At 59.9% G+C, this 40,892-nt stretch carries 38 protein-coding genes and 1 tRNA gene; 19 read left to right on the top strand and 20 right to left on the bottom strand.

The window, feature by feature from the left end; all coding sequences use genetic code 11:
- The 3 genes from FJ320_07920 to FJ320_07910 all read left to right on the top strand — a co-directional run.
- Window positions 1-419 (top strand): methyltransferase domain-containing protein (locus FJ320_07920; GenBank protein ID MBM3925897.1); only part of this gene is annotated, 419 nt, incomplete at its 5' end.
- On the top strand, window positions 409-1,143 hold the full coding sequence (locus tag FJ320_07915; protein MBM3925896.1) for a hypothetical protein: 735 nt from the start codon (window positions 409-411) through the stop codon (window positions 1,141-1,143). The genes FJ320_07920 and FJ320_07915, both read left to right, overlap by 11 nt.
- A gap of 76 nt (window positions 1,144-1,219) precedes the next feature.
- Window positions 1,220-1,627 (top strand): hypothetical protein, encoded by a 408-nt coding sequence (locus FJ320_07910; protein MBM3925895.1) that lies wholly within the window; start codon window positions 1,220-1,222, stop codon window positions 1,625-1,627.
- A gap of 42 nt (window positions 1,628-1,669) precedes the next feature.
- On the opposite strand, the gene FJ320_07905 is transcribed toward FJ320_07910, so the two are convergent.
- Window positions 1,670-3,502, bottom strand: coding sequence for a nitrite/sulfite reductase (locus FJ320_07905; GenBank protein MBM3925894.1), 1,833 nt, complete (start codon window positions 3,500-3,502; stop codon window positions 1,670-1,672).
- A 237-nt stretch (window positions 3,503-3,739) separates the two neighbouring features.
- Between FJ320_07905 and FJ320_07900 the strand changes: the two genes are divergently transcribed.
- Together FJ320_07900 and FJ320_07895 are read left to right on the top strand one after the other, a co-directional pair.
- Entirely contained in the window at window positions 3,740-4,108 is a 369-nt protein-coding gene (locus tag FJ320_07900) for a hypothetical protein (GenBank protein MBM3925893.1), read from the top strand.
- Between the two features lie 183 nt (window positions 4,109-4,291).
- Window positions 4,292-4,984, top strand: coding sequence for a chlorite dismutase family protein (locus FJ320_07895; protein MBM3925892.1), 693 nt, complete (start codon window positions 4,292-4,294; stop codon window positions 4,982-4,984).
- Window positions 4,985-5,302: 318 nt separating this feature from the next.
- On the opposite strand, the gene FJ320_07890 is transcribed toward FJ320_07895, so the two are convergent.
- The 3 genes from FJ320_07890 to FJ320_07880 all read right to left on the bottom strand — a co-directional run bounded on the left by FJ320_07890 (window position 5,303) and on the right by FJ320_07880 (window position 7,343).
- Window positions 5,303-6,043, bottom strand: a complete 741-nt coding sequence (locus FJ320_07890; protein ID MBM3925891.1) for a metal-dependent transcriptional regulator — start codon at window positions 6,041-6,043, stop codon at window positions 5,303-5,305.
- 436 nt (window positions 6,044-6,479) lie between these two features.
- Entirely contained in the window at window positions 6,480-6,749 is a 270-nt protein-coding gene (locus tag FJ320_07885; protein ID MBM3925890.1) for a ferredoxin family protein, read from the bottom strand.
- Window positions 6,750-6,902: 153 nt separating this feature from the next.
- A complete protein-coding gene (locus FJ320_07880) occupies window positions 6,903-7,343 on the bottom strand; it encodes an Lrp/AsnC family transcriptional regulator (protein MBM3925889.1) in 441 nt (146 codons plus the stop codon).
- Window positions 7,344-7,543: 200 nt separating this feature from the next.
- Between FJ320_07880 and FJ320_07875 the strand changes: the two genes are divergently transcribed.
- The 5 genes from FJ320_07875 (at window position 7,544) to nadC (ending at window position 11,525) form a co-directional block, all read left to right on the top strand.
- Window positions 7,544-7,638 (top strand) — tRNA-Ser (locus FJ320_07875).
- Between the two features lie 10 nt (window positions 7,639-7,648).
- Entirely contained in the window at window positions 7,649-8,926 is a 1,278-nt protein-coding gene (gene miaB, locus FJ320_07870) for a tRNA (N6-isopentenyl adenosine(37)-C2)-methylthiotransferase MiaB (protein MBM3925888.1), read from the top strand.
- Between the two features lie 25 nt (window positions 8,927-8,951).
- On the top strand, window positions 8,952-10,172 hold the full coding sequence (gene nadA, locus FJ320_07865) for a quinolinate synthase NadA (GenBank protein MBM3925887.1): 1,221 nt from the start codon (window positions 8,952-8,954) through the stop codon (window positions 10,170-10,172).
- A gap of 13 nt (window positions 10,173-10,185) precedes the next feature.
- Window positions 10,186-10,662: a VOC family protein gene (locus FJ320_07860; protein ID MBM3925886.1), complete on the top strand. Its 477-nt coding sequence runs from the start codon at window positions 10,186-10,188 to the stop codon at window positions 10,660-10,662.
- A gap of 14 nt (window positions 10,663-10,676) precedes the next feature.
- A complete protein-coding gene (nadC, locus tag FJ320_07855; protein ID MBM3925885.1) occupies window positions 10,677-11,525 on the top strand; it encodes a carboxylating nicotinate-nucleotide diphosphorylase in 849 nt (282 codons plus the stop codon).
- Window positions 11,526-11,864: 339 nt separating this feature from the next.
- Here the strand turns inward: nadC and FJ320_07850 are convergent, their stop codons facing one another.
- Window positions 11,865-12,770: a polysaccharide deacetylase gene (locus tag FJ320_07850; GenBank protein ID MBM3925884.1), complete on the bottom strand. Its 906-nt coding sequence runs from the start codon at window positions 12,768-12,770 to the stop codon at window positions 11,865-11,867.
- Window positions 12,771-12,969: 199 nt separating this feature from the next.
- Between FJ320_07850 and FJ320_07845 the strand changes: the two genes are divergently transcribed.
- A complete protein-coding gene (locus FJ320_07845; GenBank protein ID MBM3925883.1) occupies window positions 12,970-13,257 on the top strand; it encodes a helix-turn-helix transcriptional regulator in 288 nt (95 codons plus the stop codon).
- Window position 13,258: 1 nt separating this feature from the next.
- A complete protein-coding gene (locus FJ320_07840; protein MBM3925882.1) occupies window positions 13,259-14,236 on the top strand; it encodes a cation transporter in 978 nt (325 codons plus the stop codon).
- Window positions 14,237-14,565: 329 nt separating this feature from the next.
- Here FJ320_07840 and FJ320_07835 read toward each other — a convergent pair whose 3' ends face one another.
- Window positions 14,566-15,699 carry an amidohydrolase gene (locus FJ320_07835; protein ID MBM3925881.1) on the bottom strand — a complete coding sequence of 378 codons (1,134 nt, stop codon included), beginning with the start codon at window positions 15,697-15,699 and terminating at the stop codon, window positions 14,566-14,568.
- Between the two features lie 584 nt (window positions 15,700-16,283).
- On the opposite strand from FJ320_07835, the gene FJ320_07830 reads away from it, so the two are divergent.
- Together FJ320_07830 and FJ320_07825 are read left to right on the top strand one after the other, a co-directional pair.
- A complete protein-coding gene (locus tag FJ320_07830; protein ID MBM3925880.1) occupies window positions 16,284-16,784 on the top strand; it encodes a hypothetical protein in 501 nt (166 codons plus the stop codon).
- The gene (locus tag FJ320_07825) at window positions 16,774-17,073 is read left to right on the top strand and encodes a hypothetical protein (protein MBM3925879.1); all 300 of its coding nucleotides are present in this window, start codon (window positions 16,774-16,776) and stop codon (window positions 17,071-17,073) included. The genes FJ320_07830 and FJ320_07825 overlap by 11 nt, the downstream gene beginning before the upstream one ends.
- 137 nt (window positions 17,074-17,210) lie before the next feature.
- Here the strand turns inward: FJ320_07825 and FJ320_07820 are convergent, their stop codons facing one another.
- Window positions 17,211-18,374 (bottom strand): iron-containing alcohol dehydrogenase, encoded by a 1,164-nt coding sequence (locus FJ320_07820; protein ID MBM3925878.1) that lies wholly within the window; start codon window positions 18,372-18,374, stop codon window positions 17,211-17,213.
- A gap of 60 nt (window positions 18,375-18,434) precedes the next feature.
- Here FJ320_07820 and FJ320_07815 point away from each other — a divergent pair, with 60 nt between their 5' ends.
- Window positions 18,435-18,905, top strand: coding sequence for a metallophosphoesterase family protein (locus FJ320_07815; GenBank protein ID MBM3925877.1), 471 nt, complete (start codon window positions 18,435-18,437; stop codon window positions 18,903-18,905).
- 453 nt (window positions 18,906-19,358) lie between these two features.
- On the top strand, window positions 19,359-21,128 hold the full coding sequence (locus FJ320_07810; protein MBM3925876.1) for an ABC transporter substrate-binding protein: 1,770 nt from the start codon (window positions 19,359-19,361) through the stop codon (window positions 21,126-21,128).
- A gap of 79 nt (window positions 21,129-21,207) precedes the next feature.
- Here FJ320_07810 and FJ320_07805 read toward each other — a convergent pair whose 3' ends face one another.
- From FJ320_07805 to ggt, 5 genes are all read right to left on the bottom strand, one after another.
- Window positions 21,208-21,819 carry an NAD(P)H-dependent oxidoreductase gene (locus FJ320_07805; GenBank protein ID MBM3925875.1) on the bottom strand — a complete coding sequence of 204 codons (612 nt, stop codon included), beginning with the start codon at window positions 21,817-21,819 and terminating at the stop codon, window positions 21,208-21,210.
- Window positions 21,820-22,156: 337 nt separating this feature from the next.
- Window positions 22,157-23,206, bottom strand: a complete 1,050-nt coding sequence (locus tag FJ320_07800) for a dihydrodipicolinate synthase family protein (GenBank protein MBM3925874.1) — start codon at window positions 23,204-23,206, stop codon at window positions 22,157-22,159.
- Window positions 23,207-23,522: 316 nt separating this feature from the next.
- On the bottom strand, window positions 23,523-23,843 hold the full coding sequence (locus tag FJ320_07795; GenBank protein MBM3925873.1) for a hypothetical protein: 321 nt from the start codon (window positions 23,841-23,843) through the stop codon (window positions 23,523-23,525).
- 133 nt (window positions 23,844-23,976) lie between these two features.
- Window positions 23,977-24,657 (bottom strand): SDR family NAD(P)-dependent oxidoreductase, encoded by a 681-nt coding sequence (locus tag FJ320_07790; GenBank protein MBM3925872.1) that lies wholly within the window; start codon window positions 24,655-24,657, stop codon window positions 23,977-23,979.
- Window positions 24,658-24,927: 270 nt separating this feature from the next.
- Window positions 24,928-26,523 carry a gamma-glutamyltransferase gene (gene ggt / locus FJ320_07785; protein ID MBM3925871.1) on the bottom strand — a complete coding sequence of 532 codons (1,596 nt, stop codon included), beginning with the start codon at window positions 26,521-26,523 and terminating at the stop codon, window positions 24,928-24,930.
- A 454-nt stretch (window positions 26,524-26,977) separates the two neighbouring features.
- On the opposite strand from ggt, the gene metF reads away from it, so the two are divergent.
- The gene (gene metF, locus FJ320_07780) at window positions 26,978-27,862 is read left to right on the top strand and encodes a methylenetetrahydrofolate reductase [NAD(P)H] (GenBank protein ID MBM3925870.1); all 885 of its coding nucleotides are present in this window, start codon (window positions 26,978-26,980) and stop codon (window positions 27,860-27,862) included.
- A 375-nt stretch (window positions 27,863-28,237) separates the two neighbouring features.
- Window positions 28,238-29,164: an inositol monophosphatase gene (locus FJ320_07775; GenBank protein ID MBM3925869.1), complete on the top strand. Its 927-nt coding sequence runs from the start codon at window positions 28,238-28,240 to the stop codon at window positions 29,162-29,164.
- A gap of 366 nt (window positions 29,165-29,530) precedes the next feature.
- Here the strand turns inward: FJ320_07775 and FJ320_07770 are convergent, their stop codons facing one another.
- The 5 genes from FJ320_07770 to FJ320_07750 all read right to left on the bottom strand — a co-directional run bounded on the left by FJ320_07770 (window position 29,531) and on the right by FJ320_07750 (window position 35,505).
- Window positions 29,531-30,085 carry a hypothetical protein gene (locus tag FJ320_07770; GenBank protein ID MBM3925868.1) on the bottom strand — a complete coding sequence of 185 codons (555 nt, stop codon included), beginning with the start codon at window positions 30,083-30,085 and terminating at the stop codon, window positions 29,531-29,533.
- A gap of 334 nt (window positions 30,086-30,419) precedes the next feature.
- Entirely contained in the window at window positions 30,420-31,418 is a 999-nt protein-coding gene (ilvC, locus tag FJ320_07765) for a ketol-acid reductoisomerase (protein ID MBM3925867.1), read from the bottom strand.
- Window positions 31,419-31,708: 290 nt separating this feature from the next.
- Window positions 31,709-32,239 (bottom strand): acetolactate synthase small subunit, encoded by a 531-nt coding sequence (gene ilvN, locus FJ320_07760; protein ID MBM3925866.1) that lies wholly within the window; start codon window positions 32,237-32,239, stop codon window positions 31,709-31,711.
- Window positions 32,229-33,926 (bottom strand): biosynthetic-type acetolactate synthase large subunit, encoded by a 1,698-nt coding sequence (ilvB, locus tag FJ320_07755; GenBank protein ID MBM3925865.1) that lies wholly within the window; start codon window positions 33,924-33,926, stop codon window positions 32,229-32,231. Before ilvB ends, ilvN begins: the two co-directional genes overlap by 11 nt.
- A 592-nt stretch (window positions 33,927-34,518) precedes the next feature.
- Entirely contained in the window at window positions 34,519-35,505 is a 987-nt protein-coding gene (locus tag FJ320_07750) for an NAD(P)H-quinone oxidoreductase (protein MBM3925864.1), read from the bottom strand.
- A 279-nt stretch (window positions 35,506-35,784) separates the two neighbouring features.
- Here FJ320_07750 and FJ320_07745 point away from each other — a divergent pair, with 279 nt between their 5' ends.
- Window positions 35,785-36,537, top strand: a complete 753-nt coding sequence (locus tag FJ320_07745) for a sulfite exporter TauE/SafE family protein (GenBank protein MBM3925863.1) — start codon at window positions 35,785-35,787, stop codon at window positions 36,535-36,537.
- Window positions 36,538-36,828: 291 nt separating this feature from the next.
- Here the strand turns inward: FJ320_07745 and FJ320_07740 are convergent, their stop codons facing one another.
- From FJ320_07740 to FJ320_07730, 3 genes are all read right to left on the bottom strand, one after another.
- Window positions 36,829-37,674: an LLM class F420-dependent oxidoreductase gene (locus FJ320_07740; protein ID MBM3925862.1), complete on the bottom strand. Its 846-nt coding sequence runs from the start codon at window positions 37,672-37,674 to the stop codon at window positions 36,829-36,831.
- Between the two features lie 395 nt (window positions 37,675-38,069).
- Window positions 38,070-38,915 carry a TIGR03619 family F420-dependent LLM class oxidoreductase gene (locus FJ320_07735; protein ID MBM3925861.1) on the bottom strand — a complete coding sequence of 282 codons (846 nt, stop codon included), beginning with the start codon at window positions 38,913-38,915 and terminating at the stop codon, window positions 38,070-38,072.
- A 234-nt stretch (window positions 38,916-39,149) separates the two neighbouring features.
- A partial coding sequence (locus FJ320_07730) for a penicillin acylase family protein (GenBank protein MBM3925860.1) occupies window positions 39,150-40,892 on the bottom strand: 1,743 nt, incomplete at its 5' end.

The raw sequence follows: 40,892 nt of genomic DNA, 5'->3' as shown, positions 1-40,892 counted from the left end.
TGGCATTCGAGATAGCTAAAGGGCAGGTGACGCTGGCGCTGGCGGACGCCCAGAAGCCGCCGTTCGCGGAGGAGTCGTTCGAGGTGGTGGTGTTCACTTATCTGCTGCGGTATGTGGAGGATGTGCCATCGACTATCAAGGGACTGGCGCGGCTGGTGAGGCCAGGGGGTATGATGGCGTCGCTGGAGTTTGGCGTGCCGCAGGGTCTTGGGGCAAAGCAGTTGTGGATGTTATACACGAGGGTAGTGATGCCGGCAGGGGCGTTTTTGGGCGGGAGCATTAGCGGGCTGTATCGCGAGTATCCGATGGAACAGCAGAAGAGGTTGTGGGAAGAGGCAGGGATAAGGGATGTGAAGGTAACACGATTGTCGTTTGGGGGCGCCGTGATTATCAAGGGCAGGAAGGCTGATGGGGCCTGATATAAAGGACCAGGGGTCCTTTTACGCTTTAAGGCCCGGCTCGTGGCGCAGCTATTTGAACCTGCTGCATCTCCCCTACACATTGTGGAACGTAAGCTATGTCGCGATTGGATGGTCGCTGGCGCCTGAGGCGCACTGGAGCCGGCTAGGCCTCGCCTGCCTGGGGTTCTTCCTGGCGGTGGGGATATCCGCCCACGCTCTGGACGAGCTTAAGGGACGGCCGCTGAAGAGCGGGATACCGGCCCCGGTCCTGGTGTTCCTTGCCATGGCGTCACTGGCGGGGGCGGCGGCTTTGGGGGTGTATGGAGTAATGGTGACGACTCCCTGGCTATTGGCGTTCATAGCCACTGGCGGATTCTTTGTGGTGTCGTATAACCTAGAATTAGCTGGTGGGAAGTTTCATAATATTTTCTGGTTCAGCCTGGCCTGGGGGGCTTTCCCGACGCTGACGGGGTATTTTGTGAACGCCGAGTCGTTGGACTTGGCGGCGGCAACAGCGGCGGGCGCGGCGTTTGCTTTAAGCGCGGCGCAGCGAATGCTCAGCACGCCGTCGCGATACTTAAGGCGGCGGGTTGTGGCGGTGCGGGGAGCGGTGGAGGAGGGGCGAGGCGTCCAGGCGCGGCTGACGAAGGAGGGGATGTTGAGGCCGGTGGAGCGGGCGCTGATGGGATTGAGCGTTTTCGTGACGCTGCTGGCGGGGGCTTTGCTGCTGGCCAAAGCCTGAGGCCTGCATAGTCGGACTGGCCGTTGACAGGTTTTAGGGCCAATGTTACCTTCTGGATTGTAAAAGGGGATGGGCCATGGCAGACAAATTCATAAGGGAAATCGAAGAGATTCTGGAGAAGGCCGAGAAGGATAACCCTAAGGCCTCTCGAAAACAGGCGAAGAGGTACAGAGCGCCTGACGTCCAAAACAGCCGGTTGTCCGGAATCAGCCGGTTCAAACCTAACTTTCGTGTATCGGCGGGCAAGATCGTCCTGGCCTGCCTATCGCTCCTTATAGCGATAGTGCTGATTAACCAGTTCCTGCTGGTGTCCGGCACAATTAATCTTCTTTTCGGCGTCGGGGTGGTCTTTCTGTTCTTAGCCTACCTGCTCTTCTTTATGCCTTCCTCTACGTTCAAGTATGAGAAACGGTGGCGCGGCCAGCCGATGGAGGAGAGGCGTTCTATCCGAGAAAGATTGAGGCGCTGGATCCGGGGCAGATAAGCCAGCGCCTCTTAATCTCTTAGCAGACCTCCTAGGCTGACGCTAGACGGAGCACTCGCCTTCGCCACGCTCCACTTTGTAGGCGATGGTCTTTTCCCAGTCCATGTACAATTCCTGGGTGTGGCCGTTGAGGTCGGGGATTTGGGAGAACTCTTCCACCAGTTTGGTTATGGGGGCTACGCCGACCCTCTTGAGGTACTGGTTAAAGGTCTCGTCGGGCTGGCGGTCCTGATGGTATTGCCGCGTGATTTTGGTGACCAGCTCCGGCACGCGTTTGGCGGGGACCTTGAGGCGGGGGACGCGCTGGCCGTAGGTGGTGTCGTCGATGGAGCGGCCGCCGTAGAAACCGCCTAGGAAAAGCTCATAAGAGGGGACCTGCTGCCCGTTGGCGCCCTTCATGGCTGCGCCGTGGAAGCCGATATCGGCGACGTGGTGCTGGCCGCAGCCGTTGGGGCAGCCGCTTATCTTGACGTGCATCTGCTTGACCAGGGGGTCTTCCAGGAGGTCCGACTGGGCCAGCAGCTCGCTGCGGACGGCGCGGCCCAGGCCCATGGAGGAGGTGATGCCGAGCTTGCAGCTATCGGTGCCGGGGCAGGAGACGACGTCGGTGATGGTGTGGACGCCGGCCTCGTTCAGGCCGATGGCGCCGAGGGCCTTCCAGACATCGAAGAGACGGGCCTCAGGGATCCATCGAAGGGCGAGACTCTGCTCGGGGGTAGTCCGGGCTGTGCCGCCGGTGTATTTCTTGACGATGTCAGCCAGGCCGTAAAACTGCTGGGGGCTGAGGTCGCCCTGGATGATGGTCACGTAGGCGAGGAAGTAGCCCTTCTGCTTCTGGGCCACGACGTTGGATTCTTTCCACTGGAGGAATTCTTGAGGAAAGGACTGATGGGCAGGGGCAGACTTGGGAAGGGCGGGGGGCGTTTCCTTGAGGACAGGGTCGAGGGCCATAAGGGGGGTTGGGTCGATGGGGGCGAGGTTCTTCAGTTCTTCCTCCACCTGGGCCTTGAAGGCGTCGAAGCCGATGCGGTCGATAAGGACCTTGATGCGGGCCATCATGCGGTTTTTGCGAAGCATTTCGGCCTTATTGAACACAATCCAGACGGCCTGGGTGACGCGGAGATAGTCCTCGACGGGGACGAAGTCGTAGAGGACCTTGCCAAGCCTGGGCATGATAGAGGTGCCGCCGCCGACGAGGATTTTGAAGCCGCACTTTTCGACGCCGTTTTCGCGGCGGACCTGGGCGATGAGGGAGTAGTCGTGGAGGGGGGAGATAATGGAGTCGTGGGCAGAACAGCCGCTGAAGGAGGTCTTGAACTTGCGGGGGAAGTCCTGGGTAAGGGGGTTTCGGACGGCGTATCGGACGTAGGCGGCAAGGTAGGGCATGATATCGAAAAGCTCGTCGTGGCAGACGCCGGCGGTGGCCGGGGCAACAACGTTTCGGACGGTGTTGGCGCAGGCCTCGCGGGTGCTGAGGCCGGCCTTGCCGATGATCTCCATGGCTTGGGCGGCGGTCTCCAGCTTCATGTGATGAATCTGGATGTTTTCGCGGGTGGTAATGTGGCCCTTCTTGAGGGGGGCGAACTTTTCGACCACCTGGCCGACGGCGACAAGAGCGTCGGGCGTGAGGACGCCGCCGGGGGCTTTGATTCGGAACATCTGGGAGTCGGGCTGACGCTGGCCGTAGACGCCCTGATGGAGGCGGAAGCTCATAAAGGCGGCCTCGGGGCGCTGGCCTTCGCGATAGGCCTTGACCTCTTTTTTGTAGTCTTCCACTTCCTGGGGAAGATAGGGAATCATTCCATTGGAAGCGGGAGCAATTTTCATGCTTTCCAGGTGGCGTTCCCACTGGGTCTGCTTGGCGGTCTGTGTCAAGGGTCACCTCATAAAAGAAATAGGACTGCAATCCTCGATGGCGTGAGGCGCAGTCCCTGGTTTTAAGCCGTGCCTGCCGCCTCTATAGCAGGCAGGTACAGGAGCAGCGAGCGGTAAGTTTCATCTCGGATAGTCTAGTGTGACACTAGATAATCTGTCAACAGAGCGTGTTGCATATTTCTCGCACGCTTCCTGCCAGGCGGAGTACAATCGCCGCACGCTCTCAGGAGGTTCGGTATGAACCGATTGGCAAACTTGGTACACCGCTATCCTTGGAAAACAGCGATAGCTTTCGTCTTGCTACAGCTACCAGGGGTCGTTTTAAGCTGGTGGACTATTGCAGAGCGATTAGGAGCACCTAGTATGGAAGAATTCCTTGTTTGGATAACCGCCGGCACAGGACCAATTTCTATTTTGATACTCCTATTGCTCATACGTTCTATGTCCCGCAATACACAACTTTACGAGAAGATGGAAAGCCAAATTAGGGAGCTAGAAGCAAATCAAATCCCTCAAAATAGATTTGGCCGTCCACAGATACAGAAGAAGGATGGTCAGCTATTTGTAGAAGACGACGATGGCAATGTTACGACGATTGGTATGTAGATGCTTGGAGCGCAATCAGCGCCAGGTAGCAATGCACCGTAACCTTCCTCAATCTTCTAGTCGTAATCCTGTTTAGGGAACGCTGGCCCTTAAGCCTAAAGAACACGCACTCAATAGATGGACGGGTTAGCAAAAGGGGTATGTCCTGTTAACATAGGGTGGATTTGAATATTGGAGCGGAGCATGGCGCAAAATACGCCGTCGTTTGTCAGATACAGTTTTTTGAAGGCAGAGCCGGAGTGGCGGCGGCTGCCGGCATTGGAGAGGGAGCGGGGCCGGGCGGAGTTTGAGGCGGTGGTGGAGGAGTTTGCGCCTCGAATGGAGATGCACAGCTACAGCCTGATGGGGACCCGGGGCGACGTGGACTTCATGCTGTGGCAGATATCGCCATCGTTGGAGATGCTGCAGGAGTTGTGGGTGAGGGCGGCGGGAACGGGGCTAGGGGCTTATTTGACGACCCCGCACTCGTTTCTAGCGATGACCCGGCCTTCGCAGTATGTGGGGGGGCACAGCCATCAGGGGCAGACGCATCACACCGGCTCGATTAAACCCAAGGGCGACCCATATCTTTTTATATATCCGTTTTGGAAGACCCACGACTGGTATCAGCTTGCTTCGGAAAAGCGCCAGGAGATAATGAACCAGCACTTTACGGTGGGGCATCGTTACCCATCGGTGAAGATACATACGACGTACGCCTTTGGGCTTGACGATCCGGAGTTTGTGCTGGGTTTCGAGTCGGCCAGTCCGGAGGACTTCGTGAGGCTGGTGATGGAATTGAGGGAATCGACGGCGAGGCCGTATACCCTGAGGGACACGCCGGTGTTTACGTGCGTTAAGACGCCGCTGAGGGAGTGTTTGCAGGCGCTGGGGTAGGGGTGGGTCCAAAAATCTATCCTTGGTCTTAATCGGGGCGCCCTCATCACCCTTTGTCCCTCTTCTCCCGTAGTCGGGAGAAGAGGGACAATAAAAAAAGATATACCACAACCCCCTCTAGCTCCCCCTTCGCCTTTCAGGCCGAAGGGGGAGTACCAGATGGGAATCCCCCAGTCCCGTCTGAACAAAAGGCTCGTGGCTTAATGTGCATCAAGCGTCTCAAGGGGGAGAGACCAGGCGGGTATCTCCTCGGCTTCGTCTCACTTCTTCGTACTGAGAAAGCATCAATCGAAACGGGTAAGAGGAGCGCTTGGCGTCTCAGTCGCCGTTGGGTTCGGTGATGTAGATGCGGGCGGCGGTGGCGAAGCCCAGGGCGGCCTCGCCGTGGTCGGTGCGGAAGGTGATGACGTCTCGATAATCGCCGATTTCCAGGATTGTGACCTTTTGGCCGGGCAGGAGGTTGTGCCGGCAGAGGAACTCCAGAAGTCGAGGGTCTTCGTCGGGGAGGCTGCTGATTCGGTAGGCTTGACCCGGCCTGGCCTGGTTCATGGGGAAGACTTTTCCCTTAGGGGGTGTGTAGCGGCTGCCGGGGATGGGCTTGCCGAAGGGACAGGTGACGGGGTCGCCGACGGCCTTGCGGATGCGGCTTTCGAGGTAGGGGGTGATGCCGTGCTCGAGGATGTGGGCCTCCTGGTCGGCGCGGGGGAGGTCGACACCCAGGATATCGACGACCAGCCTTTCGGCCAGGCGATGCCGGCGGGCGATGGCGGCGGCGGTCTTGTGCCCTTTGTCGGTGAACTCGATTTCTTTCTGAGGGGACATCTGGATAAGACCGTCGCGGGTCATGCGGCGCAGCATGCCTAGGACGGTGGGGAGGGAGGTGCCGAGGCCTTCGGCCACGGGGAGGCGTCGGAGGTAGGCGGCCAGGGAGGTTAGGGTGGGCCGCTCCTGCTCCTCTTTGAGGATGTAGAGGGAGAGGAGGTAATTCTCCATGACGGAGGAGTGGCGGTCTCTAGGGTCTATGTTGTTTTCCTTTCTTTCAGAGAGGGTTTTGGGCATTTCCTTTAAGGCTGGCGTGGTTTTGACAATGATTTTAGCATTATGCGGGTGAGGGCGCACAGTATCGTACAGTAGTTACCAATCTTGTTCAAAATTGGGATACCATCCCCTGCCCCTTCCTGCTGGAAGGGGAAGAATAATTGAATCACCTCATCACCCTCTAACTCCCTCTTCTCCTTTGCAATAGGAGAAGAGGGAGAACCAGATGAGACACGCACAAGAGTTGCTCCGAGGCATCGACAACCGGATGGACGCAAGTTTACTGCGTGAGGAAGGGGATGGTCGAAAAGGCATGGCTAATACCTGCTAGCTTGAATTGGTAAATGCTCGCCTCGAATCGCTACAAATGAGAGTATATTGGCTTCGGGGTCGGTGGGGACACAAAGAAAGAGGCTGCCTAACGGCAGCCTCTTGGTTGGGTAGGGTTAATCGGGGGTTACTTGCGCTTGAGGGTGGAGAGGTCCCGGTTTTTGAAGTAGTCGTAGTTCAACTTAGTGTAGTTCTTCCACTGCTGGGGGACGGTGTCCTCAGGGAAGATGGCGACTACGGGACAGACAGGCTCACAGGCGGCGCAGTCGATACACTCATCGGGGTTGATGAAGTACATGTTGTCGGCGTCGGTGGTGTAGATGCAGTCCACCGGGCAGACATCCACGCACGCGCTGTCTTTCACATCAACGCAAGGCTCGGCGATGATATAGGTCATGAAACTGAAACTCCTTCTCTAATTGTGCGCCCTCACGCTAAGGCCAAGGGACTTTTTTCCAAGTGGCAGATTATAGCATAGCCATAGGTCTATGCAAGGGAGAATCCCCGAAATGGCAAAATTTCGTCGAAAACCAGCGTCGCAAGGGGCGGCCTAGAGGACCAGCCCGTAGGTGCGCTTTTTAATGGCCAGGTTGACGAAGGTTTCGGTCCTGGTGACGCCGGGTATGGTGCCGATTTTTGTCCGAAGGAATATCCCAAGGTCTTCGGTGGAAGTCATGCCGACCCAAGCGAAGACGTCGAAAGCGCCGGTGGTGATGGCGACGTAGTGGACCTCTTTCATGGCTGCTACCGAGTCGGCGACGGTGTCGAGGTAGCCGGGGGCGGTCTGGAGGCCGATGAGGGCGGCAGTAGAGTAGCCCATTTTGTCCAGGTTGGGGACGGCGATGATTTTGACGACGTTATCCGTAACAAGGCGGCGCAGGCGGCGGCGGACGGTGCCTTCGCTGACGCCTACCTCCCTAGCGATTTTGGCATTGGAGGCGCGGCCGTCAGTTTGAAGAATTTCGATAATCTTGCGGTCTAGCTCATCCATTATTTCCTCGTAGTATAGAGAAATTTAGCAAAATCATGATAAGAGGGTAGACGAATACTGTCAACGGGGTACTGGGGACTGCTGATAGCGACCACGATTTTGTGTCTCCTTGGCCGATTCTTACAGATGGGAAGACATGGCGGAAAGGGCGCAAATTCAATTGCCGCAGCATAGGCGTCCTGATATAGTAGAAGGGGCTTGGAGGGATCGCATAGTGGTCTAGTGCGGGCGCCTGCTAAGCGCTTGGGCTGGTCTAAAGCTGGCCTCGCGAGTTCGAATCTCGCTCCCTCCGCCATCCAACCCCCATGAAAAGCTACCATATCTGGACTATAGGCTGTCAGATGAACAAGGCCGACTCCGAGAGGCTGGCGTCGGCGCTGGAGCATTTGGGCCTGTTAGCGACGGAGTCGGCCAGGGAGGCGGACGTGGTGGTGCTGAACTCCTGCGTGGTGCGGCAAAGCGCGGAAGACAAGGTGGTGGGGACGCTGGGGCTGATGAAATCGTCCAAACGACGTCGGCCAGAGCAGGTGCTGGCGCTGATGGGGTGCATGGTAGGGCCCAAGACGCAAGATCTGCAGTCCAGGTTCGGCCACGTGGACGTGTTTATACGTCCCCAGCAGTACGAGCCGCTGCTAGAGTTGCTGGGGCGTCGGATGGAGGTGGACGTACAGGGATGCCTGGCGAACCTGGCCCCGGTGCAGCCGTCAGTGTCCAGCTATGTGCCGGTAATTCACGGCTGCGACTTGATGTGTACCTTCTGCATAATCCCGTTTCGTCGGGGGCGGCAGGTGAGCAGGCCTGTTCAGGAGGTTGTGCATGAGGTGGGATTAATGTCGCAGCGCGGCATGCGAGAGGTGACGCTGCTGGGGCAGACGGTGGACGCCTACGGGCACGATTTGAGCGAAAAGCCAGACCTGGCGGACTTGCTCCACGCCGTGAGCGAGACGCCGGAATTAGAGCGAGTCCGATTTCTAACATCTCACCCTATTTTTATGAGCGACCGTATTATCAATGCCGTGAAAGACATCGACAAGGTGTGCGAGCATATCAACCTGCCGATACAAGCGGCGGACGACGACGTGCTGGCGAATATGCGGCGCCGCTATTCCGAGGATGAGTACAGACGGTTGATAGACAAGATACGTGGCGCCATTCCTGATGTGGCAATAAGCACCGATATAATTGTGGGGTTCCCGGGGGAGACAGGGCAGCAGTTCGAGCGGACGCTGCGGCTGGTGGAGGAGATGGAGTTCGATAAGGTACATGCCGCCGCTTATTCGACGCGACCGGGCACTTACGCGGAGCGGAAGCTGGCGGATAATGTGACGCCTGAAGAGAAGGAATATCGACTGAAGGCCTTGGACTCGCTGCAGGAGCAGATACAGACGAGGAAGAACCAGCGATTGCAGGATTCGGTAGTGGAGGTGCTGGTGGATGGGCAGAAGGGCGGGAAGTGGCAGGGTCGCACACGGACGGACAAGCTGGTATTCTTCAAAGACGATAGGGACATGCTCGGAAGGTTAGTGAAGGTCAAGATCGAGTCGACCAGCCCCTGGTCGCTGCAGGGCGCGGTGAAGGACTAGAGCCCCCGAAAGGAGGTTGTGTCCAATGAACGCAGCAAAACTAGAACTGACAACCAAGAAGCCGACGCTCCCGATTACCGAGATAGAGCATTCGGGCTTCTGTAAGTCGTCGGACGAACTGCCGGCCAAGCCTTTGATGGAAGAGCTGAAGGTAAACGTGCGCTGGCAGAAGATTCCCGTCGAGTATTTACACCTGTCGGCGGAGGAACTAGACCGCCGAATCGGCGCGGCGCGCAAGAAGCTGGGTAAGAAGGTCATCATCCTGGGCCACCACTACCAGCGCGAAGAGGTCATTGAGTACGCCGACATTCAGGGCGACTCGTATCTGCTTTCCAAGGAGGCGGCGTCGCGACCCGAGGCGGACTTTATTATCTTCTGCGGCGTCCACTTCATGGCGGAGACGGCGCGGATTCTATGCGCGCCGCAGCAGCGAGTAATACTTCCCAATATGACGGCGGGATGCTCGATGGCGGATATGGCGCCCAGCGATGACGTCGCGGACGCGTGGGACGACCTAGAGGAGGTATTGGGGAAGGGTGAAGTGCTGCCGGTGACCTATATGAACTCGACGGCGGCGATCAAAGCGCTGTGCGGACGGAACGGCGGCATAGTTTGCACATCGTCCAACGCGCCGGGGGTGTTCGAGTGGGCGTACAAGCGGGCGGGACGGATACTGTTCCTGCCGGACCAACATTTGGGACGAAACACGGGGTTGAAGTCGGGCGTTAAATTGGACGAGATGGCGGTGTGGAACCCATTCAAGCCCCTGGGGGGGAACACGCCGGAGCAGCTGAAGAAGTCGAAACTTATCCTGTGGCGGGGCCACTGCTCAGTGCACACCCGGTTCACAGTGAAACAGATTGAATCGGCGCGGCAGCGATACCCTGATGTGAAGGTCGTCGTGCACCCGGAGTGCACCATGGAGACGGTGCAGGCCGCCGACATGCACGGGTCGACGGAGTTTATTCGGAAGGCGATCAACAACGCGCCGTCGGGGAGTGTGTGGGCGGTGGGGACAGAGATAAGCCTGGTCAATCGACTGGCCAAGCAGAACCCGGACAAGGTGGTGTTCTGCCTGGACCCGATAGTTTGCCCGTGCTCGACGATGTACCGAATCCATCCGGCGTACGTGGCGTGGGTGCTGGACGGGCTGCTGGAGGGGCAGGTGGTGAACGAGATAAAGGTGGACGAGGAGACAAAGAAGCACGCGCAGGTGGCCCTGGAGCGAATGCTTCAGGTGAGGTAAAGGGAGGATTCTTATGGGAAAGACACCGCGACAGTTGGGACATCTGGTTATAAAAGTTCGTGATTTGAAGCGCTCCGAGGAGTTCTATAAGGACTGGCTAGGGCTATCGGAGACAGGACGCATAGGCGAGAAGATGGTGTTTCTCTCGGCGCATGCGGACTCGTCGCACGAGCTGGCGATGATAGCGATGGGCGACGACACGCCCGGGCCGGAGAAGAATCGCGTGGGGCTGGCGCATATGGCGTGGCAGTTGGATACGATGGACGACTTGCGGTCGCTGCACGGGCGGCTGAAGCGTGAGAAGCGGCAGTTCAGCATCGGCGACCACGGCATATCGCTGGGCGTTTACTTCCACGACCCCGACGGCAATCAGATTGAGTGCTTTTACGAGCTGACGAGGGACAAATGGCCGCAGGGGGCTAATGTTACGGGCGGGGCCAAGTTCCCGCTGCCGTTAGAGGAAGAGGCGCTCGCAGCCAGCGACGCCTAGAAGCCAGCGCTGTGCTGGAAATCACGCCTGATATTCGGCGACTTATAGACCTGGCCCTCACGGAGGACCAGGTCTATAACGATGTGACGACAAACCTCCTGATTCCACCGGATGCGCAGGGCGTGGCGGTGTTCCGCGCCAAGGCATCGGGGGTGCTGGCGGGGATGGGACTGGCGCTGGAGGTGTTCAAGCACATCGACTCCACAGTGCAAACGCAGGCTTTGATGGAGGATGGAAGGGCGATAAAGGCCGGGGATTTGCTGGGCAGGGCTACGGGAAGGGTGGGGGTGCTGCTTCGGGGAGAGAGGACAGCGTTGAACTTCGCGCAGCGGCTGAGCGGCATCGCGACGGAGACGGCCAAGTATGTAGCGGCGGTGAAAGGGTGCAAGGCCCAGATTGTGGATACTCGGAAGACAGCACCGGGGTATCGCTATCTGGACAAGTACGCGGTGAGGGCGGGCGGCGGTCGGAACCATCGTATGCACCTGGCGGATGGGGTGCTGATTAAGGACAACCATATCGAGATACTGCGGAAGCGAGGGGTAGGCTTGCCCAAGCTGCTGGCAACGGCGCTGTCGAAGGCGCCGCACACGCTGAAGGTTGAGGTGGAGGTGACGAGCATGGTGGAGGTGGAGGAGGCGCTGAAGGCGGGGGCGCATATCATAATGCTGGACAACATGTCCCTGGAGGAGATGGCCGGGGCGGTGAAGGCGATTAACGGGCGGGCGCTGGTGGAGGCGTCGGGAGGGGTGACGCTGGAGACGGTGCGGCGGGTGGCGGAGACGGGGGTGGACATAATATCGGTGGGGGCGATTACGCATTCGGCCAAGGCGCTGGATATAAGCTTGGATATAGAGGGATAGGCAGGAGAGGGGGCCAGATGGGGGGTTGCTGGTGGGCATAGATCCCCTTCGACCAGGCTCAGGACGGGCTTCGGCTACATCGGAGTACCGACTTCGCTCAGGATGACACACTCTTTTTGTTACACGCCTTTGATGTGCTTAGCCCACGCTAGAGGAAAGCGCGGTTAGCCATCTGCGGGGTTGGCAGCGTACGGCACGTTGAGGTTTCTCGACTTCGCTCGAAACGACGTATTATTACCCTGCCACCCCCCACCAAGTGAAGGGACTGGATTTCGGCTTCCGCCGGAATGACCCTTCGGCTATGTCGGAGTACCGACTTCGCTCAGGATGACAAATACGCTAGTGGCGGGGTTTGGGAGCGGGTTTTTTGCGGGGGTGGCGTTTGGCGAAGTCGCGGGCCATTTCGTCGAAGGTGACGAAGCGGACGCCTGGGTGGCGGAGGATGTGGTTGGTGAGGCGTTCCAGCATAAGAAGCACCTGGGGCCGTCCGGCAACGTCCGGGTGGATGGTGATGGGGAAGACGGCCTCGTCATACTCGCGATAGACCCAGTCGAACTGGTCGCGCCATAGTTCCTCGATGTCGTTGGGGTTGACGAAGCCGTGGCTGTTGGGCGACTTTTTGATGAACATCATGGGCGGCAGGTCGTCCAGATACCAGCTAGCGGGGATTTCGATAAGGTCGGTCTCCTGGCCGCGCTCTAATTTTTGCATCCAGGAGTCGGCGGGCTTGGTGAAATCGATTTTGGTCCAGCGGTCGCCGACGCGGACGTAGTAGCACTCGTAGTCGCGGTGCATGAGGCTGTTGTCGTACTTGATGTCGTGCTTGAGGAGAAGGTCAGCGGTGGCGTGGCTGAACTCCCACCAGGGGGCGACGTAGCCGGTGGGCTTCTTGCCCCAGACCTTTTCGATGAGGCGGATGGAGCGGGTAAGGACGGCCTCTTCCTGCTGGGGCGTCATGGCGATGGGGTTCTCGTGGCAGTAGCCGTGGAGGCCGATTTCATGGCCTGCGTCGGCGACCATTTTGGTCTCTTTAGGGAAGGACTCGATGGAGTGGCCGGGGATGAACCAGGTGGTCTTGATGCCGAGGCGGTCGAAGAGCTTGACGAGTCGAGGGGTGCCGACCTCGCCGGCAAAGACGCCGCGGGAGATGTCGCTGGGGGAGTCCTGGCCGCCGTAGGAGCCGATCCAGCCTGCGACGGCGTCAACGTGGACGCCGTAGGCGCAGAGGATGTGTTTTTCCGCCATGGAGCCCTCCTTGGGATGTCAGAGGTGGGGAAAGGATAGCATTGGCGACAGGATGGGACAACGGTGTTGGAGGCGTGCCTATTTGATTTATCAGTTTAGTAACTGCTAAACTATTTGGGTGCCTACAGTTACAGAGCAAGTAAACCACAAGCAGGCCAGGGCGCTGCACCCTGAGGAGGTGCGTCAGGCGCGAAAGGCGATGGTGTCCGATGGGACGCTGGAGGACCTGGCGGAGACGTTTGCCGCGCTGGCGGACGCGAGCCGGGTGAAGATACTCATCGCTTTGTGCGGGACGGACCTGTGCGTCGCCGACCTGGCGGTGGTGCTGGGGGTGACTAAGTCGGCGGTGTCACAGCACTTAAGGGTTCTGCGGAGCCTTCGATGGGTGAAGGGGCGTCGGGAGGGGAAGATGGTGTATTACTCGCTGGACGACGAGCACGTTCGCGATTTGCTGAATACGGAGCTGGAACATTTGAGGGGGCGGTAGGGTGGCGGAAGTTATACAAAACAGGATGCACAAGCACGGCCAAGGACCGAAGCATGACCACGCTACCGTCATGGGGCCGGAACGCGGGAAGAGCCAACGCCGACTGCTGATGGCGCTGGGACTGGTGTCGGTGGTGTTTGCGATGGAGGCGGCGGCGGGGTACTGGACGGGCAGCCTGGCGCTGCTGGCGGACGCTGGCCATTTGCTGACAGACGTAGGAGCTTTGGCGCTGGCGCTGGTGGCGCTGTGGTTCGCTCGGAGGCCAGCGACGATGGGTAAGAGCTACGGGTACTATCGCGCGGAGGTGTTCGCGGCGCTGGCCAACGGTCTGACGCTATGGCTGGCGGCGGGGTATGTGATTTACGAGGCGGTAGGCCGGCTGGACGCGGCGCCGGAGGTGAAGAGCCTCCCGATGGTGGCGGCGGCGACGCTGGGTCTGGTGGGACAGTCGGTGGCCGCGTGGAGCATGCACCGGGCGGCGTCGGAAAGCCTGAACGCCAGGGGCGCGTATGTGCATTTGTTCACGGACGCGATACAGTCGGTGGCGGTGGTGGGGGCGGGTGTGGTGATGCTGTCGACTGGGTGGTACCTGGCGGACCCGATTGTGAGCATAGGCATCTCCGTGTTTATCTTCTGGAGCGGGGCGCGGGTGGCGTGGGCGTCGGCGCACGTGCTGATGGAGCATTCGCCTACGCATGTGAACGCCGGCGCGCTGTGCAGCCGCTTGGAGCGTGTGCGGGGTGTGACGGGGGTGCATGACATTCACGTGTGGTCGATTACGTCCGGGTATGAGGTGCTGAGCGCGCATGTGACGACGGACTGCGCGGACGTGGAGACTCGTGGGCGGGTGCTGTCGGAGATGCAGGAGATAGCGAGCAAAGAGTTTGGGATTCGGCATGTGACGATTCAGGTGGAGGGGGCGTCTGAGGCGAATGGGTGCCGGCAGGAGGCGCATCATATGGAGCACAGGGCGCAGTAGGGGAGGGGTCTCCCCTTCCCACACTAGTGGGAGGTGGTATTGATGAAGGCGAGTTGATGCTAGGGTTTCACCCTCTCTTCTGTTCTCCCCTCCCGATGCTATCGGGATTTCGTTATTGAATGAGATTAAGGTGCTCAACATCAAGGGGGAGAAGGTGGGGAAATGGACTTCCGTTGACTACTGGCGGCTACTCAAGTCTACAGACAGAACAGATTCTTCGATCCGCCTACGGCGGACTCAGAATGACAAGAACCCCTCGTTAAGGCCCTCCCCTTTAAGGGGGAGGGCCTTTTTGTACCCAATGTCCGTCAGCCGAATAAGGGGCGATTTTAGGCGAAGTTGTAGACTTTGGCGGAGTTGTGGCCGACGATTTTGGCGCGTTCTGTTGGGGGGACGCCTTCGAGGATTTCGTTGAGGATGCGCTGGGACTGGGGGAAGGTGGACTCGGCGTGGGGGTAGTCGCTGCCCCACATGAGGTTGTCGACACCGATGAGGTGCCGCATCTGGACGCCCAGGGCGTCTTCCTGGAAGGAGTGGTAGACCTGGCGCTTCATGAAGTCGCTGGGGAGGGTGTCGCCCTTGAATCGGTAGGGGTTGGACTGGCGGCGCTCGGTGTAGACGAAGTCAAGGCGGTTCATGAAGAAGGGGATCCAGCCAAGCTCGTGTTCCACGTTGGCGAATTTGAGGTTGGGGAATCGCTCAGGGACGCCGGAGAGGATGATGTGGGCTAGGGAGACTCGGACCCAGTAGTCGTTGTTGGCGACTTCCGCGCCGGTGCGCTTGACTTTGATCTCCAGGGGCGGCTTATTGAGTTCAGGGCGGTTGGTGGTGACGTGGAGGGCCAGGGGCATGTTCAGGTCCTGGGCGGCGGCCCAGAAGGGCTCGTAGAGGGGCATTTCGTAGCGCTCGGCGGCACGAGGGTGGGAGGAGATCATGGCGCCGGCGAGGCCGATGTCGGCGCATCGCTTAAGCTCGGAGATGGCGGCCTCGACATCGTCATCGATGTTGATCATGGCGACGCCTTTGAGGCGGTCGGGATGGGGTGAGCAAAAATCGGCGAGCCAGTCGTTATAGGCGGCGAAGATTTCGCGTGTAAAGGCGGGGTCCACCACTTCGCGGTAGAGGGCGAGGCCGATGGAGGGGTAGACGACGCCGCCGTAGACGCCGTCTATGTCCATGTCCTTGACGTGGGCGTGGGGGTCGTAGCCGCCTTTGAAAACGTCCTGAAACTTGCCTTCGTTAGTGATGTCCTGGGGACGCTCAAAGCGGAGGCCGGCCTGGGTGATGGAGCCGACAGTATTGACCTTGCGGTGGTCGGCGTACCACCAGTCCGCGCCCTTTTCGCGTTCCATGTGGGGGACGCGGTCGCCGAACTTTTTCTTATCCATGCGTTCGAGCCAGAGGTCTGGGGGCTCGACGATATGGGAGTCGGAAGAGATGACCTTGACCTTGGACTTGGGCATATAGCCTCCCGTCAGATTACATCGGACTCCGCTGATCGTATCAGGCTGTGGCGGACCTTATGGCCTGGCACGATTTTAGGGCATGGAGAGGGAGGATTTCAAGAGGGGTTTGAAGGGAACGCTTGAGTGGAAAGGAATACGACTTTCGATAAAGAATTGAGGAGTTTCAGATGTTTTCGATGGGGCTTGTTTTGGATTGACGCCTGACAAGAAGTAAACAATCTTTTTTATTTGACAAACGAATGTACAATCGAATCCGAACATCGTAATGGGAGAATCGAGGGGAGTAGCGTTGCGCAGACATGCGGGTGGGGGTGTGGAGCGGGTGGTTGGGCAGGACGTGTGGGGGCCTCCCCTGGGGTGGGGCAGGATGGGTGGTGGAGTCCGGGTGGGTTGGGGGCATGGGGGTAGGGTAAGGGATGGGAGGGGTTGGGGCAACAAAAAGGTGTCACAGTCGGAACGGCTTGGAAGGGCGAGGCGACCTAGCCCCTACAATGGAAATTGGGATGTCTACACATTAAGCGGCTATGAAGGACAGTACTTGTAAAGTTGTAACTTGTATAAGATTGTATTAGTATGTGCTTGTGCGTTTAATCTTTGATGCTGATGGGATGATCAAGCTTTATAGAAGCGGAATATTGGCCGAAGTGACCCAAGTGTTCTCGTGCGTTATTACGAGCACGGTGCTTGACGAGGTTGTCACCAAAGGAAAGGCTCGGCTTCACCAGGACGCAGAAGCCATCGGAACGATAATTAGCGATTCTGTCGAGTTGGTCGCGACAAAGGAATATCAAGAGTTGGAGTTGGGTCTAGGCGCGGGAGAAAGCAGTATCCTGGACCTCTTGGATCGCGAGCAGGATGTTTTAGTGGTGAGTGACGACCGGCGGTTTTTATCGGTGTTGTCAGCTCGAAATATTCCTTACCTGACGCCTGCCAATATGGTACTGGTTTTGGCTAAGCGTAGTATTTTGACAGAAGCCGAGGCAGAAGAGGCGTTAGAACTCCTCAGGCCATTAATTCGAACGGCGGCGTATTGGGAGACTCGAGAGGAGCTTAGAAAAGAAGGGGAGAGAGATGAAGAGTAAGGTAGTACCTTTGCGCATACCGGAGAATTTGGATGAGCTGGCGTCGCTGAGCGCGCAGGAGGAACACACTGATAAGGCGACGGCGCTTCGTCAGTGGCTGCATCGTGGGGCGGCGCAGTATGTTTTGAAGCTGGTGTCGGAAGGGAGGATAAGCGTGGGACGGGCCGCGGAGCTGCTGGATCTGACGGTGTACGACATTCATCGGATGGCGGAGACGCAGGGAGTTGAGCTGGGGGCTATAGAGGAGCAGCGTCGGCGGTCAAGGGCGGTGGTGGAGAGGTTGGTGTAGGGGGCGGTCGGGATGGGATGGGGAGGCATAGTTGGTGGAGACGGGGTGTGATAGCGGCGGGCGTGTTGTTGAGGTTTCTCGACTACGCTTGAAATGACGTATAAACCCTTCCCAACGACACCCCACTAGAAAAGGGGCTACCAGGCCTGGTGGTAGAGGGCGACGAGTTCTTCCGGGGACTCGGGCTGGCGGCGGTTGTAGGGGGTGAAGAAGTCGTGGAAGGCGATGCCGGCGGCTTTGGGGAAGCCGTCGGGCGTGATGCCGGGGATGTCGCGGAGGCGGGAGGGGAGGCCGAGGGATGCGCGGAGGTCTTCGACGGCTTTGATGCATCGCTGGGTGGTGACGTAATCGTCATCGCCGGCGACGACACCGAGGGGCTGGGCGGCCATCGCAATATACTGGACGGCGTGCTGCATGTTGTATTTCATGCCCTGGGTGACCATGACGGTGTTGTTGAGGCCGTGGGGGGAGCCGAAGGTGGCCTGGAGGCCGTGGCAGAGGGCGTGGGCGATGCCGAGCCAGGTGCTTTCTATCATGAGGCCGGAGAGGTAGCCGCCGATGAGGGCCTGGCCTCGGGCGTGGATGTTGTCCTGGTCTTTGCTGTCTTCTAGGTTAGAGGCGACGAGGTGGAGGGCGTGGAGGTAGAAGGCGTCGGCGACGGGGTGCCGGGCGGTGGTGGAGAGGCCTTCGATGCAATGGTTGATGGCGTTGAAGCCGGAGGAGCAGAAAAGTTCCCAGGGGGTGTGGGCGGCGAGCTCGGGGTCGAGGATGGCGACAGCGGGTCTTGAACCTGGTTCAGGCACTCGACGCTCATGACCCGGAAGGGAGACATAGGCGGCGTTGGCCTCGGCGGCGGAGAGGGTGGTGGGGACGGTGATCATGGGGAGGTCGTGGCCGGGATGGGAGGAGAGGTATTTGGTGCGGCCGGCGCGGGCGGCGCCGATGGCGATGCCGCCGCCGACGCTGATAAGGAGGTCGGCGCGGGTGTCGGTGATGAGCTGGGCTAGGGCGTCGCGGGCGGAGGCGCGGTGGTCGAGGTTGTAGGTGACGCCGGTGAAGTCGCCGGCGTATTTGGAGCCGAGGGCGCGTTTGAGGGTGGTGAGGGCGGGGGTCTTGGAGGCGATGGAGTTGCCGCAGACGACGAGGGCGCGGGATTTACCGAGTCGCGCGACTTCGTCGCCGGCGTGGGCGAGGGCGCCGGGGGCGAATCGGATGCGGACGCCGGGGATGCTGACTAAGAAGGGGTCGGAGGGGAGGGGCGGCATGGGGCCTCCAGGGGAGGGATGAGGGGACGGTAGCATGGGGAGGGAGGGAGGTCAAGGATGGGGCCAATGACGGCAGGCGGTGTTAAGATGTCCTTTATGCGAATAGGAGTTGTAGCAGATACGCATGGGTATTTGAACCCTCGGGTTGTGGGGGTTCTGCGAGGGGTTTCGCATATTTTGGTGGCGGGGGATATTTGCAGCGCCGAGGTGATGAAGGGGTTGGAGGGGATAGCGCCGGTGACGGCGGTGCGGGGGAATAACGACAGGGTGGGGCCGACGTCGCGACTGGCGGAGGAGGTGGAGGTGGCGCTGGGCGGCAAACGCGTGCTGGTGCGGCACGAGGTGTCGCTATCGAAGAAGGGGGAGGAGGCGCCGGCGGAGTTTAGGGGTCGAGGGCTGGACGTGGTGGTGTTCGGGCACAGCCACTACGCGCTAGTGCAGTACCGGGATGGGATTTTGTTTTTTAACCCCGGGGCGGCGGGCAAGCGAAGGTTTAACACGGTGCCGTCGGTGGGGGTGCTGGAGGTTGTGGGCGGGGAGGTGAGGGCGGAGGTGGTGGTGTTGTAGGGGGATACGACTGATATTGAGGGCTTTGTACGTTTATCGGGAGTGATGGGGGAGAATCGCGAGGTGTGTCAGTGAGACGCCAAGGTAGGCGGCAGTCATAACAGATTCCTCGGCTGCGTCCCGAGGAGTACATCGGCACTCCGCTCGGAATGACATTTGCGCCTCTTTTCATGAGTCACAATCCTCGATCGGCATTGAAAAACGCACTGGATTGTGTTTGAGGGCTATTTAGAGCGGGAGCGAAACTTCAGCAAAAATACAGATTTACCGTCGCGCGACAAGATGATTTACTGGCACCAGCAGCCGCAGTGGATAAATTTGTTGGCAAAGACGGTGGCTTTTCGGCTTTTGTCAGGACTTGTGAGGACTTGCACGCATGGATAGTTAATGGCTAAGGTATGGCCTCGAAAGCACAGCTTCAGTGGTCGCAAAGATTAACAGAGAGTGTTATCCATGGCTTATCGCGCAGCGTCCAAGGTTTTCAAAGCCCATTTACTGCTTGTCATGATTGTTGCCGCAGTCGCGTTTATCCTGGCGTGCGGGGAGGATGAGACGCCGACGGGCACGTCGGCGCCCGGCGTGACAGCGACGGCGCAAGCCACGGCGACACGCACGCCTACCCAGGCGGCGAAGGTGGAACTAAACAGACTGGTGATAGCGGCTGCGCCGACGGGTTACGACACGAATTTAACCTGGATGCAAGGGCGCACCAGCCAAATCGATAAGATGCCGGCGCTGGAGTTTCTAGTCGGCAGCAACAGGAATACAGGGGAGTACATACCGGAGCTGGCGGAGAAGTGGGAGACGTCCCCGGACGGGAAGAGCTGGACGATAAACCTCCGGCAGGGGATAAAGTTCCACGAGCCGGCGTGGGGGACCTTTGGGGCCAAGGACGTGCGGAATGCTGTCTTCCTGCTGACGCAGCCGGAGTCGATACAGAGCAGCGCGGGGACGTGGCGGGGCTGGATGGGGATTGGGGCGCAGGAAACTATAGAGTCGGCGGGCAGCAAGGTGTCGCAGAAGATTGAGATTGTCAACGACAACCAGGTGGCGATACACCTGGGAGTGGTGGCGCCGGAATTCTTCGACACGATTTCGATAACGCAAGACCTGGTGATGGAGAGCAAGGCCAGGTGGGACTCGGGCGGGAAGGACCTGTATTCCAAGGCGGTGGTAGGGACGGAGCCGTTCCAGTTTGTGGAGCGGGTAGTGAACCAGCACGTCCTGTACAAAAGGGTGGATAACCACTGGCGGAAGACGCCGGAGTACAAAGAGCTGCAGTTCAGGTGGATGCCGGAGGACCTGACCAGGATGGCGGCCATACTGTCGGGGGAGGCGCAAATCGCGGGCGTGCCCAGGAGCTTGCAGAAGGACGTGCAGGACAAGGGGATGTCGGTGGTGAGGAGCAAACTGCCGTCGGTGCAGCTGTGGATAAACCTGGGAGGCCAGTACTACACCTCGCCGGAGCTGTTTGACGCCAACGCGCCCTTTGTGAAAAAAGAGGTGCGGCAGGCCATGAGCATGGCTATAAACAGGAAGGAGATCAGCGACAACCTTCTGCAGGGGAGGACGGACCCGCTGCGCGTGGTGGGCTACCACACGCAGCTTGACGGGGTGGTCTGGCCGGGAGTGTACAACTCGGAATGGGATGGAAAGTTTGAGGGGAGCTACGGCTATAATCCCACCAAGGCCAAGGAGCTGCTGACCCAGGCAGGCTATCCCAACGGGTTTGAGTTCACGCAGTACATCTACAGGAACGTGCAACTGCCGGAGCTTAAGGACATAAGCGAGTCGATTTCAAACCAGTGGAAGGCCATAGGGTTGAAGCCAACCATAAAAGAGGTGGAGTTCGCGGAAGTGCGGGACAAATACAGGAAGCGCGAGATGAAGGGGGCGGCGTGGGCGCAGTCGGGAGGGCGGATACTCGTCATCGACTACCTGAAGATTTACAACAAGACCGCGAACTCAGTGGCGCACGTGTATGAGGACGCCTATATCGACGAGCGGCTGACCAGGCTGGACTCGGTGATAGACAAGTCCGAGAGGTCCAAGCTGCTAAAGGAGATAGGCGAGCACAAGTTTGCGCAGTTCGCGGAGATACCTATGTACTGGCTATTCACGGAGGTGGCGGTGAATCCCAAGGTCATAGGAAACTATTCGTTCACCGGGACGGTAACGGGGATTTACTCGCACCTGGAGTTTATTGAGTTAGCGGCGAAGTAAGGGGAGCAAGAGTTGATGGTTTGGAGCGGGCTGCGCACGACGCGCAGCCCGCTCTGTATTACCGAAGTAGTAGAGACGGTTAAACAGCGCGAGGCCGCTCCATGACGCGTTCGACCTCATTCTGGCCCAGGCGCAAGCGCTCGATCCACTGGACGAAGGCTTCGAGCTCCTGGCGGATAAACTGGCGTGCGGCGGCGTCGGTGAGGTTGAGGTTGTCGTCAAACTTATCCTTGGCGTTGGCGACCAGAACCTCGGGCCGGTTGAGGGGGAACATGTTGAGAAACACGGCGGCGTGCCGAAGCTGAATCTGGGCGCGGACAGAGCCGCCCTGGCCCGTGGACGCGCCCATGATGGCCAGGGTTTTACCTTCCCAGGCAGAGTCGCCGTAGGGGCGGCTGGCCCAGTCAATGGCGTTTTTGAGGACGCCAGGGATGCCGTAGTTGTATTCAGGGGTGACGATGAGGATGCCATCGGCGGCGCGGATACGGTCTTTAAACTCGTTGACAACGTCGGGGAAGGAGTCGTTTTGCACGTCCTCGTTGTAGGGCGGGATGGAGCCAAGGTTATCGTAGATGTCTATGCCCATGCCGTTGGGGGCGAGGTGCTGGGCGGCTCGCAGGAGGGCCTTGTTGTAGGAGTTGCGCCGGAGGCTGCCGGAGATGCCGAGGACTTTTATGGTGTTGTTTTGCATTGTATTCCTGCCTTTCTGGATGTGGGCCGATGATGTTCAGTCGCCGCTGATGGGCGATGGAAGTGTGAGATGGAGGGTGCGATATGGCGAAATTAAGAGGCTTAGTTCCAGGGTATAACAGGGGCCTGTGGAATCATTGGTCAAATGGGGTAAAAAGGGGACTAGTCTTTTGGGGTGGGTGGGGGCTTCTGCAAAGCCCGCAAGGTGGCGAACTTAGGGGTTGGCTTTGGGGATAGACCCTTCGTGCTTCACCCGAAGGACGAAGGATGACAATATAGCCGCACCTAGACTGGATTCCAGCTTCCGCTGGAATGACGGTTAGACTTAGAGGCCCAGGTCAGGGTTTTGTGGCGGCGGCGGGTTTGATGAGGTCCGGGCGGAGGGACTGGATGAGGTGGGTTAGCTCACGGCGGGAGGCGTCGTCGATGGCGGGGGCGGGGTGCCGGGCGCGGGCGGAGGCCATGAGGCCTCGACCTTTAATGGCTTCCTTGCGGATGCTGAGGCCGATGCCGTCCTGGCCTTCGTAGAGGATGAGGGGCAGATATTTGTTGAAGAGTTCAGCAGCCTTTTTGTCATCGCCGGCGAAGGAGAGGCGGATGATTTCGACGAGGGCCTCGGGGTAGGCGAAGCCGGTCATGGCGCCGATGCCGCCTCGCCGGAGCTCGTCGAGCAAAAAGACACCACCGAGGCCGCCGAAGATGCCAAGGCGGTCGCCGGTGAGCTCCTTGATGCGGCTGATTTTGGGAGGTGTGGGAGGGTCTTCGAGCTTGAGATATTTGAAGCCTGGGATGGCTTTGGCGAGGTCGGCGATGAACTGGGGGGACATGTGGACTCCGGAGGTCTGGGGGAAGTCCTGGACGACGAGGGGGATGGTGATGGCGCCGGCGACGCGCTGGTAGAAGGCCTGGACGGCGGCGGGGTTGGGCTTGGCGAAGGGCGGCGGCGAGACCATGACAGCAGCGGCGCCGGCTTTTGCCGCTTCTTTGGCGCGCTGGACGCCGACGAGGGTGCCGGTGGCAGTAGTGCCGACGGTGACGAGGAGCCGTTTGCCCGCGGCGGCCATGACGGCGTCAAGGACCTGGTTTCGTTCATAGTCCGAGAGGCGGCGCCATTCGCCCATCTCGCCGAGGGCGACGACGCCGACGCAGCCGCTTTCGGCGGCCTTGTCCACGAGTTTTTTGACGGAGGGGAGGTCAAGGGACTCGTCGTCGTTGAAGGGGGTGGCGAGCATCCAGTGCATGCCGGCGAAGGTGTCTTTCATGGGTGGGGCTCCTTTATGGAGTTTTGGGATGGTGGGAGAACGAGAGGGAAGGCTGAGGAAGGTAGGTTTAGCCTGACGGACGGGGCGTGGAGCCAATGTTTCACCCTCTCTTCTTTTCTCCCCCATCAAGAGGGAGAAGTGGGAATGATAGCGAAATGTAGAGATTTGGACTCGTGTCACGAACAAGCAGCGGTAGGATGCGCTAAGCGGGCACAACTATAGATTGTTTATTTGCCGTCAGATGTAGGACTTTCTCCTCTGACACTTTTTTGCAAGTCTCTCATAAAACGTTTGGGGTGAAGGATTGGGTCAATAAGCCCTACAATAAATATTATTGGAATAAGCAAAATAGTGAACAATAAGGCTATAGCCATAATCGTTATAGGGATGATTCGAAATGGAATCCATATGGGCATTTAGGAACCTCCCAACGTTATAGTCCTTAGACCTCAAGCAAGCTTCTGGCCCTCAATCTAGCATTTTTTAATTCCATATTGTCCACACCTGAATTTTCTAGTAAGTAGGCCAAAGCTGTGTCCAGTTCCTCGGACAGTTGAGAGCCTACTCTATTGGCCTGTAAAACTTGGTTGCATACCTTATGAACAACAGACGCGGCTGAATCCCCTTCGTATTCTATAATTAGGGCCTCAGAGGCTTTAGATATGACATCTTTACACTGCTCACACCGAAAACATAGGCATGCTCTATCCTTGATATAGCGATATGTCAGGCCCCTTATTTCTGAGAAATTCTTGTCTTTCACTACTTACTCCTAGAATTATGAAAGTAGGTATGCTTCTCTCAATGATTCAATCAAAAACAAAAACCTTTGGAGTACAACCCGGCGATTATACCAAATCTCTCCCTGAGCCTTTACGGTGGGAAAGGCTAGTTGCTCAGGGGCGGACTATGAGGTGGGAGCTGGAGGCTTTGCCGTCCTGGGAGGCGAGGGTGACGACGGCGCGGGCGATTTCTTCGGGGTCCATGCCTTTGGAGTCGGGGGCGTCTTCGCCCTGGAGGGCGCCGGCGGCGGTGACCAGGGAGACTTTGATGCCGCTGCCCGATAACTCGCGGATGAGGGCGTTGTTGAAGCCGACGAGGGCGTTTTCGGAGGCGCAGAGGGCGGCGCGGCCAGGCTCGCCGTGGAGGGACTGGGAGGCGGCGTAGGAGATGATGTGGCCGCTACCCTTTTTCTTCATGGCCGGGAGGACGGCGCGGGAGCACATGAAGGCGGCGCGGGCCTTGCTGCCGACGACTTTGTCCCAGTCGGCGGGGGTCATGTCGGCGACGGGCTTGGAGAGGCGGACGCCAGAGGCGTTGACGAGGATGTCGACAGGCCCGAAGATGGCCTCGACGTTGGAGAGGACGTGGTTGACGTCGGACTCGTTGACGACGTTGCCTCGGACGGGGAGGGCGTCGCCGCCGAACTTTTCGACGGTGCGGAGGACTTTTTCCTGGACGGTGGCGAGGCCTTCGACGGCGACTTTAGCGCCGGCTCTGGCGAGGGCGATGGCGATTTGGGCGCCGGGGGTGTCGCTGGCGCCGGTGACGAGGACTATTTTGCCTGTGAGGGGCATGGGGTTTTTCTCCTTTGGGTGGTGTTAATAACGGGGTGTCGGCTTTATTCGGGGCGACCTCATCACCCTTAGTCCCTCTTCTCCTTTCTTAGAAGAGGGAAAGAATAAAAATACACCACAACCCCCTCTAACTCCCCCTTCGCCTTCCAGGCCGAAGGGGGAGGACCAGATGGGAAGGGGTTAGGGGAGGCGTGGTTGGTGTGATGTGGCGTAATGGTGGCGGACGGCATGTTGAGATTTCTCGACTTCGCTCGAAATGACGTGTAGGCATTACCAGCCGAGGGCGCAGCCGTCTTTGCGGGGGTCGGAGCCGGCGGTGAGGACGCCGGTGTTGGGGTCGCGGGCGATGATCTGGCCGCCGCCGTAGAAGACGTCGTCGGCGCCGCTGTAGTCGGTGATGCGGTGGCCCATGCGGCGGAGGGCGTCGATGACATCGGACGACACGTCCTGCTCCAGGGAGGTGGAGCCGTCGTTGTTGACGTTGAAGCGGCGGGAGTCCAGGGCGGATTGGGGGTCGAGGCCGAAGTCGACCATATTGACTATGACCTGGAGGTGGCCCTGGGCCTGCTGGAAGCCGCCCATGACGCCGAAGGATAGCCAGAGGTCGCCGCCGCGGGTGGCCATGCCGGGGATGATGGTGTGGAAGGGGCGTTTGCCGGGGGCCAGGGAATTGGGATGGGAGGCGTCGAGGGCGAAGGAGATGCCCCGATTCTGAAGGGCGATGCCGGTGGTGGGGGCGACGAGGCCGGTGCCGAAGCCCTGGTAGAGGCTGTTGATGAGGGAGCAGGCGTTGCCGTGGCCGTCGACGGCGGTGCAGTAGATGGTGTCGGAGTCGCGGATGTTGGGGTCGTAGGCGATGCGGTCGATGGCCTTGTGGGGGGAGATGAAGGCGCGTCGGGTGGTCGCGTACTCCCTGGAGAGGAGGGTCTTGAGGGGGACTTTGGTCTTGCGGGGGTCGGCGATGTAGCGGAGACCGTTGGAGTAGGCGACGCGCATGGACTCGATGAGGTGATGGTAGGTCGCGGCGGACTGGTGGCCCATGGACGCGATGTCGAAACCCTCAGCTATGTTGAGGGCCATGAGGGCGTTGAGGCCCTGGCCGTTGGGAGGGCACTCCCAGACGGTGACGCCTCGGTAGTCGGCGGTGATAGGCTGGTCCCAGTCTGGGCGGTTGTCGGCGAAATCTTTGGGGGTGAGCCAGCCGCCCTTTTCCTGGATGTAGGAAGAGATTTTCTGGGCGATGGGGCCTTTGTAGAAAGCGTCGCGGCCACCCTCGGCGATGAGGCGGAGGGATTTTGCCAGCTCGGGCAATTTCATGACCTGGCCGGTGCGGGGGGGCTGGCCCTTGTACATAAGCTCGGAGCCGGAGGCGTGGGCGGCCAGCTTGGGGAAGCCGTCGGCCCAGCCCTGGGCGATGATAGGGGAGACGGGGTAGCCCTTTTCGGCGTACTCGATAGCGGGAGCGAGGACATCGGCGAGGGGCATGGAGCCTTTCTGGGTGACGAGGGTGTGCCAGCCGTCGACGGCGCCGGGAACGGTGACGCCGTAGGGGGAGGTAGCGGGAATGGAGGTCCAGCCCTTCTTGCGGAGCTCGTCTATATTGGCGGCGGCGGGGGCGCGGCCGGAGGCGTTGAGGGCGGTGACCTTTTTGTCTTTGGCGCTCCAGAGGAGGGCGAAGAGGTCGCCGCCGATGCCGGTGGACATGGGCTCGACGACGTTGAGGGCGGCGGCGGCGGCCACGGCGGCGTCGACAGCGTTGCCGCCGTTCATGAGGATGCGGAGGCCGGCCATGGCGGCCAGGGGCTGGCTGGTGGAGACGATGCCGTTTCTGGCCAGGACGGGGGAACGGCGGGAGTTGAATTGCATGGCTGACCTCTGTGGTGGTTGGTGGGGCGATTATGCCACAGGGGTGGGAGCGGGGGAAAGGGAGGGAGGGAGGGGGTTGTGGTTTCCCTACCGCACCGTGAACGGTGCGGCATAGGCTTGTTGGTGGCCTTGTGGCGCAGAGTTAGGTAGCTGGGAAATGGAGAATTATTAAGCAACGGATGTTGAGATGCCAGGATTGGTGTGAGACGGATGTTACAATACGCACAGGGTCGAACAGACTGGGAAGGCTAGGCTTTCTTTCCGACTCTTTCTCGTAAGAAGCAAGGAGAGGAAAGGGAGGCTAGTGGTAAGTAGTCTCGCCTGACGGACGGAACGTTGAGCTAGGGTTTCACCCTCACCTTAATCCTCTCCCATCAAGGGAGAGGAAATAAAAGGAAATGGGAGGAATCCTCGGTTGCGTGTGGCATATCCAGGGTGATTTTGGAGGCCTTAAATCGTACCGCAGGTAAAAATTAGGGAGACGCTGAGAAAGAAACGGACGCTGTCTTTTGAGTTTTATCCGCCGAAGGCGGTGGAAGGCGTGCCGTCGGTATTCAAGGCTGTCGATGGGTTGAAGTCGTTTGGGCCGGACTTTGTATCTGTTACTTATGGGGCTGGAGGGACCACCCGCGCTCTCACAGAGGAGATAGTGGTGAAGGTGGCGCGGGAGATGAAGCTGGTGGCCATGGCGCACCTGACGTGCGTGGGGCAGACGCGGGAGGAGGTGCACAACGTCCTGGTGCGCTACGAGGAGGCGGGGATAAAGAACGTCATCGCGCTGCGGGGGGACCCGCCTCGCGGGCAGGCGACGTTTGTGCCAGTGGAGGGGGGTTACAGCCACGCTAGCGAGCTGATTGAGCATATCAAGAGCAACTTTCCGTTTGGCATCGCGGCGGCGTGCTATCCGGAGGCGCATTTGGAGTCGGAGAGTTGGGACAGGGACCTGGAGCATATCAAGCGAAAGGTGGACCTTGGCGCGGACTTTTTGATAACGCAGCTTTTCTATGACAACAGCTATTTTTACAACATGGTGGAGAGGTTTAGGAAGAAGGGGATAGGGGCGCCGGTGCTGGCGGGAGTGCTGCCGATTCTAAGCACGTCGCAGATACGGCGGTTCACGGCGCTGTGCGGGACGAGCATACCGGAGGGGTTGAACGCGCGGTTGGAGAAGTACGTCGACGACGATAACGCGGCGCGGGAGTTTGGGATTGAGTATGCGACGCGGCAGGTGGAGGACCTGGTGTCCCAGGGGGTGGAGGGGATACATTTTTACGCGCTGAATCGGAGCTATTCGATTACGAAGATACTGACGAACTTGGGGTGGCCGAAGGTGGGATAGGAGGGCAGTGACTAGAACGCCCACCCAGCCCTTCCCCGACCCCCTAACTCTCCCCTTCAAGGGGAGAGGACTAGATTGGATGGCACTCCATACCTTTATCCACCTTTATCCTTCCCTCCCGATCCTATCGGGGTCTCATTCCATATGGATTAAGGCGTTAGACCGCAGGAAGCAGGGAAGGGAGGAGTGGATTGGACTTGCGGCTACCAAAATAAAGTGTGGCAGCGGACACGGCGATTAGATTCTTCGACTGCGTCTCAGAATGACAATTTGTTTTCGTTTTTATATACCACGATCCTTTGATTGTGTTTGAGTAGGTATTTGGATTGGTTGCTCACATTAGTGTGTGGGTGCTACATTTGGTTTAGGACTTTTATGACACTGATTTTGCAGACCAACGACCAGCAATTGAAGGACATCGAGTCCTTCGCTATGGGGATAACGCGGAAGGCGGGGGCGATCCTTTTAGAGCATTTTCAGAAGCCGCTGGATATTCAGTACAAGTCCAAGGACGGCACCAACCCGGTCACCGACGCCGACAAGCACAGCGAGTCGTTCTTAAAAGAGGCGATCCTCAAGGCGTACCCGGACCACGCGATACTGGCGGAAGAAGGGTCGCAGGTGGAGGCGAAGCAGTCCGACTATGTGTGGGTCATCGACCCGCTGGACGGCACGGTGAATTTTCTGAACGGGCTGCCGATTTTCGCGGTGTCAGTGGGGGTGCTGTACCGGGGGCGGCCTGCGGTGGGGTGCATTTTCCTGCCGTCGGCCACCAGCGCGCAGGGGTGCGTGTACCACGCACGGACGGGCGGCGGCGCCTTCAGGGACGAGGAGCCGATTAGCGTGGTGACGTCGTCGAGCCCAGAGAAGGGTCGGATAACGGTGTTCCCTCGCGCCTTCGCGCAGCACTTCAGGATGAAGAAGGGGTACAAGGGGAAGGTGGGGGAACTGCGAAGCCCGGGAAGCGTGGCGTACGAGGTGGCGATGACGGCCAGCGGCGTGGTGCAGTACGCGGTATACAGCAGTCCGTGGGTGTGGGATGTGTCGGGCGGGATTGTGCTGGTGCGGGAGGCGGGAGGTGTGGTGCGGTTCAGGTCGGGGAGGGATGGGCGAGGGTGGAGGCCCTTCGAGGGGTTTGTTGATGGGGAGGGCAGGCCGCTGGGGCTGTCGGAGTTGAAGAAGTGGCGGACCAGCTGGTTTTTTGGGGGCGAAGGGATGGCGGAATTTGTGACCAGCCACATGTCGCCGAGGACGAGGGTGGAGCTGGCGGCGAGCCGGTGGATGAGGCGGATGTTTTCTTAGGGGGTCGCCGTGGGACGGGCGCCCTAATCAATCCAAGCGCGGCTGATTGACTCGATCCATGTCTTTAATCAGAATACCATCCCCTGGCCCCTTTCCCGACTGCATCGGGACTGAGTACAGCCTGCTGGAAGGGGAAGAGAAAAAAGACACCAGAACCCCCTCCTTCGACATACTCAGGACAGCGTCTAGCTCCCCCTTCGTCCCTCGAGGGATACTCGGGACAGGCTCTTCCAGGCCGAAGGGGGAGTACCAGAGGAGATAAGAGGCGGCCCCTCGGCGTCGAAAAGTGGCTTACGAGCGACAAGGGGGGGTTGACCTCACCGATGATAGCCCCTGGGCCCATGTGAAAAGGGTTGGGCGTACTCTTTACTGACTGACCTGCTGCTCCGCCAGGACTTTTTCTGTGACGCGTTTGAAGAAGTCGTAGGGGTGGGCGCCGGAGAAGACGTACTTGCCGATGAGGAAGCTGGGGATGGCGTGGACGCCGAGGTCCAGGGCTTCCTGGTGTTGGGCCTGGATGATGCCTCGGTAGTGGCCGGACTTAAGGCGTTGCTCTAGCTCAGGCCAGTCGAGGCCGCAGGATTCGGTGATTTCCTTAAGGATCTGGAAATCGGCGAGATTTTTGCCGTCGGTCCAGAGGGCCTTGTAGGCGGCGTGATGGAATTCGTTGAACTTGCCGTGTTCCTGGGCGTACTGGGTGGCTTCCTGGGAGTACATGGTGTAGGGGGTGAGGCTGGGCCGCCGCATGACGAGGCCAGCTTGCTGGGCGTAGGTGCGGAGGGGCTCGGCGAGCTGGCCGTCCTCCTCACCGGGTCGCGGGTCGCGGACGCGGCCTTCTTCGGGGATGTCGGGTCGGAGAAAGAAGGCGCGGCCGGTGATGGAGATGTTGTATTCTAGGGCTAGCTTGTCGAGCCGTTCCAGGCCGACGTAGCACCAGGGTCAGATGTAATCGTACCAGACGATGACGGGTATGGGGGTGGTGTTCATGGGCGTTATTTTAGCATGTGGCGTTAATTTAAGCGGGGCCACCATCCCCTGTGTCCCCTTCCTTTCAGGAAGGGCAAGGAAAATGATACACCACAACCCCCTCTAACTCCCCCTTCGCCTTCCAGGCCTAAGGGGGAGAACCACACCCTCGCCTGTTCACCCCGCCGAGCAGAGGTAAGAATATCACTCCCGGGAGATGAAGACGTCTTGACCAGCATCCTAGGCCGTTACTCGGTGCTCAGCCAAGTAATCGAGCTAGCTTAGGCGGCTAGACCTGCTGTTTGAGCCAGGGCATCATAGCGCGGAGTTCGGCGCCAACTTTTTCGATGGAGTGGTCGGCGTTTTCCTTGCGGAGGCGCTTGAAGCGAGGCATGCCCTCGTCGTTTTCGGTGATCCACTCTTTGGCGAAGCTGCCGTCCTGGATGGCCTTCAGGGTCTTCTTCATGTTCTCTTTGACGTGGGCGTCGACGACCTGGGGGCCGCGGGTGTAGTCGCCGTACTCAGCGGTGTCGCTGATAGAGTAGCGCATGTAGCCCATGCCGCCCTGGTACATAAGGTCGACGATAAGCTTCATCTCGTGGAGGACCTCGAAATACGCGGACTCGGGCTGGTAGCCGGCCTCGGTAAGGGTCTCGAAGCCGTACTTGATAAGCTGGGTGATGCCGCCGCAGAGGACGGCCTGCTCGCCGAAGAGGTCGGTCTCGGTCTCCTCTTTGAAGGTGGTCTCCAGGACGCCGGCGCGGGTGCCGCCCACTCCCTTGGCGTAGGCCAGGGCGACCTCTTTGGCCTTGCCGGAGACGTTCTGGTGGATAGCCAGGAGGCAGGGTACGCCGGAGCCTTTGGTGAAGACTTCACGCATTCGATGGCCGGGGGCCTTGGGCGCGACCATGGAGACGTCTATGTTAGCGGGGGGCACCAGGGCCTTGAAGTGGATGTTGAAGCCGTGGGCGAACATGAGGGTCTTGCCCTTGCGGAGGTGGGGCTGGATTTCCTCTTTGAAGACCTTGGACTGCTTGGTGTCCGGGATGAGCATGGTAATGAGGTCGGCGTTTTTGGCGGCGTTGGATACGGACATGACGTCGAGGCCGGCGGCCTTGGCCTTGTCGATGCTGGGGCTGCCGTCGTAGAGGCCGACGACGACGTTGACGCCGCTGTCTTTGAGGTTGAGGGCGTGGGCGTGGCCCTGGCTGCCGTAGCCGATGATGCCGACGGTCTTATCTTTTAGGTATGAGAGGTCGGCGTCGGTTTCGTAGTACATTTTTGCCATTGGGAGGCTCCTTCTCTTTTCTTGAACTTGGCTACTCAATCGCGAATCTTGTTTTTAGTCGGGATACCATCCCCTGGCCCCTTCCTGCTGGAAGGGGAAGAGAAAAATAGGATCACCTCATCATCCCCTAACCCCTTCTTCTCCTTTGCAATAGGAGAAGAAGGGGTACCTGAGGAGACATTTCACACCCCCCGTTTGAGAGGTGGGGTCTGCCCCGAGTGGTTCGAGTTCTAGATATGTTGGCGTATTGGGATGAGATTAATATGCCGAGGGACATTTTAGTACAAAACTTAGGCTTGAGGAATTGTGGTCTTGCCGTTGCGGCGGGAGTCCAGGGCGAGGCCGCGCTCCATGGCGACTCGGCCGGTGCGGATCATTTCGCGGACGCCGAAGGACTCCAGGAGGCTTTTGAGGGACTGGACCTTGTCCTCGTCACCGGTGACTTCGATGATGAGGGAGTCGGGGGCGACGTCGATGACGTTGGCGCGGAAGATTTCGGCGATCTGGGTGATTTCCGAGCGGGTGGCCGAGGTGGCGGTGACCCGGATGAGGGCCAGCTCGCGGGCGACCATAGTCCTATCGCCTATAGGCTCCACAGAGACCACGTCGATGAGCTTGCGGAGCTGCTTGATGACCTGGTCGATGGTAGCGTCGTCGCCGTCAACGACGAAGGTCATTCGGGATAGGCCCTTGGTCTCGGACTGGCCGACGGCGAGGCTGATGATGTTGAAGTTGCGCCGTCGGAACATGCTGGCGATGCGGGTGAGGACGCCGGGCCGGTCTCGGACGAGGGAAACGATGGTCTTATATTCAGCCGCCATGGGCCAGGTCCTCCACGGGTTCTTCCATCAACTGGGCGGTGCTCTGCCCGGCGGGTATGAAGGGGAAGACGTTCTCTTCCTGGGGGATCATGAAGTCGAGGAGCATGGGGCCGTTGTGAGCCATGGCCTCCCGGATGGCGGGGAGGACGTCCTCCTGTCGGGCGACGCGGCGTCCGGGCATGCCGAAGGCCTCGGCCAGCTTCACGAAGTCCGGGTTGCGGGTATAGTTGGTGGCGACGTAGCTCTTTTTGTAGAAGATGTCCTGCCACTGTCTCACCATGCCCAGGAAGCCGTTGTTGAAGATGGCGAACTTGACCGGGATATTGTTTTCCACGATGGTGGCCAGCTCCGACATGGTCATCTGGAAGCCGCCGTCGCCGCAGATGGACCAGACGGTGGCGTCGGGGCGGCCCACCTGGGCGCCCATGGCGGCGGGGACTTCGAAGCCCATGGCCCCGAGGCCGCCGGAGGTGATGAAGCTGTTGGGGTTGACGAAGGTGGAGTGCTGGGCGGCCCACATCTGGTGCTGGCCGACGCCGGTGACAATGACGTGCTGGCCTTTGGTCTCCTTAGACAGCGTTTGGAGAATGGCTTGTGGCCTCATGCCGTTGGCGGCGATGGAGCGAACAGGGGGATGCTCCTTCTTCAGCACATCGATGCGCTTGACCCAGTCGGGGTGAGTTTTGGGCTGGACGTGGGGCAGGAGCTTTTGCAGGACGGTCTTGAGGTCGCCGACCAGGGGGACGGTGGCGTGCTTATTCTTGTTGATTTCCGAGGGGTCGACTTCCACGTGGATGATTTTGGCGTTGGGGGCGAAGGTCTTGAGGTCGCCGGTGACGCGGTCGTCGAAGCGCATACCGAGGCCTAGAAGCAAGTCGGCCTCGTCGATAGCGAGGCTGGCGTAGGCCATGCCGTGCATACCGGGCATGCCGACGCAGAGGGGGTGATTGCTGGGGAAGGAGGAGATGCCCAGGAGGGTGGTGATAACGGGGATGCCGGTCTTTTCGGCCAGCTCGCGAAGCTCGTTGTAGGCGTGGGAGATAATGACGCCGTGGCCTGCCAGGATGAGGGGCCGCTTGGCGTCCTTGATAAGCGCCGCGGCCTGCTTCAAGGCTTCGGTCTTGATGGCGGGCTGGACGTTGTAGTGGGGCAGGTCGACGGTCTCGGGGTATTCGAACTCAGCCTGCTCGACGAAGACGTCCTTGGGGATGTCCACCAGGACAGGGCCGGGGCGGCCGGTGCGGGCGAGGTAGAAGGCCTCTTTGATGGTGTAGGCGATTTCGGAGGCGTTCATGACCAGGTAGTTGTGCTTGGTGATGGGGAGGGTGATGCCGGCGATGTCCGTCTCCTGGAAGGCGTCCTTGCCGATGGCGGCGCGGCCCACCTGGCCGGTGATGAAGACGGTGGGGATGGAGTCCATCTGGGCGCAGGCGATGCCGGTGACCAGGTTGGTGGCGCCGGGGCCGGAGGTGCCGAAGGCGACGCCGACCTTGCCGGTGACTCGTGCGTAGCCGTCGGCGGCGTGGGCGGCGCCCTGCTCGTGGCGGGTGAGGATGTGTCGGAGGTTGGGATATTCGGGGAGGGTCTGGTAGAGGGGGAGAATGGCGCCGCCTGGAATGCCGAAAATGACGTTGACGCCCTCGCGGGTGAGGGACTCGAAGACTATCTGCGCGCCTGTCATTTTCATAAGGGCCTCCCGGGCTGCTGCCTTTCTATTTTTAGACTTTCCGCCTATTAAACTTATACGACTGAGACAAGGGATTGGTTAACAAAATAATAAAGCCCGTCTCCTGGAAGGGACGGGCTTTATCCGTGGTACCACCCTTATTTCCCGGGCCTACAAGCGGCCAGGGCTTTAAGACTGCTTTAACGGGCGACCCGTCCGACCCTAGAGCCGATAAATCGGCTTTCAGGCCGGCCGCTCCGGGGTGACCTTCACGGTTTCTCTGTGCGCCGGGGTTTCCACTTTACCCCCGACTCCCTATGGCTGAGGAAACCGCTACATGCCCCTTCATCGCGTTCAAAATTCAACAAAGAGGGAGTATAGGGCAGAAAAGGGAAATCGTCAAGACGGGTTTCGTAAAGGAGAATCTGAAAAATTCAAAGGGGGAAGTGGGCGAGGTGACCTAGCCCCTACGTGAGTGTTCGCATCGTCTAGGTGGATGGCGTAGCCTTGGCCACAGTGGGAACAGATTCTTCGACTGCGTCCTTCCGAGTACAGAAGGACTACACTCATAATGACATTTCACGTTTCGTTTGACGAGATAATAGTTGTCTATCTAGTCAATGGAGAGGACGATTTTGCCGAAGTTGGCGTTGGTGGACATGTATTTTAGGGCGTCGGGGGCGTGGGAGAGGGGGAAGACGCGGTCGATGACGGGCTTGATGGCGCCGGAGGCCAGGTGGGGGAGGACGTGTTTGTCGAACTGGCGGGTTAGGGCGATTTTTTCTTCCAGGGGCCGGGCGCGGAGGACGGTGCCTTTGACCTGAAGTCGCTTGGGCATAAGCTGCCGCAGGTCGGCGTTGGGGAGGTCGCCGCCGCCGAGGGTGCCGACGATGACCATTCGGCCCTGGACGGCGAGGGAGGTTAGGTTTCGAGTCCAGTAGGGGGCGCCGATGACGTCGAGAATGACGTCGACACCTCGGCCCTGGGTGCGCTCTTTGATGACCTGGGCGAAATCGTGGGTGTTGTAGTTGATGCCGACGTCGAGGCCGAGGGCCTTGGCCTTGGCTAGCTTATCGTCGGAGCCGAGGGTAGCGAAGGTGAAGGCGCCGGCGCGTTTGGCGAGCTGGATGGCGGCGGTGCCGACGCCGCTGCCGCCAGCGTGGATAAGGGCGGACTCGCCCATTTTGAGGTTGCAGTGGTTAAAGAGTGCGTCGAAGGCGGTGAAGAAGACCTCGGGGACGGCGGCGGCCTGGCGGAAGTCGAGGTTGGGGGAGATGGGAAGGGCCATGCGGTGGTGAAGGGCGACGCGGGAGGCGTAGCCGCCGCCGCTGAGGAGGGCGAAAACGCGGTCGCCTTCCTTGAAGCCGAAGGCGCGAGGGCCGACTTTGAGGACGACGCCGGACATTTCGAGGCCGGGGATGTCGTTACGGACGCCGGCGGGGGCGGGATAGTTGCCCTGGACTTGCGAGAGGTCGGCGCGATTGAGGGCGGTGGCTTTGACGTCGACGAGGAGGTCTTCGGGGCCGAGGAGGGGGTCGGGCTCGTCCTGGAGTCGGAGGCCGTCGGGGCCGGTAGGTTTAACGATGACGGCGGCGCGCATGGGGGGATTTTGGGGGAAGGAGGCAGGGGTGTCAATTCCGAGGTGGGCATTGGGTCGGAAAACGTCCCGCTGAGGTATGAGGTTTTATTGAGCGAGTTCTTGGTGGCAGGGTTTCACCCTCTCTTCTGTTCTCCCCCATCAAGGGGGAGAAGGTTAAAAAGAGAAGCTCGATTATTCTGAACGAACCTAAGTCCCGCACAAACCGGAATCGCGGACTATTTCCACCAGTGGTGCACTGCGCTCGAAGGGATAAAACTGGTACTCTAGGGCGAGTTTGCCATGATTTTGGAATTCAGCGTCGCCGAGTTTATTCTTCTTCAGGCGCTGGTGCTGGCGGTCAGCACGGCGGTGGGGATTGTGGCGTTTGGGTTCGCGATGGCGATGACGCCGTTCTTTTTGATTTTCCTGGAGCCTCGGCTGGTGGTGGAGATGAACCTGATGTTGACGGGGCTGTTATTCCTGGTGATGTCGGCGAGGTCATGGGGGCACGTGGACAAGGGGATGCTGGGGGCGCTGGTGGTGGGAGGGGCCATAGGATTGCCCGCAGGTGTGGCGCTGGTGTCGAATGTGGAGGGTCGGGCGCTGAGTTTGGTACTGGCGAGTGTGGTCATCGTGACGGCGGTGATGGCGGTGACTCGGACGTTTCCGACGTTTCGTCGGGAGCGGGTGGCGGCGGTGCCGGTGGGGGCGGTGTTCAACTTTTTGAACGCCGGGCTGTCGCTGGGAGGGCCGGTGATGGCGCTTTTCGCGCTGAACCAGCGATGGGGCAGGGACAAGACTCGCGCGATGCTGGCGAGCTTTTTCCTGGTGACGGCGTCGACGACGCTGGCTGCGCACGCGGCCTTTGGGCTGCTGGGGGCGGAGGAGGTGAAGAGCGCGGCGGTGTTCATGCCGTCGCTGCTGGTGGGGACGTTTACGGCGCAGCGGTTTATCGGGCGGATTGATGAGGAGATGTTCCGCCGGCTGGTGATGGCGACGCTGCTGGCGACGAGCGCGGGGGTGCTAGGGAGGGAGGTCTGGGGGATGGTGTAGGGAGAAAGGGAAGGGCGCGGCGACCGCGCCCCTACAAAAGGATGTGGGCGTTGTAGGTAAGAAAAGAATGTGGTAACAGGCACGGCCATTAGGTCCTTCGCTGACGCTCAGGATGACAAAGGGGAGGGTCTGGGAGGTCAAATATTGCGTGATGGTGGCCGACGGGGCGTTGAGATTCCTCGATTCTTCGGCTAAAAGACTCGGAATGACGAGGCCGCCCTACTCTACTCACCGCTCTGGGGAGGCACTGGATTCCGGCAGAGGCCGGAATGACGAGAGGGAAGGTGTGGGCTAGAGGACGGCTTTGGCGAAGCGTTCCATCTGCTCCCCCATTTCCTTTTCGGACTTGAGGGGCTGGTTGCGGACCATGACGCGGTCGGCGCCGGCGGCGCGCCAGGCGTTGATGAGGTCGCGGTCAGGGGGCTGGCCGTAGATGGTGATGGTGAGGGAGCGGGGGTCTCGGCCAGCGGCTTCGGCGAGCTTATCGAGTTCGTAGCGCCTTTGCTTTAGCTGGTCGGGGGTGAGTTTGTCGGGGAGCCAGCCGTCGGCGTAGGCGACAGCGCGGTGGAGGACGTTAGGGGCCATGCCGCCCAGGAGGATGGGCGGGTGGGGCTTCTGGAAGGGTTTCGGATAGGACTTGACGGGCGGAAAGTTATAGTACTTGCCGTGGTGCTCGGCGGCGTCGCTGGTCCAGAGCTTCTTCATGACCGCGATGGCCTCGCGGACCTGGGACCATCGATGGTCGAAGTCGCCGCCCATGATTTCCGTCTCCTCGCGCAGCCATCCCGCGCCGACGCCGAAGATGAAGCGGCCTCGCGAGAAGTAGTCGAGGGTGGCGACTTCCTTGGCGAGGACGAGGGGGTTGCGTTCTGGGACGAGGCAGATGCTGGTGCCGAGTTTTATCCGTTTGGTGACAGCGGAGGCGCGGGCGAAGAGGATGAAGGGGTCGGCGTAGTGGGGCATGGTGGGCGGGACGGCGCCGTCGGCGGAGCCGTAGAAGCGGGTGGCGATGTGGACGGGCATGATGGGGTGTTCGGCGGCCCAGAGGGACTCGAGGCCGAGGCTTTCAGCCTTTTCGGCGATGAAGGCAGGGTCGACCCAGTAGGTGGGGACGGGAATGTTGATGCCGATGTGCAAGTGGGCCTCTTTCTGGTGCTAACCTGAGGAGAAGGGATGATTCGCAGCGTGGGAGGTGGCAGTGATAAAGGATTGTGCCTCTAGGGTTTACCCCTCACCTTCCCGATTAGCATCGGGATGTCACGATTATATGGGAATTAAGGTGTTCCATAGTCCTCTCCCACAAGGGGAGAGGAAATTTTTTTAAAGCCTTCGTATCGAAATGTGGCGATGTTTATGCGGAGCCAAGGAATAGTCATAACAGATTCCCTTCGACCAGGCTCAGGACAGGCTTCGACTACGTCCGGGTACGGACTTTGCTCAGAATGACAAAACGTGGCTCGGCGGCGATAAAGGAGACGTAGCATTGAGCGTAATGTTGAGATTCCTCCACTTCGGTCGGAATGACGGGACACCTAAAGGAGGGCTTTTGCGAATTTTTCTAGCTCCTGGCCGGCGGCTTTTTCGCTGGTGACGGAGGGGGCGCGAAGGGTGACGCGGGAGGCGCCGTTTTTGAGGTAGGACTTAACGAGGCTTGGGTCGAAGCCGGGGGCGTGGACGGTGATGGTGAGGGTGGAGGGGTCGCGGCCGGCGCCTTCAGCGAGGACGTCAAGCTCGTGGCGCTTTTGCTTGACTTCGTCGATGGTGAGGCGGTTGGGGAGCCAGCCGTCGGCGTAGGCGACGACGCGCTTGAGGACGTTAGGGGCCATGCCGCCCAGGAGGATGGGTGGGTGAGGCTGCTGTTTTGGCTTGGGGTAGGACTTGATGGGCGGGAAGTCGTAGTACTTGCCGTGGTGCTCGACGGCGTCGTTGGTCCAGAGCTTTTTGAGGACATCGACGGCTTCTTTGGCCTGGGTCCATCGATGGTCGAAGTCGCCGCCCATGATTTCGGTCTCTTCTTTGTGCCAGCCGGTGCCGATGCCGAGGATGAGCCGGCCGCCGGAGAAGTGGTCCAGGGTAGCGGACTCTTTGGCGAGGATGAGGGGGTTTCGCTCGGTGATGAGGGTTATGGCGGTGCCGAGTTTGATTCGTTTGGTGGCGCCTGAGGCGCGGGCGAGGGCCATGAAGGGGTCGACGAAGTGGGCGTAGGTCCAGGGGATGACGCCGTCGGGGGAGCCGGGGAAGCGGCTGGTGGAGTGGACGGGGAGGATGGGGTGCTCGCCGCACCAGATGGAGTCGAAGCCGAGGTTTTCGGCTTTTTCCGCCAGGAAGGCGGGGTCAAGGTGGTAAGCCGGGAGGGGGATTATTATTCCGATGGACATGGGGAGGTCTCCTTTGGGGAGTTGATTGGTGGAGGAAGTGACGGAGTGTAGCCTTGTTGCTCGTGATGTAGCGCTAGTGTTTCACCCTCACCTTAATCCTCTCCCATCAAGGGAGAGGAAAGTATTGGGGAAGAGCCGTACATAAGACTGGTGGTGGACATAGATCCTTCGCACAGCTCAGTATGACTGGGGTCGGTTGTGGTGTTGTGACTCATTCTAATCCAGCGTGAGTGTTCAAGACTTCTTGGGATTCAGGGACTGGTGAGATGCGGGGGATTTGGAGATGCGCTTCCAGTCATAGAGCATGGGGATGTAGTCGATTTCGGACCAGAAGGGGGCCTGGTCGGCGAAGTGGGGGGAGCCGGGGTGGCCGGAGGCGCCCAGGGGGACAATCCATTTGCTGTTGTTCCAGTCGGACAGGTCGTAGGCGTAGCGGTGGACGGCGGTGGAGGAGATGGTGTAGGGCTGGCCGGTGGACCAGGTGGTGTTCTGGGGCACGTCGCCGTCGCCGCTCATGCGCATTTGAGGAGGATTCAGGAGGGCCGCCAGGTCAGGGTGGGCGGCGGTGAGGGGGTGCTTGGGGACGGTGTGGTGGACTTTGCCCCAGGTCCACTTTTTCATGTCGGGGCCGAGTTGGGACTTGAGGTCCTGGAGGGCTTCGGCAAGGGCTTGCGACATGAGGCCGGGCCAGGTGGCCTGAGGGGGGAGCATGGACGTGTCGCGGGAGTCCAGGAGCTTGATGAAGTGGGCGCGGAGGCGACCGACGTGGACAGGGCCGCCTCGGCCGCTTTCGGCCAGGGCATCGTCGAGCATGGGGCCCAGGAGGTGGAGGAGGATGGCCTTGTCCAGGCGGAGTCGGTAGGCGGAGTAGATTAGGGGGGCCGGGGCGTCGCGCTCCATGGAGGCGTTCCAGGCCAGGAGGATGTCCAGGGCTTGTTTCGACAGGGCGTCCTTGGGCTTGACCTTTTTGAGGGCCTTCAGGTGGGCCTGGGCGGGGATGGAGGTGCGCTCGGCGTGGATGGCGGCGACCTGGTCGAGGGTAGCCTTTTTGAGGGCGGTGAGGCGGATGGTGATGCGGCGGGCGCGGAAGTCCGGGGAGTGGTCAAGGGCGATGTAGTAGGGGTAGTCGTCGCTGACGATTTTCTGGTTGGCGGTGACGATGTAGCCCTCTTTAGGATTGTGAGAACGAGGCATCTCCTCGAAGGGGATGTAGCCCTTCCACTCGTGCTCGCCGGTCCAGCCCGGGACGGGGAGCCAGGCGTTGGCGAGGTTGCGGACGGGGACTTTGCCGCGGGTGAGGTAGGCGATGTTGCCGTGGACATCAGCCATGAGGAAGTTGTTGCCGGGGTCGACCCAGTGACGCATAGCCTGGTCCAGCTCGTGGGTGGAGCGGGCCTTGAGCATCGATAGCAGGGCCTCGGCCTGGCGGTTAGGGCCGGCGGTCTGGGTGTAGCGGAAGGCGATGGCGACGCCTTTGGCCGGGTCGCCGGCGATAATGGGGCCGTGGTGGGTGACGGTAACATCGATTGGTACGGGTTTGCCGCCTTTGACCTTGACGACCTCGTGAAAGACCTGGGCGCGTTGCAGCTGGCCCTTGAACTCGTAGTAGGAGGGGTTGGCTTTGTCGAAGCGTTCGATGAATAAGTCCTGGTAGTCGGCGCCGGCGTGGGTGACGCCCCAGCAGACGTAGGCGTTGTGGCCGAAGTGCTGGAGGCCCGGGACGCCGGGGAAGGAGCAGCCGACGGCGTCAAAGTCGGGGCAGGCAAGGTGGTTCTGGTAGTAGACGTTGGGGGTATCGAGGCCGCGATGGGGGTCGCCGGCCAGGAGGGGCTTGCCGGTAGCGGTGCGGTCGCCGGAGACGGCCCAGTTGTTGCTGCCCATGTCGACCTCTTTGAGGGGATCGGCGGCAGCGGCGGCGCGCTCGAAGTCCTTGATGGCGTTTAGGAGGGGGCCTTTGTACTCGGAGCCGGGGGGGAG

The organism is SAR202 cluster bacterium (genome assembly GCA_016872285.1).
Taxonomy (GTDB): domain Bacteria; phylum Chloroflexota; class Dehalococcoidia; order Lucifugimonadales.
The sequence above is the reverse complement of the archived record's forward strand: the minus strand, read 5'-3'. Positions and strand labels throughout refer to the sequence as shown.

Excerpts from the sequence above, each read along its gene's own strand:
- FJ320_07915 (MBM3925896.1), top strand. The coding sequence starts at position 409 with ATGGGGCCTGATATAAAGGACCAGGGGTCCTTTTACGCTTTAAGGCCC.
- FJ320_07910 (MBM3925895.1), top strand. The coding sequence starts at position 1,220 with ATGGCAGACAAATTCATAAGGGAAATCGAAGAGATTCTGGAGAAGGCC.
- FJ320_07900 (MBM3925893.1), top strand. The coding sequence starts at position 3,740 with ATGAACCGATTGGCAAACTTGGTACACCGCTATCCTTGGAAAACAGCG.
- FJ320_07895 (MBM3925892.1), top strand. The coding sequence starts at position 4,292 with ATGGCGCAAAATACGCCGTCGTTTGTCAGATACAGTTTTTTGAAGGCA.
- FJ320_07890 (MBM3925891.1), bottom strand. The coding sequence starts at position 6,043 with ATGCCCAAAACCCTCTCTGAAAGAAAGGAAAACAACATAGACCCTAGA.
- FJ320_07885 (MBM3925890.1), bottom strand. The coding sequence starts at position 6,749 with ATGACCTATATCATCGCCGAGCCTTGCGTTGATGTGAAAGACAGCGCG.
- FJ320_07880 (MBM3925889.1), bottom strand. The coding sequence starts at position 7,343 with ATGGATGAGCTAGACCGCAAGATTATCGAAATTCTTCAAACTGACGGC.
- miaB (MBM3925888.1), top strand. The coding sequence starts at position 7,649 with ATGAAAAGCTACCATATCTGGACTATAGGCTGTCAGATGAACAAGGCC.
- nadA (MBM3925887.1), top strand. The coding sequence starts at position 8,952 with ATGAACGCAGCAAAACTAGAACTGACAACCAAGAAGCCGACGCTCCCG.
- FJ320_07860 (MBM3925886.1), top strand. The coding sequence starts at position 10,186 with ATGGGAAAGACACCGCGACAGTTGGGACATCTGGTTATAAAAGTTCGT.
- FJ320_07850 (MBM3925884.1), bottom strand. The coding sequence starts at position 12,770 with ATGGCGGAAAAACACATCCTCTGCGCCTACGGCGTCCACGTTGACGCC.
- FJ320_07845 (MBM3925883.1), top strand. The coding sequence starts at position 12,970 with ATGGTGTCCGATGGGACGCTGGAGGACCTGGCGGAGACGTTTGCCGCG.
- FJ320_07835 (MBM3925881.1), bottom strand. The coding sequence starts at position 15,699 with ATGCCCAAGTCCAAGGTCAAGGTCATCTCTTCCGACTCCCATATCGTC.
- FJ320_07825 (MBM3925879.1), top strand. The coding sequence starts at position 16,774 with ATGAAGAGTAAGGTAGTACCTTTGCGCATACCGGAGAATTTGGATGAG.
- FJ320_07820 (MBM3925878.1), bottom strand. The coding sequence starts at position 18,374 with ATGCTACCGTCCCCTCATCCCTCCCCTGGAGGCCCCATGCCGCCCCTC.
- FJ320_07815 (MBM3925877.1), top strand. The coding sequence starts at position 18,435 with ATGCGAATAGGAGTTGTAGCAGATACGCATGGGTATTTGAACCCTCGG.
- FJ320_07810 (MBM3925876.1), top strand. The coding sequence starts at position 19,359 with ATGGCTTATCGCGCAGCGTCCAAGGTTTTCAAAGCCCATTTACTGCTT.
- FJ320_07805 (MBM3925875.1), bottom strand. The coding sequence starts at position 21,819 with ATGCAAAACAACACCATAAAAGTCCTCGGCATCTCCGGCAGCCTCCGG.
- FJ320_07800 (MBM3925874.1), bottom strand. The coding sequence starts at position 23,206 with ATGGGGGAGAAAAGAAGAGAGGGTGAAACATTGGCTCCACGCCCCGTC.
- FJ320_07790 (MBM3925872.1), bottom strand. The coding sequence starts at position 24,657 with ATGCCCCTCACAGGCAAAATAGTCCTCGTCACCGGCGCCAGCGACACC.
- ggt (MBM3925871.1), bottom strand. The coding sequence starts at position 26,523 with ATGCAATTCAACTCCCGCCGTTCCCCCGTCCTGGCCAGAAACGGCATC.
- FJ320_07775 (MBM3925869.1), top strand. The coding sequence starts at position 28,238 with ATGACACTGATTTTGCAGACCAACGACCAGCAATTGAAGGACATCGAG.
- ilvC (MBM3925867.1), bottom strand. The coding sequence starts at position 31,418 with ATGGCAAAAATGTACTACGAAACCGACGCCGACCTCTCATACCTAAAA.
- ilvN (MBM3925866.1), bottom strand. The coding sequence starts at position 32,239 with ATGGCGGCTGAATATAAGACCATCGTTTCCCTCGTCCGAGACCGGCCC.
- ilvB (MBM3925865.1), bottom strand. The coding sequence starts at position 33,926 with ATGAAAATGACAGGCGCGCAGATAGTCTTCGAGTCCCTCACCCGCGAG.
- FJ320_07750 (MBM3925864.1), bottom strand. The coding sequence starts at position 35,505 with ATGCGCGCCGCCGTCATCGTTAAACCTACCGGCCCCGACGGCCTCCGA.
- FJ320_07745 (MBM3925863.1), top strand. The coding sequence starts at position 35,785 with ATGATTTTGGAATTCAGCGTCGCCGAGTTTATTCTTCTTCAGGCGCTG.
- FJ320_07735 (MBM3925861.1), bottom strand. The coding sequence starts at position 38,915 with ATGTCCATCGGAATAATAATCCCCCTCCCGGCTTACCACCTTGACCCC.